Annotated in this window: 49 protein-coding genes and 3 pseudogenes (1 of these 52 cut by a window edge); 28 read left to right on the forward strand and 24 right to left on the reverse strand. The window is 65.8% G+C overall.

What is annotated here, in order from left to right; all coding sequences use genetic code 11:
- On the forward strand, positions 1-968 hold the 3' portion of the coding sequence (locus DAT35_RS37935; protein ID WP_108074153.1) for an epoxide hydrolase family protein. 415 nt of this gene lie to the left of the window's left edge; the window shows 968 of its 1,383 coding nt (coding positions 416-1,383); its start codon lies beyond the left edge, outside the window; its stop codon occupies positions 966-968.
- Between the two features lie 88 nt (positions 969-1,056).
- On the opposite strand, the gene DAT35_RS37940 is transcribed toward DAT35_RS37935, so the two are convergent.
- From DAT35_RS37940 to DAT35_RS37950, 3 genes are all read right to left on the reverse strand, one after another.
- On the reverse strand, positions 1,057-2,007 hold the full coding sequence (locus DAT35_RS37940) for an oxidoreductase (protein ID WP_108074154.1): 951 nt from the start codon (positions 2,005-2,007) through the stop codon (positions 1,057-1,059).
- A gap of 66 nt (positions 2,008-2,073) precedes the next feature.
- Positions 2,074-2,934, reverse strand: coding sequence for an alpha/beta fold hydrolase (locus DAT35_RS37945; protein WP_108074155.1), 861 nt, complete (start codon positions 2,932-2,934; stop codon positions 2,074-2,076).
- A 191-nt stretch (positions 2,935-3,125) separates the two neighbouring features.
- Positions 3,126-4,145 (reverse strand): alpha/beta fold hydrolase, encoded by a 1,020-nt coding sequence (locus tag DAT35_RS37950; RefSeq protein ID WP_108074156.1) that lies wholly within the window; start codon positions 4,143-4,145, stop codon positions 3,126-3,128.
- Positions 4,146-4,441: 296 nt separating this feature from the next.
- Between DAT35_RS37950 and DAT35_RS37955 the strand changes: the two genes are divergently transcribed.
- The 5 genes from DAT35_RS37955 (at position 4,442) to DAT35_RS37975 (ending at position 9,428) form a co-directional block, all read left to right on the forward strand.
- Positions 4,442-5,275 (forward strand): enoyl-CoA hydratase/isomerase family protein, encoded by an 834-nt coding sequence (locus DAT35_RS37955; protein ID WP_108074157.1) that lies wholly within the window; start codon positions 4,442-4,444, stop codon positions 5,273-5,275.
- A 334-nt stretch (positions 5,276-5,609) separates the two neighbouring features.
- Positions 5,610-6,749, forward strand: coding sequence for a catalase family protein (locus DAT35_RS37960; RefSeq protein ID WP_108074158.1), 1,140 nt, complete (start codon positions 5,610-5,612; stop codon positions 6,747-6,749).
- A 61-nt stretch (positions 6,750-6,810) separates the two neighbouring features.
- Complete coding sequence (locus DAT35_RS37965) at positions 6,811-7,434, forward strand: hypothetical protein (RefSeq protein ID WP_199243115.1); 624 nt, start codon at positions 6,811-6,813, stop codon at positions 7,432-7,434.
- Between the two features lie 29 nt (positions 7,435-7,463).
- Positions 7,464-8,087 carry a hypothetical protein gene (locus DAT35_RS37970; RefSeq protein ID WP_108074159.1) on the forward strand — a complete coding sequence of 208 codons (624 nt, stop codon included), beginning with the start codon at positions 7,464-7,466 and terminating at the stop codon, positions 8,085-8,087.
- 6 nt (positions 8,088-8,093) lie between these two features.
- On the forward strand, positions 8,094-9,428 hold the full coding sequence (locus DAT35_RS37975) for a Dyp-type peroxidase domain-containing protein (protein WP_108074160.1): 1,335 nt from the start codon (positions 8,094-8,096) through the stop codon (positions 9,426-9,428).
- Between the two features lie 280 nt (positions 9,429-9,708).
- On the opposite strand, the gene DAT35_RS37980 is transcribed toward DAT35_RS37975, so the two are convergent.
- The 3 genes from DAT35_RS37980 to DAT35_RS37990 form a co-directional block, all read right to left on the reverse strand.
- On the reverse strand, positions 9,709-10,188 hold the full coding sequence (locus tag DAT35_RS37980) for a hypothetical protein (RefSeq protein ID WP_146210063.1): 480 nt from the start codon (positions 10,186-10,188) through the stop codon (positions 9,709-9,711).
- A 232-nt stretch (positions 10,189-10,420) separates the two neighbouring features.
- On the reverse strand, positions 10,421-11,659 hold the full coding sequence (locus tag DAT35_RS37985) for a BamA/TamA family outer membrane protein (protein ID WP_108074162.1): 1,239 nt from the start codon (positions 11,657-11,659) through the stop codon (positions 10,421-10,423).
- A gap of 377 nt (positions 11,660-12,036) precedes the next feature.
- On the reverse strand, positions 12,037-13,461 hold the full coding sequence (locus DAT35_RS37990; protein WP_158502077.1) for a hypothetical protein: 1,425 nt from the start codon (positions 13,459-13,461) through the stop codon (positions 12,037-12,039).
- Between the two features lie 1,593 nt (positions 13,462-15,054).
- On the opposite strand from DAT35_RS37990, the gene DAT35_RS61240 reads away from it, so the two are divergent.
- Complete coding sequence (locus tag DAT35_RS61240; protein ID WP_255415237.1) at positions 15,055-15,591, forward strand: HAMP domain-containing sensor histidine kinase; 537 nt, start codon at positions 15,055-15,057, stop codon at positions 15,589-15,591.
- Between the two features lie 19 nt (positions 15,592-15,610).
- On the opposite strand, the gene DAT35_RS38010 is transcribed toward DAT35_RS61240, so the two are convergent.
- From DAT35_RS38010 to DAT35_RS38025, 4 genes are all read right to left on the reverse strand, one after another.
- Entirely contained in the window at positions 15,611-16,588 is a 978-nt protein-coding gene (locus tag DAT35_RS38010; protein WP_233261957.1) for a metallophosphatase, read from the reverse strand.
- Positions 16,479-19,355 carry a DUF4038 domain-containing protein gene (locus tag DAT35_RS38015; RefSeq protein ID WP_108074165.1) on the reverse strand — a complete coding sequence of 959 codons (2,877 nt, stop codon included), beginning with the start codon at positions 19,353-19,355 and terminating at the stop codon, positions 16,479-16,481. The genes DAT35_RS38010 and DAT35_RS38015 overlap by 110 nt, the downstream gene beginning before the upstream one ends.
- Positions 19,356-19,428: 73 nt before the next feature.
- Positions 19,429-19,770, reverse strand: coding sequence for a hypothetical protein (locus DAT35_RS38020; RefSeq protein WP_108074166.1), 342 nt, complete (start codon positions 19,768-19,770; stop codon positions 19,429-19,431).
- A complete protein-coding gene (locus tag DAT35_RS38025) occupies positions 19,767-20,159 on the reverse strand; it encodes a hypothetical protein (protein ID WP_158502078.1) in 393 nt (130 codons plus the stop codon). Before DAT35_RS38025 ends, DAT35_RS38020 begins: the two co-directional genes overlap by 4 nt.
- 32 nt (positions 20,160-20,191) lie before the next feature.
- Here DAT35_RS38025 and DAT35_RS38030 point away from each other — a divergent pair.
- Positions 20,192-20,413 (forward strand): annotated as a pseudogene (locus DAT35_RS38030) (2-phospho-L-lactate transferase CofD family protein); the annotation flags it as partial.
- A gap of 54 nt (positions 20,414-20,467) precedes the next feature.
- Here DAT35_RS38030 and DAT35_RS38035 read toward each other — a convergent pair.
- Positions 20,468-21,883, reverse strand: a complete 1,416-nt coding sequence (locus DAT35_RS38035) for an NAD(P)/FAD-dependent oxidoreductase (RefSeq protein ID WP_146210065.1) — start codon at positions 21,881-21,883, stop codon at positions 20,468-20,470.
- Positions 21,884-22,068: 185 nt separating this feature from the next.
- Here DAT35_RS38035 and DAT35_RS62500 point away from each other — a divergent pair.
- The 4 genes and pseudogenes from DAT35_RS62500 to DAT35_RS60160 form a co-directional block, all read left to right on the forward strand.
- A pseudogene (locus DAT35_RS62500) lies at positions 22,069-22,191 on the forward strand (hypothetical protein); the annotation flags it as partial.
- Positions 22,192-22,213: 22 nt separating this feature from the next.
- Positions 22,214-22,375 (forward strand): hypothetical protein, encoded by a 162-nt coding sequence (locus DAT35_RS61245; protein ID WP_233261959.1) that lies wholly within the window; start codon positions 22,214-22,216, stop codon positions 22,373-22,375.
- Positions 22,376-22,496: 121 nt separating this feature from the next.
- Positions 22,497-24,092 (forward strand): hypothetical protein, encoded by a 1,596-nt coding sequence (locus DAT35_RS58440; RefSeq protein WP_146210066.1) that lies wholly within the window; start codon positions 22,497-22,499, stop codon positions 24,090-24,092.
- A gap of 311 nt (positions 24,093-24,403) precedes the next feature.
- Complete coding sequence (locus DAT35_RS60160; protein WP_199243120.1) at positions 24,404-24,556, forward strand: hypothetical protein; 153 nt, start codon at positions 24,404-24,406, stop codon at positions 24,554-24,556.
- Here the strand turns inward: DAT35_RS60160 and DAT35_RS38050 are convergent.
- A complete protein-coding gene (locus DAT35_RS38050; protein WP_108074171.1) occupies positions 24,553-25,368 on the reverse strand; it encodes a YwiC-like family protein in 816 nt (271 codons plus the stop codon). The genes DAT35_RS60160 and DAT35_RS38050 overlap by 4 nt on opposite strands.
- A gap of 264 nt (positions 25,369-25,632) precedes the next feature.
- On the opposite strand from DAT35_RS38050, the gene DAT35_RS38055 reads away from it, so the two are divergent.
- Entirely contained in the window at positions 25,633-25,983 is a 351-nt protein-coding gene (locus DAT35_RS38055) for a TraR/DksA family transcriptional regulator (protein ID WP_233261960.1), read from the forward strand.
- 320 nt (positions 25,984-26,303) lie between these two features.
- Positions 26,304-26,627: a hypothetical protein gene (locus DAT35_RS38060; RefSeq protein WP_146210067.1), complete on the forward strand. Its 324-nt coding sequence runs from the start codon at positions 26,304-26,306 to the stop codon at positions 26,625-26,627.
- Between the two features lie 237 nt (positions 26,628-26,864).
- Here DAT35_RS38060 and DAT35_RS38065 read toward each other — a convergent pair whose 3' ends face one another.
- The 3 genes from DAT35_RS38065 to DAT35_RS38075 are packed head-to-tail and all read right to left on the reverse strand — an operon-like array spanning position 26,865 to position 30,946.
- Complete coding sequence (locus tag DAT35_RS38065) at positions 26,865-28,814, reverse strand: ELWxxDGT repeat protein (RefSeq protein ID WP_108074173.1); 1,950 nt, start codon at positions 28,812-28,814, stop codon at positions 26,865-26,867.
- 12 nt (positions 28,815-28,826) lie between these two features.
- Positions 28,827-29,678 carry a hypothetical protein gene (locus DAT35_RS38070; protein WP_108074174.1) on the reverse strand — a complete coding sequence of 284 codons (852 nt, stop codon included), beginning with the start codon at positions 29,676-29,678 and terminating at the stop codon, positions 28,827-28,829.
- Positions 29,675-30,946, reverse strand: coding sequence for a multiheme c-type cytochrome (locus DAT35_RS38075; RefSeq protein WP_158502079.1), 1,272 nt, complete (start codon positions 30,944-30,946; stop codon positions 29,675-29,677). Before DAT35_RS38075 ends, DAT35_RS38070 begins: the two co-directional genes overlap by 4 nt.
- Before the next feature lie 489 nt (positions 30,947-31,435).
- On the opposite strand from DAT35_RS38075, the gene DAT35_RS38080 reads away from it, so the two are divergent.
- A complete protein-coding gene (locus tag DAT35_RS38080) occupies positions 31,436-32,641 on the forward strand; it encodes an RICIN domain-containing protein (RefSeq protein ID WP_108074176.1) in 1,206 nt (401 codons plus the stop codon).
- 411 nt (positions 32,642-33,052) lie between these two features.
- Here the strand turns inward: DAT35_RS38080 and DAT35_RS38085 are convergent, their stop codons facing one another.
- Positions 33,053-33,388 carry a putative quinol monooxygenase gene (locus DAT35_RS38085; protein WP_108074177.1) on the reverse strand — a complete coding sequence of 112 codons (336 nt, stop codon included), beginning with the start codon at positions 33,386-33,388 and terminating at the stop codon, positions 33,053-33,055.
- Positions 33,389-33,719: 331 nt separating this feature from the next.
- Here DAT35_RS38085 and DAT35_RS61250 point away from each other — a divergent pair, with 331 nt between their 5' ends.
- On the forward strand, positions 33,720-33,959 hold the full coding sequence (locus tag DAT35_RS61250; protein ID WP_233261961.1) for a zinc-binding dehydrogenase: 240 nt from the start codon (positions 33,720-33,722) through the stop codon (positions 33,957-33,959).
- Between the two features lie 22 nt (positions 33,960-33,981).
- Here DAT35_RS61250 and DAT35_RS38095 read toward each other — a convergent pair whose 3' ends face one another.
- Positions 33,982-35,628, reverse strand: coding sequence for a methyl-accepting chemotaxis protein (locus DAT35_RS38095; protein WP_108074178.1), 1,647 nt, complete (start codon positions 35,626-35,628; stop codon positions 33,982-33,984).
- A gap of 228 nt (positions 35,629-35,856) precedes the next feature.
- Between DAT35_RS38095 and DAT35_RS38100 the strand changes: the two genes are divergently transcribed.
- Entirely contained in the window at positions 35,857-37,311 is a 1,455-nt protein-coding gene (locus tag DAT35_RS38100; RefSeq protein ID WP_108074179.1) for a hypothetical protein, read from the forward strand.
- A 243-nt stretch (positions 37,312-37,554) separates the two neighbouring features.
- The gene (locus tag DAT35_RS38105) at positions 37,555-38,355 is read left to right on the forward strand and encodes an alpha/beta fold hydrolase (protein ID WP_108074180.1); all 801 of its coding nucleotides are present in this window, start codon (positions 37,555-37,557) and stop codon (positions 38,353-38,355) included.
- Here the strand turns inward: DAT35_RS38105 and DAT35_RS38110 are convergent.
- Positions 38,240-38,758, reverse strand: coding sequence for a kelch repeat-containing protein (locus DAT35_RS38110; protein ID WP_233261962.1), 519 nt, complete (start codon positions 38,756-38,758; stop codon positions 38,240-38,242). The two genes, DAT35_RS38105 and DAT35_RS38110, sit on opposite strands and share 116 nt — an antisense overlap.
- On the opposite strand from DAT35_RS38110, the gene DAT35_RS60165 reads away from it, so the two are divergent.
- Complete coding sequence (locus tag DAT35_RS60165) at positions 38,695-39,009, forward strand: hypothetical protein (protein WP_199243121.1); 315 nt, start codon at positions 38,695-38,697, stop codon at positions 39,007-39,009. The two genes, DAT35_RS38110 and DAT35_RS60165, sit on opposite strands and share 64 nt — an antisense overlap.
- On the opposite strand, the gene DAT35_RS38115 is transcribed toward DAT35_RS60165, so the two are convergent.
- Positions 38,975-39,400 (reverse strand): molybdopterin-binding protein, encoded by a 426-nt coding sequence (locus DAT35_RS38115; RefSeq protein WP_108074181.1) that lies wholly within the window; start codon positions 39,398-39,400, stop codon positions 38,975-38,977. The two genes, DAT35_RS60165 and DAT35_RS38115, sit on opposite strands and share 35 nt — an antisense overlap.
- Before the next feature lie 92 nt (positions 39,401-39,492).
- Between DAT35_RS38115 and DAT35_RS60170 the strand changes: the two genes are divergently transcribed.
- The 3 genes from DAT35_RS60170 to DAT35_RS38130 all read left to right on the forward strand — a co-directional run bounded on the left by DAT35_RS60170 (position 39,493) and on the right by DAT35_RS38130 (position 41,680).
- Positions 39,493-39,822: a hypothetical protein gene (locus DAT35_RS60170; RefSeq protein ID WP_199243116.1), complete on the forward strand. Its 330-nt coding sequence runs from the start codon at positions 39,493-39,495 to the stop codon at positions 39,820-39,822.
- A gap of 275 nt (positions 39,823-40,097) precedes the next feature.
- Complete coding sequence (locus tag DAT35_RS38125) at positions 40,098-40,721, forward strand: carboxymuconolactone decarboxylase family protein (RefSeq protein WP_108074182.1); 624 nt, start codon at positions 40,098-40,100, stop codon at positions 40,719-40,721.
- Between the two features lie 293 nt (positions 40,722-41,014).
- Positions 41,015-41,680, forward strand: coding sequence for an ATP-binding protein (locus DAT35_RS38130; protein ID WP_233261963.1), 666 nt, complete (start codon positions 41,015-41,017; stop codon positions 41,678-41,680).
- Between the two features lie 108 nt (positions 41,681-41,788).
- Here the strand turns inward: DAT35_RS38130 and DAT35_RS38135 are convergent, their stop codons facing one another.
- The gene (locus tag DAT35_RS38135; protein WP_108074183.1) at positions 41,789-43,153 is read right to left on the reverse strand and encodes a sensor histidine kinase; all 1,365 of its coding nucleotides are present in this window, start codon (positions 43,151-43,153) and stop codon (positions 41,789-41,791) included.
- 288 nt (positions 43,154-43,441) lie between these two features.
- On the opposite strand from DAT35_RS38135, the gene DAT35_RS38140 reads away from it, so the two are divergent.
- On the forward strand, positions 43,442-46,354 hold the full coding sequence (locus tag DAT35_RS38140) for a tetratricopeptide repeat protein (protein WP_158502080.1): 2,913 nt from the start codon (positions 43,442-43,444) through the stop codon (positions 46,352-46,354).
- Positions 46,355-46,400: 46 nt separating this feature from the next.
- On the opposite strand, the gene DAT35_RS38145 is transcribed toward DAT35_RS38140, so the two are convergent.
- The 4 genes from DAT35_RS38145 to DAT35_RS38165 all read right to left on the reverse strand — a co-directional run bounded on the left by DAT35_RS38145 (position 46,401) and on the right by DAT35_RS38165 (position 51,329).
- A complete protein-coding gene (locus tag DAT35_RS38145; protein ID WP_199243117.1) occupies positions 46,401-46,988 on the reverse strand; it encodes a response regulator transcription factor in 588 nt (195 codons plus the stop codon).
- Positions 46,989-47,310: 322 nt separating this feature from the next.
- Positions 47,311-48,387 (reverse strand): hypothetical protein, encoded by a 1,077-nt coding sequence (locus tag DAT35_RS38150; RefSeq protein WP_108074186.1) that lies wholly within the window; start codon positions 48,385-48,387, stop codon positions 47,311-47,313.
- Between the two features lie 447 nt (positions 48,388-48,834).
- Complete coding sequence (locus tag DAT35_RS38160; RefSeq protein ID WP_108074187.1) at positions 48,835-49,770, reverse strand: helix-turn-helix domain-containing protein; 936 nt, start codon at positions 49,768-49,770, stop codon at positions 48,835-48,837.
- 146 nt (positions 49,771-49,916) lie between these two features.
- Positions 49,917-51,329, reverse strand: a complete 1,413-nt coding sequence (locus tag DAT35_RS38165; RefSeq protein ID WP_108074188.1) for a carotenoid oxygenase family protein — start codon at positions 51,327-51,329, stop codon at positions 49,917-49,919.
- Positions 51,330-51,811: 482 nt separating this feature from the next.
- On the opposite strand from DAT35_RS38165, the pseudogene DAT35_RS38175 reads away from it, so the two are divergent.
- The 5 genes and pseudogenes from DAT35_RS38175 to DAT35_RS59455 form a co-directional block, all read left to right on the forward strand.
- A pseudogene (locus tag DAT35_RS38175) lies at positions 51,812-52,129 on the forward strand (hypothetical protein); the annotation flags it as partial.
- Positions 52,130-52,328: 199 nt separating this feature from the next.
- The gene (locus DAT35_RS61255; protein ID WP_233261964.1) at positions 52,329-52,808 is read left to right on the forward strand and encodes a hypothetical protein; all 480 of its coding nucleotides are present in this window, start codon (positions 52,329-52,331) and stop codon (positions 52,806-52,808) included.
- A 13-nt stretch (positions 52,809-52,821) separates the two neighbouring features.
- Complete coding sequence (locus tag DAT35_RS38185) at positions 52,822-53,220, forward strand: hypothetical protein (RefSeq protein ID WP_108074191.1); 399 nt, start codon at positions 52,822-52,824, stop codon at positions 53,218-53,220.
- The gene (locus tag DAT35_RS59450; protein ID WP_158502081.1) at positions 53,217-53,576 is read left to right on the forward strand and encodes a hypothetical protein; all 360 of its coding nucleotides are present in this window, start codon (positions 53,217-53,219) and stop codon (positions 53,574-53,576) included. The genes DAT35_RS38185 and DAT35_RS59450 overlap by 4 nt, the downstream gene beginning before the upstream one ends.
- A gap of 123 nt (positions 53,577-53,699) precedes the next feature.
- A complete protein-coding gene (locus DAT35_RS59455) occupies positions 53,700-54,131 on the forward strand; it encodes a hypothetical protein (protein WP_158502082.1) in 432 nt (143 codons plus the stop codon).
- Positions 54,132-54,504 lie beyond the last annotated feature (373 nt).

Consider the following 54,504-nt stretch of genomic DNA (forward strand, 5'->3'; position numbering starts at 1 on the left):
ATGCCCTGCCGCAGTTCGTGACGAAGATAGACGGACTCGACATTCATTTCGTGCACATCCGCTCGCGTCATCCGAACGCCCTGCCGCTGATCATGACCCATGGCTGGCCCGGCTCGCTCCTCGAGCTCGTGAAGGTCATTGGTCCGCTCACCGACCCCACGGCCCATGGAGGACGCGCGGAGGACGCCTTCGATCTCGTTCTGCCCTCACTGCCCGGCTATGGCTTCTCGGGCAAGCCACAGGGAACGGGCTGGGGTCCCGACCGCACCGCGCGCGCCTGGGACGTGCTGATGAAGCGCCTGGGCTACACGCGCTACGTTTCGCAAGGCGGCGATTGGGGGTCGGTCGTCTCGGATGTCATGGCGCGTCAGGCGCCACCGGGACTGCTGGGAATCCATGTCAACATGCCCGCGACCGTGCCACCGGAGATTGCGAGGGCCCTCCAGTGTGGCGAGCCGCCGCCGCCAGGGCTGTCCGCTGAGGAGAAGACTGCGTACGAACAACTCAATGCCTTGTACACGAAGGGCTCTGGCTATTCCGGCATCATGGTGACCCGCCCGCAAACCCTGGGCTACAGCCTGGCGGATTCGCCCGTCGGCCTCGCGGCCTGGTTCTACGACAAGTTCGCCGACTGGACGTTTTCCGGCGGCGAGCCGGAGCGGGCCCTCACGCGAGACGAGATGCTCGACGACATCACGCTCTACTGGCTCACGAACACCGGGACGTCTTCCGCGCGGCTCTACTGGGAGAACAACGCCAACAACTTCAACGCTGTCAACATCTCCATCCCTGCTGCCGTGACGGTCTTTCCCGGCGAAATCTATCAGGCGCCCCGAAGCTGGACCGAGCGGGCCTATCACAAACTCATTTATTACAACCGCGTCGACAAGGGCGGCCACTTCGCAGCGTGGGAAGTGCCGGACCTGTTCGCCTCCGAGATCCGCGCGGCGTTCAGGTCCCTGCGCTAGGCCGAGCGGCCGGGCGCTCCTGGATAAGAGCACCGGCCGCGAGGAGCGGGCGCGAGGCATGGAGAAACCCTCGTGCCCGTCCCCCTGCTCACGGGGTGAGCTTCACGCCGGCCCACTCCTCGCTCTTCGTCCAGAGGCGCTCGGCCAGTTTCGGGTCCCTCGCCCATGGCCTCACGCCCCGTGGCTCGGGAAAATCGGCGGGCACCGCTTCGGCGATATCCACGTCCTCGCAATACACACCGCCCATGCCGTCGAGCTGGGGGCTCGTCGCGCACCAGACGCTCGTGGCCGCGCCCTGCTCCGGAGTCTTGTAGAAGTCCCCTGTGCTCGCGGAGCCAATGGCACGCAGCTCCTCGCCCGACAGCGACCGCACCAGCTCCGTCAGGATGGCCCCGGGGTGCACCGAGAACGCACGGATGTGATGCGGCTCGCCGCGGACGTCCAGTCCGAGCGCGAAGAGTGCGGTGGCCGTCTTGGACTGACCGTAGGCGATCCATTTGTCGTAGGGGCGCCGCTCGAAGTGCGGATCCTCGAAGTCGATCGCGGCGCGGCGGTGCCCTCGTGACGACAGGCAGACCACGCGCGCACCGTTCGCCTTTCGCAGCGCGGGCCAGAGCCGTGCCGTGAGCTGGAAGTGGCCGAGGTGGTTGGTCGCGAGCTGGGACTCGAAGCCGCGAGCATCCCTCACGAGCGGAGTGGCCATGATGCCCGCGTTGTTCACGAGCATGTGGAGGGGGCGGCCGGACGCGAGGAACCGCTCCGCGAAGGCATCAATGGATGCCGGCGCGAACAAGTCGAGGCGCTCGAGCTCCACGCGCGCCATTCCCGCCAACACCGCGCGTGCTTTGTCGGGCGTCCGCGCGGGAACGATGACCGTCGCGCCGGCGGCCGAGAGCACGCGCGTGGTTTCCAGCCCGACGCCCGCGTACCCGCCCGTCACCACGGCGATGGTGCCATCGAGCCTGCGGTTGCCGAGCACCTCGCGCGCCGTCGTCCGTTCGCCAAAGCCAGAATGGATGGGTGCTTGTTTCGTCGTCATGGTCCACTCCTCACTCCATCGCGCCTGGACGGACGGCGCTTTTCAGTGGCGCGGCCTCGCGGGTCGTCAACGGCAGCCGGTCGCTTCGAGGATCAGCTCCGTGACCGTTCCTGGGTGGCTGACCATCGCAACGTGTGAGCTGCAGATTTCGACGGTATGAGCGCCAGCGCGCCTGGCCATGAAGCGCTCGGCCTCGGGCGGGATGGCGTGGTCGTCCTTGGCGACCAGGTACCAGGACGGAATGGCCTTCCATGCCGGCGTGCCGGATGGCTCCACGAAGACGGAAGCGGCGGCCGGGCGCTGGCTGGCGGCTATCACCGCCACGTCCTTCGCGGGGAGATCGGCGGCGAAGAGCTCACGGAAGAAGGCGGGGTCGACGTATGTGTCGGCGTCCGTGGTCCCGCCCCCAGGGAACGGGCGCAAGATGAGGTGCTCGCCGAGCTCGGAATGGCCGCCGCCGAGAGCGTTGGCCTCCGTGGGAGTCTCACCCTCGTCGAGTGCGTACGCGGCGATGTACACGAGCGCTTTCACATTCGGGTTCCCGGTGGCCGCGTTCGTGATGACGGCTCCGCCGTAGGAGTGGCCGACCAGGACGATGGGACCGGTGAGGGTACTCAGGAAGTACCGCAGGTACTCCGCATCACCGGCAATACTGCGTATGGGGTTTGCAAACGCGTAGACCGTGTAGCCCTGTTTCTGCAGCCGCTTGATCACGTCGGCCCAGCTGGATGCATCGGCGAACGCTCCGTGCACGAGGACGATCGTGGGCTTGCCAGGACAGTCGGTCTTCCACTCGGTTTGGGATGCAACGGTGTTTTGGGATGCAACGGCGGTGGATGGAATGGCGCTGACAGCCAGCATGGCCCCGAGGGCACAGAGCAGGCCCAGTCGTCGTAGGTTCTGTTCAGTGAAGCGCTGAGCGTTCATCGTCCCCCTCCACGGATTCGAGTAGCCGGCGCGTCCAGGCGGCTCCCGGGCGCGCTCAGGCTACGGCTGCGCGAGTGGCGCATGACGACGCGAAAGGTGGGCGGCGTACACGACCGTGTCAACCAAGACCGAGGTGTGGGCGGCGGGCTCGCCTCGTGCGCCTTCGGCTCCGCACTCACTCGCCCTATGCTTCAAAGGTGGTCCACGTCGATGATGGCTTTGGCGAACTCTTCCGGAGCTTCCTGGGGCAGATTGTGCCCGACGCCACGCCCGATCACGCGGTGCGAATATTTGCCCGAGAATTTGTTCGAATAGGAACTCGCGTCTGGGTGCGGTGCACCATTGGCATCTCCTTCGAGCGTGATGGTTGGCACCGCGATGACCGGGGCCTCGGCAAGCCGCTTTTCTAGATCGTCATATTGCGGCTCGCCTTGAGCGAGATCGAGCCGCCACCGGTAGTTGTGGATGACGATGTCGACATGATCGGGGTTGTCGAAGGATTTCGCGGTGCGATCGAAGGTGGCCTCGTCGAACTTCCATTTCGGTGAGGCGAGCTGCCAGATGAGCTTCGCAAAATCGTGCCGGTATTTTTCATAACCGGCTCGGCCGCGTTCGGTGGCGAAATAGTATTGGTACCACCACTGATGCTCAGCTACCGGTGGCAGCGGCATCTTGCCGGACTCCTGGCTTCCAATCAGATAGCCGCTCACGGAAACGAGCCCTTTGCACCGGTCCGGCCAGAGCGCCGCGATGATATCCGCGGTTCGCGCACCCCAATCGAACCCGGCAATGATGGCCTTATCGATCTTGAGCGCATCCATCAAATGGATGATGTCGAGAGCAAGTACGGATGGCTGGCCATTTCGGACGGTATCCGTTGAGAGAAAGCGCGTTGTGCCATAGCCGCGCAGGTACGGCACGATGACATGGTAGCCGGCCTTCGCTAGCACGGGGGCGACCTCGACATAGCTGTAGATGTCGTAAGGCCACCCGTGTAGAAGGATGACCGGTGTACCGGTGGCGGGACCAGCTTCCACATAGCCGACGTTCAGCAGCCCTGCATCAATCTGCTGGATTGGGCCGAACGAGCGGTCGGGAGTGGTCAGGTTCTGCCTTCGGGGTTTTGCGTCGGCAAGCCCGGCCACGCATAAGGCTATCACAGCGATGATGGTGACGAGCCGTCGGTCGCGACCCTTCTCGTTTGAATGCATTGCGCCCCCGTCGAGTTCCAGAACTGGTCCATGAGCTAACACCTCCTCGGAACTCGACCGCGAAGAGTTCCTCGGAATGGATCCGTCGGTCAATCGCCCGATAGGGCGAAGGCCTTGTGGAAAACTCATCTCCCCCCGAACGCGGCGGAGACCCTTGAATACCAAGGTATCGGCCGATACCCAAGTGCGATGGACGCACATTCAAGCCAGTGCTCTACTCCCATCCGCAATGAACTGTTCGACTTCGTGTCGCAGACGAATTCGCGTGTCAGCTCACCTTGAGAGGAATAAATCCCGTGAATTTAGAGACGATCAAAGTGCGCAGGGAAGAGGCTGTTTTATTCGCGGAGCTCTCGGCCCCGCCCATGAATCTGCTGGGGCCCGAACTGGTCCGTGATCTGGTCTCCCTCATTCAGCAAGCCGAGAGCGACGCCGCCCTGCAGGTGCTCGTATTCAAGAGCGCCGACCCCGACTATTTCATTTCCCACGTGGACCTGACCCGGATCAAAGAGCAACGGGAGGCGGCAGCGAAGTTGGTCGGCGAAGCGTCGATCGGCCTCCTATTTCGCCATCTGAGCGCAAGCCGTCTCGTCACTATCGCGCAGATCGAGGGCCGCGTACGTGGCGCGGGCAGCGAGTTCGTGCTGGCGTGCGACATGCGCTTTGCCGCGCGACAGTCAGCGATCTTCTCTCAACTGGAACAGGCGTTCGGTGTGATTCCCGGGGCGGGCGGCGCTCAACACCTCGCGCGGCTAATGGGTCGCGCGCGGGCGCTCGAGGTCCTGTTGAGCGCGGAGGATTATGACGCGGAGTTGGCCGAGCGGTACGGCTGGATCAATCGAGCGTTGCCCGCTGACAGGCTTGATGACTTCGTCAGAACGCTGGCTCATCGAATCGCGAGGTTTCCGGCCGCGGGCCATGTCACGGTGAAGGACCGGGTCAATGCGATCGGGCTCGCGCCGGCCGAAGACTTCCGTCGCGATTCCGATCTATTCGTCGCGGGTATGGCCCACCCCGAGGCGCAAGCGCGGATCCGCACGGCAATGAATCGAGGCTTCCAGACCCGAAACGCGGAAATGGATCTGGCTCGAATGCTGGGCAACCTGACCGACAACGGCTCGAACACCTGACGCCGCTGGTAGCCGGCGGCACCTCCAAAAGACGACAGGCCGGAGGTGGAGACTCCGGCCTGCCAAGCGGTTCGACCGGTTCGATGCCGGTGGACGCGTCGAGCCACCGACTATTGAGTCTCACGGTTCGTTCCGTGTGTCCACTCCGGCGGCGGTGCCTAACGTCCTTGCAGATGCGTAGGCATGGTCGGAGTCGGAGTCGGAGTCGGAGTCGGTCGAGTCGAGTCGAGTCGAGTCGAGTCGAGTCGAGTCGGGTCTTGCAGGAGGCGCACTGCGCCGATTGTTTACGCGCCTGCGCTGAGCGCATGCAACGCCGTGGCAGAAAGGATCGTTCATGGGACTGGCATTCGTTCACTATAGGCCCGATGTGGAGGCCGCTGATCCGAACTTCGGCGAATTGCTGAAGAAGATCCTCGACCGTGCGTCGCATTACACGACCGAGTCGGTCACCTCCGAGGGGCATGCCGTGCGCAGCGCCCACGCGACGGGATACGGCCTGGCTCGCGCCGAGGTCGAAATCCTGGGCGGGCTAGCGGCTCCGTACGCACAGGGCATCTACGCCAGGCCCGGCCGCCACGAGGCGATGGTGCGCTTCTCGAACGGCAATGGGCATATGGGACCCGACGCCTGGCTGGGAGCAGTCTGCGGGATTGGCCTGAAGATCTTCGACATCGATGGTCCGACGCTCCTCGAAGACGAGGCGAATAGCCGCACGTTCGACTACGCGATGATCAACCACCCGGTGTTCTTCGTGAATACGCTCGAGCACTATGTCTTCATTCAGCAGCTGTTCCTGGAGCGGCTCGGCGTCGCCCCTGTCTCGAACGAGCCGCCCGAAAAGCAACGAGCACGCATCCACAAGTTCCTGTACGACTGGGTGACGGGCATGGGAACGCTCCCGCCCGAGCGCTGGGCCTGGGACGAGCTTGGTGGGTTCTTGAGCGTGGCGCAGGTCAAGCCGATCAATCTGCTGCTCTCCACCTACTGGACCATGGGCGCCGTTCGACACGGCGACTACATCGCGAAGGTGCGCATTGCGCCGACGCCGGCGTCCGCGGAGAGTATCGTGCGGCGGACTCTCGATCTGAAGAGTGGACGGAGCGTCTTCCGCCCGGCGCTGGTGTCCGAGCTCAAGGAGCGCGCGCACGAGTTCGAGATCCAGGTCCAGCTTTGCACCGATCTCGCGCACATGCCCGTGGAGGAATTGACGGTTCGCTGGTCCGAGCAATTGTCCCCGTTCGTCACCGTCGCGAAGCTCCGCCTACCCAAGCAGGACATCGGCGGCGACGACAACTTCGCGAAGATGGACGCGACGTCGATGAACCCCTGGCGGGTGACCGAGGCCCACCGCCCGCTGGGCAACGTCATGCGCGTGCGAAAGGAGGCCTACCGACAGTCGTCGATCCTGCGCCACAAGTTGAACAAGCAGCTTCGCAAGGAGCCCAAGAATCTGGCGGAGGTTTTCGGCAGCTAGCCTGGCCGTGGCCTTCCAGATTGCCCGATGGGGGCAAGAAGAGTCGACAAGGGGAATCGTCATGCAACCACAGCAAGGAACACAGACCCAGCCGGCGGTGCTGCCGCCACACGAGGTGGACACGATGATGCAGCAGCTGCGTGCACTCTTCAAGGATGCGCCCGACTACGCCAAGCGCGCGATCGAAGGGCTGCGCGACGAGCTGTCGACGCTTCCGGAGACGGGCGTGGAGAGCGCCGGCCGCGTCGGGCAACGGCAAGGCGAGGTCTCGGAGCTGACCCTCATCTTGCCGCTGGTGAAAGGCGGCGCAGAGCGGCTGCGTGGACTCTTCAAGATGCTGCGCAGCAATTTCCAAGGTGCCGACAAGGTCGGTAGCGTTCACGACATGCGCTTCGTCTTCCTCGACAACGACACGAAGCTCTTGTTCGCGACCGCCTACGACGGCGACTGGGACCCATACATCGACGACTTCGTGTCGAAGATTCCGAACCAGTTGGACGTGCTTATGTCGGTGGTCGAGGGTTTCCCGGGGATTCGTAGCCCCAAGTTGAAGGACTTCCTCGTCAAGCACCAGGTCTCGGCAGACGCCTGGTACGTCTCGAATCCGCACATGACGGTGTCGCAGGCCAGACGCCTGGAGAAGATCGACAAGGCACTCAACAAGTTCCTCGACACCATCAGCTAGGCATCAGGTCATCCGAGAAGGAGAGTCGCATGCAGCCACAGCAAGAAGTACAGACCCAACCAGCGGTGCTGCCACAACAGGAGGTGGACACCCTGATGCAGGAGCTGCGTGAGCTCTACAAAGATGCGCCTGACTACATCAAGCACGCTCTGGAGGAGCTGCGCGACGGGATCGCGACGATCCCGGAGACGCTCATGGAGCGCGCTGGCCGGATCGGGGCCCGGCAAGGCGTGGTGTCGGAGCTGACCGTGATCGCGCCATTCGCGAAAGGCGGCGCGGAGCGACTGCGCAAGCTCCTCGCGCTGACGCACGGCAACTTCTCCGCCACCGAGAAGGTCGGCTCCGTCCACGACATGCGCTTCGTCTTTCTCGAGAACGATACGAAGATGCTGTTCGCGACTGCCTACGACGGCGACTGGGACGACTACCTCGACGACTTCGTGGCGAAGATTCCGAACGAGCTCGACGTGATCTTCTGGAACTTCGAGGGCTGGCCAGGCATCCACAGCCCAGGCATCAAGGACTACATCGCCCGATTCCAGGTCGCGGCAGAAGCCTGGTACGTGTCGAATCCGCGGCTGTCGGTGCCTCAGGCCAAACGCCTGGAGAAGATCGACAAGGCACTCGACGAGTTCCTCGACAAGATCAGCTGAGGCATCATGGCTACCTCCAACCTCGACCTCGCGGATATCCAGGCGACGGTGCTGCGCTACCGTCCCGAGCCGTATTACGGCACGCACGTCCTGCTGCGAATCGACGATGCGCGCGGCGGTCGCGAGTTCTTGCGAAGACTCGTGCCGCACGTCGCCTCCGCGGCCGACTGGTGGCTGCGGGACGACGCCTGGATAGCCGTGACACTCAGCTACGCGGGATTGGTGGCGCTCGGCACGCCCGAGCAGTCGCTGCGCAGCTTTCCCGCTTCATTTCGCGAGGGCATGGCGGCGCGCGCCGAGCACCTGGTCGACGTCGGGCTGAACGGCCCCCAGAACTGGGAGCCGCCGTTCGGTAGCAGCCAGGTTCACGTCGCGCTCAGCATCTTCAGCGGTGATCAACTGAAGTGGCGGCAGGCCGTGGAAACGGCCTGGGCTCAGTTCCGCGACCTCAGGGGCGTCACGCTGCTGATGAGTCAAGACTTCGGTGCACAGCCGGGCGACCGTAACTCGCTCGGCTACAAGGACACGATTGGCCAACCCGCGATCGAAGGCAGCGGCGTCGAGCCCTTGCCGGGTCAGGGCCGACCGATCAAAGCAGGCGAATTCGTCCTCGGCTATCCCGGCGAGACCGGCGTGGTCCTCACCATGCCACAGCCGGACCTGCTGGGACGGAATGGAACCTACGTCGGTCTTCGCAAGTACCAGTCACGCGTCGGGGCGTTCAATCGCTTCCTGCGCGAGAACGCGAACACGGCCGAAGAGCGCGAGTTGCTCGCCGCCAAGCTCATGGGCCGCTGGCGCAGCGGCGCGCCGCTAACGCTCGCGCCCGAGCGAGACGACCCGGCAATCGGAGCAGACCCACGGCGGAACAACGACTTCGACTACGCCAACGATGCACACGGCTATCAAGTGCCGTTCGGCGCGCACATGCGGCGGATGAATCCGCGCGATACGAGGCTCGCACAGCTCACGGACGTGAACCTCCACCGCATCATCCGGCGCAGCACAACCTATGGGGCGCCCTACGATCCAGACGCACTCTCCGAGCGCGATGACGAGATCCCGCGCGGGCTCTACTTCATCGCGCTGAGCGCCAAGCTGATGGACACGTTCGAGTTCCTGCAAAGAGAGTGGATCAACAAGGGCGACTTCATGACCCTCGGTCGCGAACGCGATCCGACGGTCGGGCTCCAGGAGAATGACGCGGTCTTCACGATCCCCAAGCACCCGGTGAGGCGCCGCATTCACGGCATCGAGACGTTCAACGTGCTCCGCGGTGGCGAATACCTGTTCATGCCGAGCTTGTCCGCGTTGCGCTGGCTTGCGAACCTGGGCGGTTGACCGAGCGTCGGAGCCGTCGGTCAACCGCGCTGCAGCGGAGCTCGCGCCACGTGGTCGCTCAGGAACGGACCAGGTTCGCTGCTGCGTGCACGCGGCGTCCTGCGATGCCACAGCGGCCGCATGAGCGAGAGCGTTGCTCACGCTGACCGACGTCGCCGCCATAACGGCACTCGAACCAGTGCTGCCCTTCGGCGAATCCGCCGCCAGCGCCTGCATTCGTTCGCCCATGTCGAGCTGGATGCAGCATCCATTCCCCTTGGACGCGAGAACGCACCGACGCTCACCGCGCCTGCTGGCTCGCCTCCTGGAGTGCATCCCCAGCCGCCTTGAAGGGGGCGGTGAGCTCTCCGTTGGTGGTGCAGGGATTCCAGGTCCGGATCCTCTCTTTCTCGGCCCAGGAGAGGCGGACGTCCACGTCGAAGCCGTTCACCTGCTCGTCCGCTTCGCAGTCGGGGACTGGCTCGGCCGGCAGCGCCTGGAAGGCCTCCTCGACGCGGGTGAAGGCGGCATCGTCGATGCGGCCCTTGGGGTGATACACGAGGGCGCCGTTCTCGCAGCCACCCTCGGTCCACACCGTCTTCTGCGCGTCCACCAGGATGCCGCTTCCACACAGACCGGTTTCCCGCTGCATCCGGAAGTAGGGCGGCTCGAAGTCCTCGACGGCGCGACCGCAGCCCATGGCGAGCAGCATCAACCCCATCGCCAGGGACAGCGGCCTCTTCCGTCCAGCGCCCCGGCCCACCCGTACGTCCTCGTGCATGACTCCCCCGATGTGAAGTGAACGAGGAGCCTCAGCACACGTCATGCCACTGCGCCCACGCAGGGCCACCGAGGAGAGACGCGCGCGCTTGCCAGCTCTGGAGGCGCGAGACGCGACACCGCTGTCATGGCTCCCCGCTCCAGCTCGCTTCGGCCATGGTGCACCCTCCGCCCGTGCCAGAGGGGGCCGTGGCATGGGAGTGGCTCCAGGCGTGTCCCTGGTTTGACTCGGCTCAGAACGCCTCTCCAAAGGTGATGTACAGCGCGCGATGTCTGGCACCGAGCCACTCGGCGTAATCCACGCGGATGACGGCCTCGCGCCTGGTGAGTCGCAGCCCGCCGCCCGTGCCCACGTGGAAGTGGAAGAACGAACCATCCTCGACGCCCGGTTGCCAGACACGCCCCAGGTCGAGGAAGCCGGCGAGCCCCACATGGGTGTTCACCTTCAGCAGCCTGAACTCGATGGGGAGCCACCGCAATTCGCCATTGAGCAAGACTTGATACTCGCCGCTGTAGCGGTTGAGGGTCACACCGCGCACCGTGCTCGAGCCCCCCACGCCTCCGAAGAAGTACACCCCACCCGAGGTCGGCCAGGCGTAGAAGGGGACGTCACCCAACAACGCGTCGATCGCAAGCCGGCTCGCGAGCACCAGCTTGGGCGCCACGGTCCAATAATGCTTCGCCGACAGGGTCAACTGCTCGTAGTTGAAGGAGCTCCCCAGTGGAACCAGGAAGGTCTGCGTCGAGACGTCGATGATGCCACCTTTCGTGGGCTGGCCCTCCACGTCGCGCGTGTCCCAGTAGAGCCCCGCCAGAATGCCGCCCGCGCGCCCACCCTGGCTACCCAGGGGCTGCTGCTGCTCGAGCAGGGAGTCGGGGAAGGGCCGGACGCGATTCCAGCGGTAGCTGTACGCGACATAGGCATGCAGGGGGTGTTCCTTTCCGAACGGGGAGAACCGTGCGCGCACCCAACCGCCCATCGTCAGGCGGTCATAGGTGAAGAAACGCTCCTTGCCCCCGGGGACACTGGCGAACCCGGGCACGGTGAGGTTTCCGGGGCCGTAGTACGGCGCGAACGGTTGCTTGAAGAAATCGAACCGGAGCTCCACACGGACCCTGGGAAACAGGTCCGGCGCATCGAAGCGAATCCAGTCCACACTGACGCCTCGGGTGGTGTGGAAGATTTCCGCCGCGAACGCGAACCGGTAGGGACTATAGCCGGGCTTGTAGATGTAGGCCCCACCGACGACGCCCAAGCCGGCGCCCAGGTCGCTGTTGAAGTTCGGAAGTGGAATGACCGCGGCATCGAAGCCCTTCTTTTCCTTCTCCTTTTGCGTGTCTTCCGTGCTCTCGGCGCTCGTCTCCTGGGTTGGCGCATCCGAATGCGCACCTTGTTGGGTGAGCACGAGCAGGAGCAAGGCCTCGAGAACCATTGCGCGTGAACGGTAGTTCTCGTCGCGATGGGACGTCATGCCACCCCGTCCGCCAGGGAAGAGTGCTGAACATTCGCGAGCGTCGAGGTTGGCCTCAAGGAGTGGATACAGCCCTGGAAGGCTCCCCCAAGCAGGAGAGGAGGGGGTGAGGGCTGCACCAGAGGCAGCGGTGAGGAAAGAGCCGAAGAAGGAGCGGATGCCAAGAGAGGACTGGGCGAAGCTGGTGCGCAGGACGTTCGAGTTGGATGTCGGTGCCCCAGAAGCCCACGCCCCTGCTGCCTCCCCCTGTGGGGGCCACCTGGGCCGGCGAGTGCCCAATGTCCGCTGGCTCGACTAGGGCCGTTCGGGCCTGCGGGTGCTCCTGGCGCGGTGAGCCCGGGCCCCCGCCTTCTGGGACCCGGGCTCACCGCTGGGAGTCAGTGCACGGTGTACTTGCCCAGGAAGACGTCGGTGCCGCCCTGGCTCTGGAAGGTGGGGCCGAAGAAGCGGGCAGTGCCGGTGTACTGGCCGGCCACGAAGACATCGCTCACGGGGTCCACCGCCACGTGCGCATCGAAGGCGGTGCCGTCATTGACGAAGTCGAGCTGCCACACCAGGCGGCCCGTGCTCTCGAACTGGGCGACGTAGCGCTTGGTGTCGCCCTCGTTTTCCAGCGGGCCCGCGCCCAGGTCGATGTAACCGGTGTAGCTGCCGCTGGCGGTGATGTTGCCGTTTCCATCCACCACCACCTCGGTGCCCTGCTGCGAGCCGATGCCATAGGCATCCGTGAACGCCTGGCTCCAGACATGGTGGCCCGTGGCGTCCAGCTTGAGCAGGAACGCATCCGACGGCGTCTGCGCCGTCAGCGTGTACCCGTCGATTCCCATGAGGCCGGCGAATCCGCCGGTGAGGACCATGTTGCCCGCAGCGTCCGCGGAGACCGAGGCGCCGACCTGATCCGCCGCGTCACCGAAGCGGCGGCCCCACATCAGGCCGCCCGTGGCGTTGAACTTCGAGACGAACAGGTCCATCCCGCCGCGGCTGCGCATGGCGCTGGCGCCGAAGCTGGCGTAGCCGCTGAAGCCGCCGGTGAGCAGCACGTTGCCCGCGCCGTCCACCGCCACGCCCAGCTCGGGGGCGAAGGCGCCGCCGCCGGTGGCCTCGAAGCGCTTGCTCCACAGGTGGTTGCCCGAGCCATCCAGCCGCGCCAGGAAGAGGTCATGCTGGCTGGCGGTGAGCGGCCCGCCGCCGAAGTCCAGCGTGCCGCCGTAGAAGCCGCCCGCCAGCGCCAGCGTGCCGCCCGCCTCCACCGCGAGCCGCGGGTGCTCCACGAACGCGCCCGGGAAGGCCCGGCTCCACACGCACTGTCCCGCGCTGTCCAGCTTCACCGCGAAGACGCCCGAGCCCCGGGTGAGCGGCCCGCAGCCGAAGTCCGGCGCGCCGTAGTAGTTGCCGGCGATGACGATGTTGTTCGCCACATCGGTCACCACCTGCCGCTCGTAGCTCACGAAGCCGAAGTCGTCGTCGTTGATGCCCGGGATGGCCCGGCTCCACACGGACTGGCCCAGGCCATTGAACCGCGCCACGTACAAGTTGTTGTAGTACCCGGTCGCTGGCAGTGGACCCTGGCCCAGGTCGAAGAGGGCGCCGCCGTAATGCCCCACCACCACCGCGTGACCCGGGCCATCCGCCGCCACGTCCTCCACCCACTGCTGGCTCGCGTCCCCGAAGCTCTTGCTCCACAGGTGGACGCCGAGGTTGTACGTCAGCGCCGTGGACGCCTGGCCCTCCCGGGTCTCCGGCCGTGCCCGCGCCGCATCCGGACCGCACCCGCTCGCCGCTACGCCCACCGCTACCGCCACCACAGCTCCAAGCCCTTCATTGAACCGCATACCGTTGAGTCCCTCTCGAGTTGAGCGCACTCGTCCCGTGAGAACCGGCCTGCGCACGGGGGCGAGGCGCGCATCCCCGGTAGCACATGGCTCTGACGCGGGGGAGTGAGCTCCGCGCATACTCGGGGTGACAGACAGGGGTCCTGCTGAGGGGGGCGCGCGCAGTCGCTGCGGCGGGGAATGCGCCTGATACGGACAGCCTCCACTGCCGATTTAGAAAGTGCGAAACTCGAACCAAGGAGTCACGACGAAAATGACGCGACGTAAAAAACGAATACGGCCAGAACGGCAGCAAATACCAGTATGCATTACATTTAACGTTGTGTTTAATGGAGTGGCTTACGAGAACCGGAAGATCGACTCTTGCTCGTGGCAGTGGCAGAACCTTACCCAGTTCCCTGAGGACTCGGCGGAACGGCCGGTTCAAATTAGGCTGCCAGATTACCAGTTCGCGGAGAATCAGGTTATGTTCGACCAGATTCGAGCCAGCTGGAAAGGTCCGGACCAAGCCATGGACTGGCGTGAAGCCAAGGCGCTAGGCCCTGCAGGTACAGTTGTGATCTTGGAATCCCCTCACGTCGACGAGTACGACCCAGAGACCATGCTGCCGATCGCGCCTCTTAATAACCCATCGGTCCGGGAGAGTTTTAGAGGCATGTTGGAAAAGGTATTGCGTAAGATAATGGAATTGGGGGTACCCACCATTCCGCAGGGCGACATAGTGCTCTGCAACCCCGTGCCATACCAAGCCTCGCTTGCGAGATTGTATCGGGTGCGGCGTGCTTTGCCGTGGCCACAAGTTCGCGATAGCGTCTGGCATGAGTTGCTTGACATCCCTGCACTGGAAACGCACTTTCGTACACGGTTGGCTTGCACGTACCGCCCTGGGCTGATTATCAACGCGTGCACCTCGAAGCTAAAGCCCAGAGTGCGTCAAATCATTCAAGGTTTGATCACATCGGAGCAGTTGGATGCCCGAGTCGCTGAAGTCTATCATCCCTCTGATTGGAGCAAGGGAGAAGAATACACACTTAAGAGTGTTAAGCTTATACCCAAGCCAAAACCGGGTACATCCTAACCTTTCGGCGCACACGAATTCGTCCGGCGCGAAGGTCCCGCGCAGCAATCCAGCCCAGTCCCCTCGCGGTGTCCGCTCCTTCTTGGATTCAGGGCTGGAGGGCTCTCTGCTCTCGCCCGGCGAGGGGCTCCCCCAAGCAGGAGAGGAGGGGGAGAGCGAGGCACCAGAGGCAGCGGACAGGAAAGAGGCGAAGAAGGAGCGGATGCCGCGAGGGGACTGGGAGAAGCTGCTGAGCAGGGCGTTCGAGTTGGATGTCTTCACCAGTGACTGGTGTGGAGGCAGGCGCCGTGTGTTGGCGTACCTGAGGGCACCCAACGCATTGCGCGCCAGTGTGGATCACCTGTCACGGCCCACGAGGCCTGCTCAGCTGGCTGCAGCGCAGGGGCCAGCCCAGCAATCGTGGTGTTGAACCTCGAGCAGTCACGGTGCCCCAGAAGCCCACGCCCCTGCTGCCTCCCCCTGGGGGGGGCCACCTGGGCCGGCGTGTGCCCAATGGGGCTACACCGCGTCTGCACCGGCCCGGCGCACAGCCCTCGTGGCATCCGTCAGCAGCCCTCCTCGACCCCTCGGCTCCAGCTCTCTCCCTCAACACCGCCCCCATCCCGCCTATATGTGAGACCGAGGGCGAGGGCATCTGGGACTCCGAGCGGCTGGCGCAGGTGGTGAGCAACCTGGTGGGCAACGCGCTGGAGCACGGGGACCACAAGGGCTCGGTGTACGTGCGGTGCGTGGCCGAGCCGGAGCGGCAGGTGCTGGAGATAACGAACCCGGGCTCGCCCATTCCGAGCCACCAATTGGCCACGCTCTTCGACCCGTTCCGCCAGCGCAAGGGCCGGAGCGGGAGGGGCAGCGGACTGGGGCTGGGGCTGTTCATCGTGCGCGAGCTCGTCGAGGCGCACGGAGGCCACGTGGCGGTGCGCTCGACGGAGGAGGGGACGACGTTCTCCGTCTACCTGCCCCGGGACTCGCGCCCGGAGGCCCGGAGCGGCGGTCAGGAGCCGGAGACGGTGCACCCCTCCTGAGCCCCTCTGCGCGTCGACGTCAGAGACGTGGGCCGACGGGATTCACCCGGCCATCCTCCTCGAAGCGGAACACGTCTGCGGACACGAGGGTGTCCCCCTCCAGCTCGATTCGCGCGAAGGTCGGTATCAGCGTGCGCCACGGATCGAGCTGGTTGTCGCTCACGGCCTCGACGAGCTCCGCGAGGATGGAGTCGCCTGCGGCCGAGTCGGAGAGCACTGCGTCGGGGATGCGCATCAGCTCCGCCCACGTCCCCGTGTTCAGGTACAGGGCCGCTCCCCCCAGCAGGGGCACGCGCTTGGCCAGGTGGGTGTGCCCGAAGACCACTACTCGGAAGCCTCGCGCCGCCAGCGCCTCCGCGGGCCTCAGGTAGCGAGGGCTCTCCTCGTCCACGGCGAAGGTCTCGTGCTGCGCACGCACATTGCACTGGAGCGCCTTGCGCAGGCGCCGCAGCTGCTCCCGGCGATCCTCGGCACGGCCGGCCCGGTAGACCTCCCACCAGCTCCGCAGGTGCTCGCGGGCTCCAATCTCGTCATCGGAAGTGCCGAGCAGCTCCTGGGCTTCCCGTAGCAGGTGGCTCTCCGGGGACTCGGCCTCGCCGGAGATCAAATCTCGCTCCTCGGGTGCGCCACCGTCCTCCCGGGGGACGCGGGTGCGCGAGGCCTGCCGCGCCAACCGGGCGAGCTTCTTGCGCTGGCCCAGCACTCCCGGGTCGAGCACCGCGAGCAGGGGGATCGCCGCCTCGTTCTCGGGCTTGAGCAGGTCGATGAAGGCGTACTGCCGCTTGAGGTCGTTCATCACCCCCACCACCAGCTCGCTGCCGGCGACCGTGCGCATGGGCGGGGGGGACTCGCGGCGGGTGAGCGCCGAGCGCACGGCCCGGAGCGCGTCATGGGACACGATGTTCCAGTCGTCGTAGCGGTTGCCGTGTTCGATCAGCACCGGCCCCCGGACGAAGGCCTGGCCGTCGTAGAGGAACTCGATTGCTACCAACGTCATCCACACGTGGTGTGACGCCGCTCGCACCGATCATCGTCGCGGTCGCAGCGGCGCCGGTGGTGGTGAGTGCCGCGTTGAAAGAGTAGTGGCCTGTGCCCTGCGTAGCGCCGGTGGTGGGGAAGGTCGCAGGCATCGTGCCGTATGTCCTGCTGACCCAGCGCTCGGTACCCGAAGCGCTGCTATATGCAAGTACAGTGCTGCCGCTGTTCAACCCCACCACGAGCCAGTAGGTGCCCGCAGTGAGAGAGACCGGCGTGACGACGTTGACTGTATTCCACCCGACCACAGGTACGATCGACGCGGTCGTCGCCTTGAGGTTGCCTGGCGCACCACTGGCGAGGCTGTCATAGACGGCCATGGTCAGGTTGCCAGGCGAGGTCCCCAGCGCCTTGACGTTGATGCTCAAGGTCTGAAGCGTGGCCGTTTGAGTCAGCGCAACCTGGTTGCCGATCAGCAGGTCGGAGAGGCCTGAGTCCGTGCCCGACAGGATGTTCGTCTCACCAAGGGTGATTGACGAACCCGAGCTGGCCACGAACGAATTCACCTGACCCGAGCCGGTACCGTCGGTGCTGCTGCCAAGGGCGCAGAAATAGTACGTGGTGCCGGACGTCAGCCCGGTGATGGCCTGATTGAAGCTGACGGCAGCGCTGCCGCTGCCAAGATTGGTGCCTCCGCTGGTCGGAGCGCGAGTCCCGAAGGTGTCGTTGCAGCTTCCGGGGTTGGTCGCGCTGTAGCGGAACCAACCGGTGGAAGCGACGCCATTGGGGTTACCCGACCCGTTCAACGTGGCGCTTGTCGAGGTGACGCTGGTCGCGTCCGAGGTGAGGACGGTCGGAGCAGCTCCTGCAGCCGAAGTGGTCAACGACAGCACCGCGCTCGCGGGGGTCACACCCACCGAATTGCTGGCGATGGCGCAGAAATAATACGTGGTGCTCGCCGCAAGCCCAGGCACAGACTGAGTGTACGGGAGCGCCGAGCCGCCGCTGCCCAGGCTCACGCCACCGGTGGCCGGAGCGCGAGTCCCGAACGTGTCGTTGCAGCTTCCGGGGTTGGTGGTGCTGTACCGAAACCAACCCGTGGTCTGAGCGCCGTTGGGGTTGGCCGAGCCGTTGAGCGAGGCGCCGGATGCGCCGACATTGCTGGCCGCCGAGGTGGTCGTGGTCGGAGCCACGGCACCGCTGCACGGGGCATTTGTGTTGATCGTGAGCACCCAGTCGTTGCAGTTGGTGGACTGCGGAGCCGCGTCGTCGCAGTTCGACTGGTGGCCAGTGGTCCACGGGGGCGTGGTGAAGTCCTGCGTCCCGGTGTTGGCGTAACTGGTGCCAACGGTCGTGTACGCACCGCTGGTGGGGTTGAACCACTTGACCGTGGAGGTGCCGCACAGCTTTGTCATGTCCACGCGGACGGTGCGGGACGACGGGATGTAGATGACCACCGCCGACCCGTTGGGGGTACGCGCACTCGTCGCGTAGTAATTGGTTCGAACGGCGTTGTTGCCATAGCAGCTGGTGCTGCTGCTCCCGCTGGCGCACATGCCCTGGGTCATAATGGTGCTTCCATTGGCCGGGTCGTTGGGCCCGCGGTCGGGGACCAGATCCCACCAGTTGAACCCGCTGGGACCATCGAAGAAGGTCCGCAAGTGCTGCATGTAGATGGCGCCTGGGTTCGTCGGGTTGTTGATCAAGGCCTTGTTGGGGAACGGCGGCCCCAGCTGCCACTCATGGGACGCCCCGTAGAGAGTGCCGACGGAGCCGGACGTGATCGACCACCAGGCCACCTTCCGGGTATCTCGCCCGGTCACGCCTTCGTCCTCGTACTTGGGCTCCATCAGGAAGCTGGGCATGATCGCCGGCAGGGTTCGCCCATAGTCGACGTGCTGTTTGTAGTAGGCTGCGTTGTAATTGTAGACACCACTGAGGGTGACAAGGCTGCCCCACACCGACCAATCGCCATCCAGAGAACTGGTCCCGGTGGTGGGTGCGAGCTGGAGCACGAAGAGCTTCGGATTGACGTTGTCTGCGCTCTTGATGCCGCTCGCCACTGCGGCCATGAGCGCCTTCTCATTGACGTCGACATCGAAATAGTCGCCGCCCATCCACCAGACGATGTTGTGGTTGTTCTTGTAGCGATTGCCGAGATACTGGCCGTACTGGTTCGCCCGTGTCGTACCGTTCGCTTTGAGGGTCGAGTTGAAGTCGACTGCGCCGTCGATCGGCGTCGTGAAGAGCACGATGTTGTTCTGGTTGGCCGCTGCCACCACGGCATCGAACCGGGCAAAGTAAGCATTGTTCGGCGTGCTCAGATCCCAGCAAGGGCCGTAGCCACAATTCTGAGCGAGCGTCCCGGTGAAGGGCTTGATGCCGTCCCAGGTGGAGGAGTCCGGCGTGGAGTAGGCCTGGATCAACCAAACATCCGCGGCGTTGACGCCCTGGTTGGCCTTGGTGGCAAAGATGGTATTGAAGTCGGCTGGGTCGACTCCGGTGACGATGGATTGTGGATTGAACCCGTTCACTAGATACGGAACGTTGTTCTGGTCGACCAGGTAACGCTTGTTGGCACTGACTTTCAGCGGGAAAGTGAATGTCGGACCGATGATCGTCTGGCTCGTGGTGCCGAGATCTACGGTGTCGCCTTGGGCTTCGACCTGTGCCGAACAGGCTGCTATCACCGAGCAGACGGCACCGAGCAGGACAATCCGTGGAAGGCGGGCTCGACAGCCCAGCTCAGAAATGCCAACGCCATTGGTATTACACGTCCATGAGTTCATGCAACTACTCCGAGTAACCCAGCCAGCGGGTGAGTTTCGCGGCTGGAATGCGGCCAAAACAACTTCGCGGCAATCAGTAGCGCAAAGACGGAGGAGAAATAACAACGATCCCGCGAATTGTCATCACATCTGAGCGGTGGTCATCGATCTGTCCGTGGTGCTCATTCTGGTCCCATCCGCGCGCGTTCAGGATTGCCTGCGCGCCTCGTCCCCAGCGCATGCCGCTCAGCTTGAGGCGCTGCGACACCAGCGTCTTGCAGGCGGCCTCGACGACGCCCGAGCCGATCGGCGGCCCGCGCTTCTTGAGCGCCGCATCGTTCATGCGGTGGCGATGCTTGCGGAAGTACGCCGCGCATTTACGAATCTCGGCGCGTTGCGGAAACTTCTTTCGCAAATACTCGAGCGCACGGATCACGCGCGTGACGCCGTCTTCCTCATCGCGCAGGTAGTCGCGGAGCTTCTCGAAGCGGTGCCGCGCTTGCCGTGTCGACGGGCATAGGCATCCGCGAGCGCAAGGTTGAGGTGTTCGGTGGCATGAAAGAAGTCGAGCACCTCCTCACCGCCGGGCAGCTCCCCGGCCAAGAAAGTCCAGTTGTCGTCGATCCCCTCAGCGACCTTCGCCAAAGCATAAGAGGAATGGGGGCCCTGTTGAGGGGGAGGGAGGGTGCCCAGGGGCCGAGGAGCGGGGTCGTCTTCGCCGGCGGAGTTGTTTCCGCCGCCGCCGCCGAGCTGCTCGGCGCTGCCATAGCAGGCGACCGCGCCCGCGCAGAGAAGCAGGAGGCTCACATGGCGTGGAGAATTCATGCCCCCACTACGCGCCAGGCCGAAAAAACTTTCCTCCCTCGCCGCCTCCGGTGGACGGGCTGATCGACGCCATCTGCACCGCGGATCTCATCGCCATCGGGCCGGGCTCGCTGTACTCGAGCGTGATGCCCAACCTGCTGGTGGACGGGGTGGCCCAGTCGCTGTGCGAGACGCGAGCGCGGAAGGTGATGGTGGCCAACCTGATGACGCAGCCGGGCGAGACGGACGGCATGGACTGCCTGGACCACGCGCGCACCGGGCTATAGGCGAGGGCCCGTCCAGCGGGAGCCACAACGGGAGCCACCCGCTCAGGCCGCCTGCTCCCGGGCGGCGGCGGGGGCGAAGGGCGGCTCCGGCTTGCGCTCCAGGTCGGCGGCCGTGGGCCTGGAGGTGAGGGTCTTCAGGATCAGCCGAGGGGAGAAGAGGGCCGCGGGCGACTCGAGCATGTGCATCACCCGCACGAAGGTGCGCAGCGCCTCCTCGTCGTGGCTCGCGAGCTGCTGGAACCGGTCGCCGTACCAGCTCGTCAGGCCGAACGCGGGGGGCCGCTTGCCCTCCACCTCGGGGAAGCGCAGGTCTCCGCTCGTCGCCATGGACCAGGGCACCGCCAGCAACTGGCCCACCTGCTGCCGGTAGCGCTGGGACAGTCCGCCCAGCCCCTGGCGCACGCACCCACCCAGCGCCTGGGCCTGCAGCGCGCCCGTGGTCATTCCCTGGCCGTAGATGGGGTTGAAGGAGCAGAACGCATCCCCCACGGGTGCCAGCCCTTCTGGGAAGCGCGGCATGCGCTCGTAGTGGCGCCGCTGGTTGTGCGAGAAGCGGAAGACGTTGATGGGGCCGAGCGGCTCGGCGTGCTCGAGGACCTCGTGGATATGAGGCTGGCTCAGGCTCCGGGTGAACTCGACATAGCCGGCATCGTCCAGGGGCGGTTGCGTGCCCAGCCAGCCAGCGATGGACACGAGCAGATGGCCGTTCTCGATCTGCTGGATGACCGCCCCCTGTCGCTCCCTGGGGAACTCGGGCGCGATGTTCATCATCTTCCAGTCGGCCGAGAAGCCCGGAGGCGCCCGGAACAGCCGGCTGGCGTAGACCACGTCGACGTGGATGTGCGTCTCCTCCACGCGGGGGTAGCCCAGGGCCTCCAGCCACTGGGGCGTGCGCGAGCCGCGGCCACTGGCGTCCACCACCAGCTCCGCCTCGAGTGACTCCTCCTGGCCGCCCCCGGGAGCCTGGAGCTGGACGCCCGTGACGCGGGCCTTGTCCGCGCTCGTCAGGAAGCCCGTCACCTCGCGGCCATCCAGGACGCGCACGTTGGGGAGGGCATGGAGACGCTGGCGGAGCACCCACTCGAGCAGCAGCCGGCTCTGCGAGTAGAAGTAGATGCCGGACTGGATGCGTGGGCGCCAGAGGCCGCCCATGCACCAGGCAAAGTCCCCGGTCATGTCCATGAAGATGGAGCCGGCGGCCTTCAAATCCTCCTGGAAGCCGGGGAAGACCTCGCACAGGACGTTCATGCCGCGCGTGAGCAGGCCGTGGACGTGTGAGGCCTGGGGGGCGCCCTTGCGGGGATGGGGCGCGTTCTCGAAGCGATCGCGCTCCACCAGGGTGACGCGCTCGAAGTGGCGGGACAGCACGCCCGCGGCGCTCAATCCGGCCGTGCTGCCACCGTAGACGATGGCGTGCCTGCCGGCGGACGTGGAGGGGAGGGGAGTCGCAGTGCTCATGGGGATCTCGGTGTCGCGGATGAGGACCCGGAGCGTAGGCGACAAGCCGCCCGAACGTCGAACAGCCGACAGCTCTCCCCCAAGCGGGGGCAGAGCCGAAGCCGCAAGAGGAGAGCGTGGCGCCTGAGGCAGCCGAGTTCATCATCTCGGATGACGGCAGCCGCGACGAGGACGCACGCCGTTACGTGGAGCTGGTGGAGGCAGGTCTGGCGCGCTTCTCCGAGGCGGGCGTTCCTCACCGGCTCCGGTGCGTTCGAGCCCCCCGGAACCAGGGGAAGGGGGCAGCCATCCGCCGCGCATGGAGCAACACCTCCGCGGGGACGGACTGGCTTGCGTTCCTCGATGCGGATGGCGCCGTGCCGGGCCGCGAGTTCTGGCGCCTGGGTGCAGATGCTGTCCGAGCCCGCCCCGTTCGATGTCCTGGCGGCCTCTCGCGTGAAGATGGCCGGGCGGAGCATCGACCAGAAGCTGTTCCGCCACATAGAAAAATGAATTTCCAATTTCTCAAGTTGAGGTGGAATAAATAGTTTTTTTAATCAGTCCCCGCGAATGCTAAATTAAAAACCTGCTTCATAAGTGATGAGGCTGTTTTCTTGGTTTTTGGGAGATCGAAATGAAATTCATATTTTCGCTGACTATTTTGTTAATAGCACTTTCACCAGAAGCAAAAAGCGCAGGCCTACCGACTGCACCCATTCGCGCGGTTGCACTCAAGATGGCTTCTGATAATCAAAGCCTTGATCGCAGAGCTCTTCTTCGACAAAAGCTAAGTGCGGTCACGGCCAACCTTGGTTCCACAAACGTGGATCTGGTGGTCGTTCCTGAATATACTTTTTATTCGGGTTACGTAAAAGATCCCATTCGTATTATCGCCGACGGTTCATTTTACAAAGTCGTTTCAATCGGCACTTTGAAAAGTGACGAAATCGTCGCTGCGGTTCACGAGACAACCCAGTGGGCGTTTGAAAACAATATCAACGTTATACTGGGCACCGTGGCCGATCAAGTAACCATGGCCGATGATCCAACTTTGCCAAAAGATATTGTTTTTAACACTCAGCTGATCATCGATAATCTAGGGCGCATCATTGGATTCAAGCGTAAAGCAACAGAATGGAATACGTCGCTAGACTACATGTATTCGCCGATGTATCCATGGGTTTTGCCAATCAAACAAAAAGCTTTGCAGTCCGTGCGCGCTTTTGCATTGAGGACTCAATCAGGTGCCGATTTCGTTGTGCTTCCAGTTATCTGTGATGAACGCTCGGATGTTGATATGTTGAATAAAGCCTCCGATTTAAATGCCGATCTGATTGTTTTGTCAGAGCGTGATGGAAGCCGTGCGTATGAGGACATCATGGCTAAAATTCAATCAGGTATAACTGGACTTGATCTTGGCGAAAGCTGGCCGATTCGTATTCGCGATACGTTTATTAAAAATTTCGTGGTCGATCGAAATGCCGTTAAGCCGGGTGGATGGGTTATTTCTTCCGACAGTGCTTACACGACCCAAGGTGCAATAATCGAATTGAATGTCCCGCACAAGCAGCTTCCGTTTTTAATTGTGACGAATGACTACGTCTATTCACATATTCAATTTGCAGATCGTCCAGAAGCGACAAGCGTAAGCCCTGTCATCTCGGCTATATCACATAGCCCAAGTGCGGTGACCTATCCAACTCAGCCGACTTTGAATTTAACTTCGTCTGATCCAGATAATGCTCCGTTGGCTAAAAATGTTCGTTGGTTGAAAATTGCCGGAGCCGGCACCGCAACATTTGATACGACAGCAACAACAGGCTCAACATCAACGACGCCGGTCGGTTTTTCTGCTCCAGGTCCTTATGTTTTACGCGCTCAGGTTTCAGATGGAATGACCGAAGTTATTAAAGATTATCCGATACTGATCGATGATCCGGACTTGAGCGTGAACAAAGCTCCAGCGGTGAGCGCAGGGGTTGCGATCACTGCGACGTATCCGAACACAGTCACTCTGCAGGGTGTTGCTATCGATGACAACCGACCGCGGGCTGGATACCTCTCACTGCAGTGGTCAAGCCCTTACAATCAATCCGCTGTCAGTTTTTCAAATACGTCAACAGCGGTGACGACTGTTAAACCCAATCAAAAAGGAACTTTTACTTTGCGTTTAACGGCTTCAGATTCGGCTTTGACGGGCACCAGTTACGTGACGGTGACCTGGCAATAGCGCCGGCTTTGAGAGTGCATCCGTCCATGTGAACGCGGCCGGCTGGTCAAACCGGAGGTTTGCCTTCGGCAAAACGTGGCCACCCGGTCAAAAAGAATTGGGGACGGTCTTCTTCGCCCGCACTTTTAGGTTTCCCATCCAGCTGACGGGTGGAGCCGAGCAGTGCGCCAGGCCGGTGGACAGGCCGTGCAGCTCCCATTGGGCACACGCCTGCTCAGGCTGCGCGCCCCGCCGGGGCGAGGCAGAGGGCTTGGGCCTGTGGGCAACTGCGGCCCGGCACTCAACACCACACCCCGCGAGGCGAGGGCAAGGTGCACGTCGTCTACCACTTCACCGTGGAGCCCGGCGGCTCGATTCCAGGCTTCCTCGCGGGCCTCGGCCAGAAGGACGCGGTGATGGACACCCTCCGCGCGGTGGAGCGCCGGGCGCAGTGGCTCGCCTCGCAACGGGCCTCGGCGCGCTAGGCGGAGAGCCCCACCCCGAGCAGCACCAGCGTGAGCGTGCCGGCCAGGCCCAGCGTCCAGCCGATGGCGTGCAGTTTCCGGGGCGAGGGCAGGGCCACGCACAACCCGAGCGCCACGAGCCCCACGGGCAGCAGCGCCGCCACGCGCAGCGGGGGCAGGCCGGACTCGAGTGCCCAGACGACGGCGGTGATGAGCACGGCGGAGATGAGGACGGCGCCCGTGCACCGCAGTTGCTCGCGGTTGGCGCGGGGCCGGTGGCTGGCGATGACGGTGCGCACGGCGAGCGTGGCCAGCCCGAAGGACAGCCCGTAGGTGCCCCAGAGCGTCAGCGCGGTGGTCGCCGGCAGGCCCCCGGCCATGGCGACGGGCACCGCCCACGCCCCGAGCGCGAGCACAGCGAGCACCTCCCCGGAGAGCGAGCGCTCCTGGCGGTTCCACGCGAGCAGCAGCACCTCGCCCCCGAGGATGAGGGGCAGCGCGAGGAAGGGCCGGGCCTCGGACGGCAGCGAGGCGGCTCCCAGGGCGAAGCACAGCGCGCCCAGTGCGCCCACCCCCAGTCCCCACGCGCGGGCCCGGCCCCCATCGCGCTCCTCGCGGCGGGCGCCCCGGTGACCGAGCAGCAGGAGCAGCGGCTCGTGGGCGAGCAGGCTGGCGATCGCGGCCCCGGAGAGCCAGAGCGCGCTGGCGGGAGCGCCGGCGGCGAAGAGGGCGGTGGCCAGGGGCAGGCCGAGCTGGAAGTACGTGCCGTGCTCGCGGGGGAGGAGCCCCTGCGCGAGCGAGCTGGGCGCGGGGTGGGTGGAGAGAGAGGACATGGGCCAGGACCTCGAGCGACGGTGGGCGGGCACCGGTGGAGATGCCCGGCGTGACTCGGAGCAAGGGCCATTCCAGTACGAGTGGGGGAGGGGAGGCAGGCCCGGAGCGCAAGGGGTGCACAGGGACCCGGGGCGGCCCGCAAAGCTTGCGTGCGGAATGCAGGATTTCAGGAGCGGAGGAACGAGGCACGGTTCCTGAAATGGGGAGGCACGCCATGAGCGGCGGGTTCGTGCGGCGCGCCGTGGAGGAAGCGGGGAAGCATCATGATGGGCACGTGGGAGAACGAAGCGCGGGAGGCGTTGCTGCAGCGGCGGAGCAGCCTGCGAGGCGTGCTGCGCGCCAACGTGACCGAGGCCGAGGGGTTGAGGCGTGGGAGCGGGAGGGAGCCAGACCCCGTGGACGAGGCGTCGGAGGGGAGCGCGGAGGCGGTGCTGGAGCAACTGTCGGAGCGGGAGCGGCGGGAGCTGAGGGACATCGACGACGCGCTGGTGCGCATCGAGCAGGGGCGGTTCGGGCACTGCGCGAGGTGCGGAGGGGCGATCGGCCGGCACCGGCTGCGGGCCATTCCCGAGGCGCGTCACTGCATGGCGTGCAGCGCGCAGGTGCGGGGCTGAGACCCGAGCCGCTCGGGATTCACTGCGTCAATCATCCCTCGCCCGCCGGGAGAGGAACGGGGTGAGGGTAGGGGAGGACCCGGGTTCCGATCAGTGACTCACGGGACCGGGCGCAGTGCGCGCCAGTGTAGAGCAGCTGGCACTGATGCGTCGACATACGAACGCATCCGTCCACCGTTGAGCCAATGGCAATTCACCGTACTTGCGCCATTTTCCTCCACCATACAGGAGAGCCGTTTCGGCGGAACGCCGCGCGGAGCGGTACGCTTCGGTTGCCCGAGAGCGGATACTCCTGCAATCCGGGAATGGGAGAAATGAGGATGGCTGACGACAATCAAGGTCGTGAGGTATCGATGACCGATTTGCTCAAGACGATACTCACCGACTCTGCCCTCACCCCGGAGCAAAAGAAGAGCCTGGTTGACGAGGTCCGTAAGAATTCGCCGGCCCTTTCGGATCGTTGGCTGTACCGATGGGTGATCTGGTTTCTCGGCATCACTGTGGTCCTGGCCGTCATCTGCCTGGCCATCCTTGCTGGCATGGGCAAAGAGATTCCGCAGGGATTGGTCGCCCTGGGTTCCGCGGCAGCGGGCGGACTGGCCGGACTGCTCACGCCCTCCCCGAGAGCAAAACAGAATGAGTAGGGGGGTCATGCTCGAATCCTGGCTTGTGAGGCGAAGCCCCTCGAGTTCTGCCAGGGTCGGCTCGCCCGCTACAAGCAGCCGCGCTCCGTGCGCTTCCTCGATAGCATGGGTGCGCACCCGTGCTGGCAAGGTGGACCGGCGCTCGCTCGCGGCCAGCCACGGGACTCCGGATTGAGGCGACGGTAGAACGGACCCCCTCCCCGCGCGGGGAGGGGGCTCGCCGTGGTGCTCAGGTGCTCACGCCCGGCGCCGACGCAAGGGGCCGGCGAGGAGGAGCAGACTCCACAGCGCGAGGGTTCCCCCCGAGAGCGAGGTGCAACCGCAGCCCGTGTTCGGGGCCGGGCCCTCCACCGTCACCGTGAAGGTGCAGGTGGCGGTGTTTCCGGCCGCGTCGGTGGCGGTGGCGGTGACGGAGGTAGTGCCCACGGGGAAGGTGCTGCCCGGGGCCTGGCTGTAGGTGGGCGTCACGCTCGTTCCATCATCCGTGGCGGTCGCGGTGAAGGTGGCGGGAGCGCCCGAGTCGTCGGTGGCCATCACCGTCACCGGGTCGGGGCAGGTGAGCCTCGGTGGCGTGGTGTCCAGACTGGAGATGCGTACCACCCACAGCTCCTGGCCCGTGGTCCCATCGTTGGCCCGGAAGAGGAGCGAATCACCGAGCAGCGCGAAGCCACTCGGGGACGAGGAGGCGGCACCGGGAGCGATGTCCTGGATGCGCACCGTGCCCGCGCTGGTGCCGTCAGACTGCCACAACTCCATGCCCGAGTTGCCGTCCGTCGCGGCGAACACCACCACGTTGTCCTGGGGAAGGGGGAAGAGCGACTGCAGCAGGCTGGACGTCGCGCCCCTTCCCGGTCGGATGTCCTTCACGAGCACGGTGCCTTCGGCGGTGCCGTCGCTCTTCCACAGTTCTCGGCCCTCGGTCGCGGTGACCGCCGAGAACAAGAGCTGGTGGCCGACCACGGTCATGCGCGAAATCGTCGAGCCGGTGAGCCCCGGGGCGATGTCCTTGACGAGGGTGGTGCCGGCGCTCGTGCCATCCGACCTCCACAGCTCAGAGCCCGCGACTCCATCCGTGGCCACGAAGTACAGCACCCCGTCGAGCACGGTGTAGTTCCACGAGTTCGAACCCTTGCTTCCCGGCCAGATGTCCTTGATGAGCACGGTGCCTTCGGCGGTGCCATCGCTCTTCCACAGCTCGAAGCCGGAGATGCCATCCCGCGCGGAGAAGAAGAGCGTGTTGCCCACCGCGATGAACGAGCTTCCGAGGAAGGAGGACGAAGCCCCGGTCTGGATGTCCTTGACGAGCACGGTGCCCTCGGTGGTGCCATCCGTCTTCCAGAGCTCGCGGCCCGTGGTGCTTTGAATGGCGGAGAAGAAGAGCGTGTCGCCGACGACCGTGAGCCTCGTCGGGGACGAGTTTCCCGGCCCGATGTCCTTGACGAGCACGGTGCCCGCGGCGGTGCCATCCGTCTTCCACAGTTCGACGCCGGTGCTGCCATCGTTGGCCACGAAGAACATGGCGCCCTTGAAGAGGACCAGCTCGGTCGGAGCCGAGCCGTCGGGACCCGGACGCAGATCCTTGACGAGCACGGTGCCGGCGGAGGTGCCATCCGTCTTCCACAGCTCGACTCCGGTGCTGCCATCGTCGGCCGTGAAGAACACGGTGCTTTCGAGCAGGGTGAGTCGACTGGGAGCCGAGCCGTCGGGACCCGGACGCAGATCCTTGACGAGCACGGTGCCAGCGGTGGTGCCGTCCGTCTTCCAGAGCTCGACGCCGGTGTTGCCATCGTCGGCCGAGAAGAATGCGTTCCCGTTGAGGGTCACGATGGGCCCGGGGGTCGAGTCCGAGCTGGGAAGCCGGAGGTCCTCGATGAGGGCGGTTCCCGTGGCGGTGCCATCGCTCTTCCAGGGCTCGCGGCCCGTCGTTCCCTCGGCGACGAAGAGGAGTCTCCCGTTGAGGTCCCGCAGCGAGGTGGGGGCCGAGCTGGTCGTTTCCGGCGAGATGTCCAGGAGGAGCGAGGTGCCCGCGGCGGTGCCGTCGCTCTTCCACGGCTCGGTGCCGGTGGCGCTGGTCGTGGCCGCGAAGTAGACCGTGCCCCTCACGCCGCCTCCGAGGTCTACCGCATCGATGACGTCCAGGTGCAGTGAGGCCGGACGGGCCGGGGCACGCCATCCATCCGTGCGCACGAGCTGCGGTGCTCAGGTGCTCGCGGTGCGCCTCGTGCCCTGCCCCGCGTCGAGGACGTCGGGGACGGAGCTGCGCAGCAGACCCCAAACGCCGATGGCCGCGAGCAGGGCGATGTCCGCGAAGAGCATGGGGGCGAACACAGGCGCGCCGTAGACGAACCGGTCTCGCAGCAGCACGCCGGGGTGGTGCAGGTCCGCGCGCAGATGCAGCCCGAGGCCCAGCACCCCCACCGCCGCCTGCACCGCCATCACCACGAGGGAGAGCCGCAGGAAGCCGCGCGTCGGGCGCAGCAGTGCCACCAGGAGGAAGCTGGTGCCGAAAGCGGCCGTCACCACGGGTATCCACTCGGCCACGGAGAAGAAGCCGTTCTGCGCGTGGTCGAGCAGGGACAGTCCGAGGTTGCCCACGTTGCCGGCCAGCGCGAGCAGTAGTACCCAGGGCGCCCACGCGGGACCGGCCGGGTCCTCCATGAGATTGAGCAGCACGAGCAGCCCCAGCCCCACGTACGAGAGCGGGGCGACGAAGGGTGCGGTGTACACGAGGTCGTGCATCGTCTGGCGCTCGAAGAAGGCGCTGTGCAGGTGCAGCACCATGCCGGCCACGCCCACGGCGACGGAGCCCAGCGCCACGAGCACCTCCACGGCGCGGGTGCGCGCGTGCAGCCGCTCGGAGAAGAGCCCGGGCAGGAGCAGCAGCGGCGCCACCAGCGAGAAGACGATGGGCAGCCACTCCACGCGCCGGGCGAAGTCATTGGCCGAGTGCGCGAGCAGGATGTCCGCGCCGAGGGCGCCCAGGTTGCCCACGGCGAACATGCGCGCCGCGAGGAAGGGTGTCACGGTGGTGAGCCGCTCCCGGAGCGTCATGGCTTCGTGGCTCCCGCCTTCGAAGGCCCGGAAGCGCCCTTGCCCGCGTTGGCGCGCAGCTCCCCGGCCATGCTGTCCAGCTCGTTGCGCAGCCGCGCCAGCTCGTAGTTGCCATGCCATTGCACGAAGTCGGCGCCGCCCATGAAGGCGGCGTGCTTGGTGGTGCGGCCGAAGTAGTGCCAGAGGTCGAATTCGACGAACTTGATGGGTTGGTCGAAGGGCTTGTTATCGAGCAGCCCCTCCTTGCGCAGCGCGGCCGTCACGGCCTGCGCGGCCTGCACCTTCTCGTTGGTGGCCTGCAGCACGCGCTCGGCGTTGGCGTAGAAGTTCTCCACCTGGGTGTGCGCGTGGCACTTGAGGCACACCTCCTTCATCTGCTGCTCGCCCGCGTTGCCCTCGGGGCGGCGCGTGGAGACGGGCGCGAAGAGGAACCAGGAGAGGCGCTCGCCCGGGTTGTGCGTCACCTTCAGTCCCTCGAGGCCGCTCATGTGGCAGGTGGAGCAGGTGGGCGCGGGCATGTCCCCCGTCGTCAGGCGCTTGGGGTCCGCGCTCAGGTTGAAGCTCTGATGCTGCGCCGTGAAGATGACGCCGTGCTTGGACTCCTCGTAGATTTCGATCTGCGAGTGGTCCGGTCCCATGTGGCACTGGCCGCAGGTGCGCGGCTCGCGCGCGAGCTCCACGGACGTCGAGTGCCGCGCGTGGCACTGGGTGCAGGTGCCGAACGAGCCGTCCGCATTGGGCTTGCCGATGTTGTGGCATGCATCGCATCCGCCAATCATCGCCGCCTCGCCCTCCATCACGCCCACGGGGTGGGCTGGGCGTTTGATCCACCCGGGATGGAAGCGCTCGCCCAGCTCTATCTGCTCCGGCGAGAAGCCCTCCGTGCCGCGCACCGCCGCCCACGAGGGACCCGCGTGCCGGCTGCGCGCATACTGCTCGTACTCGGTGCTGTGGCACTGGGCGCAGTTCTTCGAGGTGAGCCCCTTGGCCAGCGTGAAGCCGCGGTGGTCCATGGACTGCTGGCCCTCGGCGGGCTTGTGACAGTCCAGACAGGTGACGCCCTTGACCGCGTGCTTGCTGCGCTCGAACTGGTGGACGATCGCCGACGTCTCCCGCGCGTGGCACTCGGCGCATTTGCCCGAGGCGCGCACGAGGTCAGCGCTGGGCTGCGCCGTCTCCACCGCCGGGCGGCGGGCGTTGACCAGCAGCGCGGCGACGACGATGGCCGTGCCCAGGAACACGGCGATGAACACGGACTTGAAACTCACGGACGGCATAGAACTCCTGCGCTCGGAACGGATGCTCGTGGCTCAAACTGCTCTTCCAGATTCATCGATGCTGCCGCAAGGCAAGGGCCCCACCGACCGCGAAGGCAGGGCGGTGCCCACCGGCCGACACGCGTGCGCGCCGGGGTGTCCACGAAGCAACAGCACCCAGCACTGGCTGCATAGGCTTTCCTTCGAGACCTCTTCCCACGAAACACGGAGGCGTGGCCTATGGCGCGGAGGGCTCGCGCGTTCCCCCAAGCGGGGGTAGAGCCGAAGCCGCAAGAGGGCTGCTTCCCTGCGTACAGCACGAACCCATCGACGGGCATGGGCGTCTGGTGAGCGGCGTCACCATGGTGGCAACAGTTGTCACCATGGCGGAGCCTCACTAGACAGCTAAAGCATTGAAATCTGGTCTCTCTGAAAGATGAACAGGTTGGCACGCGGAATGCTCTAGGGGACGCCAACTTCCCTGACCCCAAGGAGGATCTGATGTCCCGAATGAGCATGCTGCGCTGTGTGTCGTTGTTGGGTGTGATTGGACTGGGCGGATGTGCCGCCGACGAGTGGGAGGCCCAGGAGCCACTCTCCCAGTTGGAGAGCGCCGCCATCGTGTCGAGCCTCTCCGAGGGCGACTACGTCATTCGCTCCGTCATGACGGGCAAGTGCGTCGACGTCGCCTCCTCCAGCACCGCCGATGGCGCCAAGGTCCAGCAGTGGGATTGCAATGGCACCAACGCCCAGAAGTTCCACATCTCCCCCACCTCCGATGGCTTCTGGAAGATCATCAACGTCAACAGTGGCAAGGGGCTGGACATCAAAGAGGTGAGCACCGCCCAGAACGCCGAATTCCACCAGTGGTCGTACGTGGGCGGCGCCAACCAGCAGTTCCAGTTCATCGCCCGCGGTAACAACCAGTTCAGCATCCACCCGCGCCACACGGGCATGGCCATGGACCTGTACTGGGGTTCCGCCAACAACGGCACCATCTACGTGCAGTACCCGTACGAGGGCCGCGCCAACCAGCTCTTCACCCTGGATAAGGTGGGCGGCACGACGCCGCCTCCCACGGGCACGGGCCTGGCCGCCATCTTGAGCGAGGCCACCTTCAACTCCATGTTCCCCGGCCGCAACGGCTTCTATAGCTACTCGGCGCTGGTGGCCGCGGCCAATACCTTCCCCGCCTTCGCCACCACGGGCAACACCGACACGCGCAAGCGCGAGGTCGCGGCCTTCCTGGCCAACGTGTCGCACGAGACAAGCGGGCTCGTGTACATTGAGGAGATCAACAAGAACGTCATGTGCGACACGAGCTGGGGCCCCCCGGGCTGTGGCTGCGCGGCGGGCAAGTGGTACTACGGCCGTGGCCCCATCCAGCTATCGTGGAACGGCAACTACTGCGCGGCGGGCAACGCGCTGGGCGTCAACCTCAAGGATGACCCGGATCTCGTGGCGCGCAATGCGACCATCGCCTGGCGCACGGGCCTGTGGTTCTGGATGACTCAGACGGGCGCGGGCACCATGACGGCGCACAACGCCATGGTGAACAACCAGGGCTTTGGCGAGACCATCCGCACCATCAACGGTGCGCTGGAGTGCGGCGGCAGGAACCCCGGCCAGGTACAGAGCCGCGTGAACAACTACCTCAACTTCACGGGCAGGCTCGGCGTGAGCGCCGGCACCAACACCGGCTGCTAGAGTGGAAGTGAGCTCCCGGAAACGCGGGCCAACGATCCGCGTGACTGCGGTGCGTCTGACGAGGTAACGCCTCGAACTGAGAAGGACTCGAGGCGTTGCAGGGGCTCCCCCAAGCAGGAGCGGAGGGGGAAAGCGAGGCACCAGAGGCAGCGGTGAGGAAAGAGCCGAAGAACCTCGAGCAGTCACGGTGCCCCAGAAGCCCACGCCCCTGCAGCCTCCCCCTGGGGGCCACCTGAGCCGGCGTGTGCCCAATGGGGCTGCACCGCGTGCAGAGAACCCAGTGGCGTAGGTTTCCTAAACCGCAGGCCGCTGGTTCGATTCCAGCCGGGGCCACTCGCCCTGCTTCCCAAGCCCCCGGAAGCAGGGCGTTTTTCTGCGCAGTAGTGGTAGGTTGAGGCCGCTCGGGCGACGTCACAACGGCATATTGACCGCAATTCCCTCGCGGCCGGAAATCCACTCGCGCAAGTACTGGTTGAGCGCCCCGTAGAATGACACCGACACCAGATCAGCCACCGCAAAGAGTTCGCGGAGCAGTGAATCCACATGGTTGTTATGCGTTTCGGCCGCGTCAGCGTCGACGTACTCCTCAATTATCGAATAATGACCGGGCCTCTTCGTGACGAACCACTGGTAGCGCAACGTTCCCGGCTCGGTCGCAGCAGCGGATGCCAATGCCCGCGCCACCCGCAGGAACTCTGCCTCCCCGTCGGTTCGTGCTCTGAACTCACATATCACCAGAAGACTCATACGATTCTCCTACGCAGGCCGCGCTTTGAAGGTCGGTTTTCGTCGTACCACTCGGCAGGCGAGAAGTCGTTTAATAACCTGCTGCGCGCCGCGATGGCGAACAGGAAATCTCGCCCGCTTCGAGCCCCAGGGCGGCACTGGCTCCCCCAAGCAGGAGAGGAGGGGGAGAGCGAGGCACTAGAGGCAGCGGACAGGAAAGAGCCGAAGAAGGCGCGGATACCAAGAGGGGACTGGGACTGGGCGAAGCTGTTGAGCAGGACTGGGTGTCGCAGGTGAAGGACGCCACGCGGGGCAAGGGCGTGGACGTGGTGGGCGCATCCCCGAGGTGAAGGTGAACCGGCTGCTGTTCAAGAAGGTGGACGTGGTGGGCGTGGCCTGGGGCGCGTTCGTCATGCAGGAGCCCCAGCTCACGGCGGAGATCGCCAAGGCGTTGGCGACGCTCGCGGACAAGGGCTTCGTCGAGCCGGTGGTGGGCCCGGTGTTCCCGCTGGAGCAGGTGGCCCAGGCCCTGCGCGAGCTGGACTCGCGCAAGGCCACCGGCAAGGTCGTGCTGCGCGTGCGCGAGGGCTGAAGCGCGCGAGGGCCGCCGCTGCTCACGTCCCGAGGGCTGTCTTTCCTTCCCGGCGCATCCCTCCAGGCGCGAGGGGCGGGTGCCCGCTCCTCGGGAGCGGGGCTCTCGGAGATGGCGTGGGCTCCTCTCCGGCCAGGCGGAAGTAGGTGACGAGCTGCTGGAGCGCTTCGGCCTGGGCGGCCAGCTCCTCCGCGGTGGAGGCCAGCTCCTCCGCGGCCGAGGCGGTGCGCTGTGTCACCTGGTCCACGTCCACCATTGCCTTGTTCATCTGCTCCACACCGGTGGCCTGCTCGGCCGAGGCGGCCACCACCTCCTGCACCAGCTCCGCCGTCGTGCGGATGGAGGGCACCATCTCCGCCAGCAGCTGTCCCGAGCGCGTGGCCACCTTCACGCTGTGGGTGGCCAGCCCGCTGATCTCCTGCGCCGCGAGCCGGCTGCGCTCGGCCAGCTTGCGCACCTCGGTGGCAACGACAGCGAAGCCCCTCCCGTGCTCGCCGGCGCGAGCCGCCTCGATGGCCGCGTTGAGCGCCAGCAGGTTCGTCTGGTAGGCGATCTCCTCGATGATGGAGACCTTCTGCGCGATGAAGGTCATCGCCTCCACGGTCTCCGTCACCGCCCGGCCGCTCTCCTCGGCGTCCCGAACGCGCTGCGCGGCCATCCGGGCGATCTCCCGACCGTGCTCCCGGTTCTGGGTGATGGTGAGCGCCATCTTGTCCAGGCCGAGGGAGATCTCCCCCACGCGGAGCGCCTGCTCGTTGGTCCCCTGCGACAGGCTCTGCGAGGAGGCGGACACCTGGGACGAGGCCGAAGCGAGCGCGCCGGCCCCCTCGCGTAGCTCGCCGAGCACCTGGTCGAGCCGCTGCACCATGCGCTGCATCGCCCGGAGGATCTGCCCTGGCTCATCTTCATCGCGCGCCTCGATGCGCACCGTGAGGTCGCCCGTGGCGATGCGGTCGGCCACCGTCACCGCTCCCGCCAGTGGCCGCGAGATGATGCGCGCGAGGAACAGGCACACCACCACGCTCAACAGGGCGCGCACCACCTGCACGGCGATGCTCCCCTTGCGTGCCGCCTCATAGGTGCGGGTCATGTGCGCCGCCGCCGCGTTCGAGCCCTCGCGGTGGGTGGCGAGAACCTCCTCCAGCTCGTCCTTGAGCGTGTTGTAGGCCGTGCTCAGCGGGCCGGACAGCCGCGCCCGGGCCTCTTCGTTCCGCCCCTCGCGTATCCCCTGCATGAGCTGCTGGTGCTCACGCACATAGAGCTCCCACCCTTCCTTGAAGCTTCCGAAGGTCTTCCGCTCGCTCTCGGAGCCCAGGCGTGACTCGTACTGGGCGATTCCCTCCTGGACCTCCCGGAGCTCCCGCTCCAGGTCCCGCTCGGCCTTGGCCATCTGCTCGGGCGTGGAGGCCAGGACCCGCTCGAGCTGGAAGAGCCGGAACTCCGCGGTGTCGGAGTTGATGTCCGCGAGCAGCGCGACGCTCGGCAGCCAGTCCTCGGTGATTTCCAGGGCGCTCGCGTGCATCTTGTCCAACTCCTTCACGGCGAAGGAATTGATGATGAGCGTGATGACGGTGAGGCCCAGGACGACGGTCAGGAGCTTCGAGGCAATCTTCAGGTTGTAGAACCAGGTCATGGACTTGGCGCCGGGACGCAGGAGCCAGGACCGCACTCCGATTCCGGGCCCCCCCGAGTCGGATGGAGTCGCGCGAGGCGGACCCTCCGTCCCCGCCGCTTCCTTCAGCGTGGCGGCAATGGGCCCTGCCTTGGAAGTTGGGGGGGGCCGCGAAACGTAGCCTGGTGAACAGCCTCTAGCACTTCAGGCCCGGCTCCGCTCGCGAGTCCGCTCGGGCATGTTCGTGGGTGGCTCCGGACGTGGAGCGACACTCGAGGAGGGGGGATGAAGCTCTTCACGATGGGAGACAGCCTCGCGCAGGGGTTCCGCTCCCTGGCGAGCGCCCGGACGGATCAGTGCTACTCGACGTTGATTGCCCAGGTGCTCCGGGCCGACCCCTATCGCTACCCGCTCTGGCCGGCTGGCGGTCTGCCCGCCGATCTCGAGCGGGTCATGCGCCGGTTGGAGGGGCGCTATGGAAGCAACATCGCCGGCTTCGAGTGGCTGACCGTTCTCCAGACCATCAATGGTGTGCTCGACGAATCGGAGACCTTCTACGAAAGAGGCGAGGGCAGCGAGAACACGCCCTATCCCGGCGGTGACCGCTTCTGGCACAACGCGGCGTTCTGGGGGGCAACCGTCGCCGATGCCTGGCAGGTGACGCCCGCCGTCTGCAAGCAGGCCATCCGGGCCGCAAAGGGCAGCCGGGACGAGTTCCTGGGCGTACCGAATGCCTCGTACTACCGGACCGCGCTCAAGGTGCTGAATCCGCAGCTGGATCCGGCGCTCGATGGCATCAGCCAGCTCGGCTGGCTGGAACATCATGCCCGGGGCGAGGGCGTGGAGAACCTGCTGCTCTGGCTGGGCGCGAACAACGCACTGGCCACGGTGATTCAGCTCCGTATCCTGCAGACCCCGAACGATCCCCGGAATCGCCCCTACCAGCTCGGCTATTTCGAGCGTGCCGCTTTCGGCTGGAACCTCTGGCACCCCGACGACTTCGCCCCGGAGTACGAGAACCTCATGAACGAGGTCACTCGGATCATGGCCGCCAACAAGGCGCAGGACTGGCGCGTCTTCGTGGGGACGGTGCCGGAGGTGACCATCGCCCCCCTGGCCAAGGGAGTGGGCGAGACCTACGAGATCGACGGCTCCATCTATTACAAGTACTACACGTACTTCCCCTTCGAGGAGGAGTTCGCCCACACCTCGAAGTTCCAGCTGAGCCTCCAGGATGCGTTGCACATCGATCGGTGCATCCACCGGTACAACGACACCATCAAGAGCCTGGTCAAGGCCGCGAACGCGCGAGCGGGGAAGCCGAGATTCTTCATCGTGGATCTCTGCAAGACGTTTCACGACATCGCCTGGAAGAGGAACGACGCCCAGCCGCCGTATCGCTACCCGGACTACTTCGAATTCATCTACCCCAAGGTCGATTCCAAGTATTACCACGCGGACGAGACCGGCCGGCTCCGTCAGGGCGGGTTGATCGGTCTCGACGGAGTCCACCCGAGCGCGATCGGTCATGGACTCATGGCCTGGGAGTTCTTGAAGGTGATGCGAGACGCCGGTGTGAAGGTCGATGGCGCGGACATCAATCCGGATGCCCTGGATTGGTCCGCGATCTTCGCCAGCGACTCGCTCTACTCGGCGCCCATCCGGATCATGAGGGAAATCTACCAGAACACCAGGCTGGCGGAGACCCTGCTCAAGCTCTTCGGTGCCTGGACGGACTGAGCTCCACGTCCAGTCCGCGGGCCTTCCGAGCCATCCGAAAAACTGATGGCTCATCCCGTCTTCCGTCTGGTTTCCCGAGGGTAGGGGACGCACCGTGAGGAGCATGAACGCGCATGCTCTTCCCCCTCCTGAGCAGCTCGGCGAGAGTCCACTCGCGGCGTCCTCTCCTTCAGCGGCTCCTTGTCGACAATCATCGGCGCTGACCCGCCCGAGTCGTGCTAAGCAACGGCAGGCAAGGACACCATGACGACCTGGCGCAGTGGAGTCTGCGAAACGAACGGCATCAACGTCCACTACCTCCGAACCGGAGGCGCCAGGCATCCCGTCGTTTTGCTCCACGGATTGACCGGGAACGGTGCCTGCTGGACGCCCTTGGCTCGCGCGCTCGAGGGTGAGTTCGACGTCGTCATGCCCGACGCCAGAGGGCACGGCGGTTCGAGCGCGCCGCACCACGGCTACCGGTACGACGATCACGCGAGCGACGTCGAGGGCCTCATCCGCGGCTTGGAGCTCCCTCGTCCGGTTCTGCTTGGCCACTCGATGGGCGGCATGACCGCCGCGGTGGTGGCGAGTCGATGGGCGGGGGGCATCCGCGGCCTCATCCTGGTCGATCCGACGTTCTTGAGCCCCGAGCGCCAGCGCGAGGTGCGCGACAGCGACGTCGCCGAGCAACACCGCCGGACCCTCGGCATGCAGAAGTCTGACCTCGTCGCGCAGCTCCGAGCCCGACACCCGCGTCGCTCGCCTGAGCTCGTCGAGCTTCTTGCCGAGGCGAGATTGAAGACCTCTCTGGGCGCCTTCGACGTTCTCACGCCCCCCAACCCCGACTATCGCGCCGTGATGAGCGCGATGGACGTCCCGAGCCTGCTCGTCATTGGGGACAGCAGCCCTGTCGTCACGAGCGAGATGGCAACGGAGCTGCGGAGGCTCAACCCACGCGTGCGAATCGCACAGGTACAGGACGCCGGCCACGGCCTTCCGTTTGAACAACCCGAGCGCCTGGGAGAGGTGGTCGCGTCGTTCTTGCGTGAGTTGGCGCAGTAGCCTCTCTCGACTCGCGGTCGGATGAGATGTGCTTCCGAGCATGAAAAAACCCAGCACCCTCTCGGGATGCTGGGCTTCTCCGCTCCGGGGAGGTGCCAGGGGCCTGGTAGTTGTACAGCGCGGCCGAGGACAGGGCGGCACTGGTGCTGTACCCTCCCGTCACGAGCACCTTGCCACTGGAGAGCAGCGTCGCCGTCTGCTGGTCACGCGGTGCGGACATGGCGGCGGTGAGGCTCCAGGTACCCGTGGCTGGGTCGTACACCTCCGCCGACGCCAGGGGAATATTGTTGTAATCCCCCCCAAGACGAGCACCTTGCCATTGGACAGCAGCGTCGCCGTATGCAGGTAGCGCGAGCCGGCCAGGATTGGGAGGAGGTGAGCGACACCACCGAGGGGACGGCATTGAAGCCCACCTTCACGTCCGCCACGCCGCTGCCCGCCGAGACCGTCACCTCGAGATTCACCGTGAGGCTCACGCCGCGCGAGTCGCTCACGGTGAGCGACAGGGTCACCGGGCCCAGGGTGGTGGGGGCCGTCCAGGTGGTGTTCGCCTGGGAGGAGGCGGAGAAACCGCCCGAGGGCGCCGTCCACGCGAAGCTCACCGGTCCTCTTCTGCTCTTCAATCCACCCCGACGATCACGCTCGACGCCTTGAAGAGCGCTGTGGCGGGCTTGCCAGCGGCGAGCCCGAGGCGGTCGACGCTGTCGTTGGTAATGATCGCCGCGATCTGCGCGCCGCCTCGCGCGGCGATGATCACTTCCGCGTTGACCGCGCCCTTGGTCACCGACGCGACGCTGCCGGCGATGCAGTTACGCGCCGACACCTTGCTTGTACCGACGTCGACCATCACGAGCACCGACGGCGCCTTCACCAGCGCAAACGCCGCCTTGCCAGCGGAGAGCCCGAGCGCCGTCGCGCTGCCGTGCGTGATGACCGACACGATGTCGAGACCGTCCTGGGTGCGCAGCGTGATTTCGTCGTTCACGGCACCTCCTTTGACGTCGATGACCTGACCGACAAAATGATTACGGGCACTGGTTTTCATGGTTGTCTCCAGAAGAGGGGATCCACCGTCGTGATCGTGGGCACATCCCGGTTGACGGGCGCGGCCAGTGTACAGGCAACGTGGCGGGCGGGGTGACCGCCAGTGTCTGCGCTGCCGATGAAGGCACGGTCAACGTGCTGTACGCGGGCTCGCTCGTCAACCTGATGGAGCGCAGCGTCGGTCCGGCTTTCGAAAAGGAAACGGGTCTGCATGTCTTCATCAGCGCGAGTCCGAAGGTAAACACGAGCCTGGTTGGTGCGGCGGCCAGATTGTTCGCCGTCAGCTGGCGACCGGCGCTGCCGCGGCAGCTACAGGAGGACGGCGTCCAACCCGTCGGCTTCTCCGCTGGGGATCGCAGACCCAGGGGGGGCTTGGATCGCGGCTGGGCCTGCGCGTGCGCCTCCTCTAGAGTGCTGCCATGAGTTCCCCTGATCGCCTCGCGTGGAGAGGACGTGGACCCGTGTTCGCCCTGCTCGCCGTGGGACTCGTGTCCGCGTTGCTCGTCACGGTTGGCGCCCTTCGAGCGAAAACCTCACGAGAGACGACGCCCCGGACGCTGGAGTGGTTCACTCCTCTGACAGGGAGGTGACGCGGGCACGGTCAAATGGACCTTTCTTCTACCGCCTCATCCTGCACACTCCCACAGCACGCTGAAAGACGTGAGTCCCTCAACCCAGGTACCGTTGGAATACTGACCATGCCACATATCAACCTTCCCGAAGAGCTGCCCGGAATCACCGGGGGCTTTGCCTTCCGCCCCGAGACCGCGAAACCATTGCGCGAACTCGCTCACGTGCTACTGCACACCTCGGGCAACGACTCTTTCAGCTCACGGGATCGTGAGCTGATTGCGACATTCGTGTCGTCACGCAACACCTGTTATTTTTGCCAGACCAGTCATGGTGCGGCAGCAGCACACCTGAGCGGCGACACCGGATTGGTCGATGCCGTGTGCCGCGACTACAAGTCAGCGCCAATCCCTGAAAAACTGAAGGCCCTGCTCGCCATCGCGGGAGAGGTTCAGATCGACGGCAAACGCGTCACGAAGGAGCTCGTCGATGAAGCGCGCCGACATGGAGCGAATGACATCGAGATCCACGACACCATCCTGATCGCGGCGGCTTTCTGCATGTACAACCGGTATGTGGATGGACTGGGGACCTGGCAGCCCAGAGACTCCGAGATATATCGCGCCATGGGAAAGCAAATGGCCGAAGCGGGTTACTGCAGGCCGTCAACCACCGACGCACACCGGGACCCGCGTCAGGTTCCTCAGACCGGAATCGGCCCCGAGGACCTCCCCGTCCGACCCTCGACGTAGAGAAAGGGAGGGGGACGGACCATGTACGCGGGGTGTTGAGCCCCAAGCCGTAGCAGTACCTCAGAAGCCCACGCCCCTGCCTCCCCCCTCCTGGGGGGCCGCCTGGGCCGGCGTGTGCCCCATGAGGGCTGGCACGGCTTCTCCACCGGCCCGGCGCACAGCACGGGCGGCACCCGTCTGCGCCCTTCCTCTCCCCTCTGCACCAGCCCACCCCCTCTACAGCGCCCCAATTTCTCCTATTCTCAACTGCGGCCATTTCTGGTCCCCCAAGCAGGTGAGGAGGAGGCGGGCGAATGCACCGTCTCTCCGGCCGGCATGGGAGCCAGGGCGTTGACGTCCTCCTCCCGGTGGCACAGGGTTCGTGGATGCCCCACCTCCACCTCGTCATCGGCCCCGTAGGCGCGGGGAAGTCGACCTTCGCCCGTCAGCTCAGTCGGGAGCATCGCGCGGTGCGCCTGACGCTCGACGCGTGGATGGCACGGCTGTTCGGCCGGGACGAGCGTCCGGCGGTTGGCCGACTCGAGTGGTACGTGGAGCGTCGCGACCGGTGCCTCGAGCAGATCTGGGAGCTGACGAAGGAACTGGTCGACGTCGGCACGAACGTCGTGCTCGAGATTGGCCTCATCCAGCGGAGCGAGCGCGAGAGGTTCTATGCCCAGGTGGACGAGATGGGCTACGGGCTCACCGTGTACGTGCTGGACGCGCCTCGCGAGCTGCGCTGGGAGCGGGTGCAGCGGCGCAACGAGGAGAAGGGGAATACCTTCTCGATGGAGGTCCCCCCGTACTTCTTCGAGCTCGCGAGCAACATGTGGGAGCCGCCGGACGAGGACGAGTGTTTCGAGCGTGACGTCCGCTTCACGCGGGGGCGCGAGGGCGTGTCTCCGGACTCGCTCCAGGTGTCGAGCTCTTCCATCTCTCCCAGTCCTCGAAGATGCCCTCGCTCGCGAAGCCGGGGATGAAGCCCTCGCGCATCACCTGCTGCACGCCCTGCACCGGCCCCACCACCACGTCACCGAAGCCGAAGTGTACCGGCTGTTGAGACCGGTCTGACGTGGAGGCGCGAACACCTAGGCGGACGGAAGGGAGCACCGGAACAGGGTGCCACGGCCCGGCCGGGGCTCCGCCTGAAGCCGGCCCTGGTGCACTTCGAGGATGGAGCGGCTGATGGACAGGCCCATGCCCAGTCCCGTCGGCTTGGTGGTGAAGAACGGCTCGAAGAGGCGCTTGCGCACCTCGGGGCTCAAACCCACGCCCGTGTCCTCCACCTCCAGCTCCACGCGCCCCTCCATCCCCAGGGTGCGCACCCAGACCTGCCGCTCCCCGGGCTGACACGGGCTCACCGCATCCAGCGCGTTGATGATCAGGTTGAGCACCACCTGCTGGAGCTGAACCCCGTCTCCCCTCACAGGCAGCGGGGTGTCCGCCAGCTGCAGCGTGAGGGTGGCGCCCCGAAGCTGCGCGTCATTGCCGGCCAGCTGCGCCACCTGGCGGACCAGCGCATTGAAGTCATGGGAGGCGAAGGGCCCCTGGTCCTTCTTCAGCAGCGCCCGGGTGCGGCGGATGATCTCTCCGGCCCGCTTGTCGTCGGCGATGATGTCGTCGAGCAGCTCTCGCAGCAGGGAGAGATCGGCCTGCGTGTGCCGAAGCAGCCGCTGCGCCGTCTCGGCGTTGGTGAGAATGGCCGATAAGGGCTGGTTCAGCTCATGGGCGATGGAGGCCCCCAGCTCGCCCACCGCGGCGACCCGCTCCATGTGGGCCCGCTCGTCCCGGGCCCGGCGTGCCTCCAGCTCGGCACGCCTGCGCGGAGTCGCGTCCACCACCGTGACCACGGCGCCGCCGCCCGGTAGCTCCAGCCGGCGGGCGCGCAGCTCGAACCAGGTGTCCGCCCGGTGGCCCCGGAACTCCACCATCCCCTCATCCACCCGGCCCGAGTACACGTCCTCCAGCAGCGTGGCCACTCCCGCCGTCTCGAGCTCTCCCGCGTGCGCCAGCTTCTGGAGGGACTGCAGATAGGAGCTGCCCGGGATGATGAGCCGCTGGGTGGACAACGCGCCCAGCCCCTCGCGCTGGGCCGAGGGGTCGCTGGCCCGAAGCACCGCGCCCTGCTTGTCCAGAATGGCCACCGCGCCCGGGAGCGAATCCAGCACGGCCAGGTTCAGCCGCTGGGCACCCCTGCGCCTCCGCCGCTCCAGCAACAGCACGACGATGAGCACCGCCTGGAGCAGTCCCCCCCCCACCACCGCGCTCACCGCCCAGCGGTAGCGCCCCCAGAGCTCGAGCTCGCGAAGGTCTTCCCCACCGTCCGAGCAGCGCGCGCTGGCGGCCATGTCCCCGCGTTTCCCCTCCTCGGAGGACGGCACGGTGTTCTCCGGCTCGGCGGCCGCGAGCGGGGTGGCCATCAGCCACAGCATCAAGACGCCCAGGGCGCGCATCCGCGTTCTCCGTGCAGGCCGCACACCTGCCTCGTGCCATCGCCCCCATCATTCCATCTCATGGGCTCCAGGTCGATTTGACAGGCGCGCGGAGGTGAAGGATGGGCTGTATCCCATTCGCGAATCACACGAGGAGCAGCGGGGATGAGTGAGCCCAAGCAGGAAGAGCGCACGGCGGATCTCTGGGAATCCCGCACGGCCGGCAACCCACGGTCAGCCCCCGCCCCCGCCGAAGGCGAGCGCCCTACCGAGCCCACACCCCCTGCTTCAGGAAGCGGTGGCTTCCACATGGCTCCCGGACACGCCCTGGCGGGCCGCTACACCGTGCTGGACGTCCTGGGCCAGGGCGGCATGGGCGTGGTGTTGGCCGCCTATGACGCGAGGCTGGATCGGCGCGTGGCCCTGAAGCTGGTGCGCTCGCGCGAGGCCGACGGCGGCGGCGATGGGTTGGCCCAGGTCCGCATGGTGCGTGAGGCGCAGAGCATGGCCCGTCTCAATCACCCCCACGTGGTGTCCGTCTATGACGCGGGGACGCTCGAGGATGGCTCCGTCTTCATCGCCATGGAGTACGTCCAGGGACAGACCTTGCGCAGTTGGTGCCAGCACACCCCGCCCCGGCACTGGCGGGAGGTGATTGGAGCCTATCTGGACGCGGGGCGCGGGCTGGCGGCCGCGCACGCGGCGGGCCTCGTTCACCGCGATTTCAAGCCAGACAATGTCCTGGTCGGCGAGGACGGCCGGGTGCGCGTCACGGACTTTGGTCTGGCACGTGCCGGGTCCGCCCCGGGTGACACCGCGCGGCCCGTCACCGCCATTCCCTCCTCGGCGCTGCAGGCGCCGCTCACCCTGCCGGGCTCCGTGCTGGGGACGCCCGCGTACATGGCCCCCGAGCTGCTCCAAGGCCAGACAGCGAACGTGTGCAGCGACGTGTATGCCTTTTGTGCCTCGCTCCATGAGGCACTCCATGGGCGGGTCCCCTTCCCCATGGACTCGATGGCCTCGATCCTCCGCCTCAAGGAGGGCCAGCCGCCGGTTCCTCCCGAGGACTCGCAGGTACCGGCCTGGGTCTCCCGCGCGATCTCGCAGGGTCTGCACCCCGATCCGATGCAGCGGCCCAGCTCCCTGGAGCAGGTGTTGCGGCGGTTGGAGGACGATCCCGAGGCGCGGCGCCGCACCTGGCTGCGGATGGGCGGACTGGCCGTGTCGGTGGCGCTGCTCGCGGGGCTGGCGGTGTGGACGTGGGGGCGCCAGCAGGGCCCCGGCTGCGAGAGCCTGGAGCGCCGCCTGGAGGGCGTGTGGGACGCGCCGGTGAAGGCCCGCGTCACCCGGGCGATGGAGGCCACGGGGCTGCCGTATGCGAAGGACACCGCGCGGCGCGTGGAGCGGCTGCTGGATGGGTACACCCAGGCCTGGGTGAAGCAGCGGGTGGAGGTGTGCCAGGAGACAGCAGCGAACCCGGCGGCACTGCGGTCCCAGAGCCTCGCGCTGCTGCGGGAGGCCTGCCTGGAGCGGCGGCGCAGCCAGCTCCAGGCCTTCACCGGACTGCTGGGGCGAGGGCCGGATCCGGAGCTCGTCGACAAGGCGGTGCCGGTGGCGCAGGCACTGCCGCCGCTGGAGTACTGCGCGGATGCGCAGGCGCTGTTGGCGGCGGCGCCGCCTCCCGAGGATCCCCAGGTGCGCGCGCGGGTGGAAGCACTGCAGGCGCGGGTGGAGCCGCTGGCGGTGCTGCTCTCCGCTGGAAAGTACGAAGAGGGGCTGGCGCTGAGCGAGCAGCTGCTGCCCCAGGTGGAGCCGGTGGGCCATGCGCCCCTGAATGCGCGGACCCTGCTGCTCCGAGCCCGGCTGCAGGAGGGCGCGGGCGACTACAAGGGCAGCGAGAACACGGTGCTGCGGGCCATCTCCGAGGCGGCCAGGGGCAGGGACGCGGTGCTGGCGGCGCAAGCGTGGAACCTTCGGCTGCTGCTGGTGGGCATCCGCCAGGCCCGTCCCAAGGACGCCGAGGTGCTGGCGCCGATGGTGGAGACGGTGGTGGAGCTGGCGGGCGACGAGGCGACTCGCGCGGACTCGCTCCAGGTGCGCGGCCGGCTGCTGGAGAACGTGGGCCAGTTCGAGCAGGCCAGGGAGCACTACGAGCGCGTCTTGTCCCTTCGGGAGAGGCTCCACGGAAAGAGCCACCTCCAGGTGGCCCTGGCGCTCACGGACCTGGGCAACGTGCTCCGGCGCATGGGCCGGTACGCGGAGGCGAAGGAGCGGCTCGAACGCGCCCTGGCCATTCAGCAGGACACGGTGGGTCCCACGCACGTGACGGTGGCCCACTCGCTCGCCACCCTGGGCATCGTGTTCAAGGAACTGGGCCAGCTCGAGGAGGCCCGAGCCCGGCACGAGCGCGCCCTGGACATTCTGGAGAAGGCCCTGGGCCCCGATCATCTCCAGACGGCGACCCAGCTCGCCCACCTGGGGAACGTGCTCCAGGACCTGGGAAGGTACGAGGAGGCCCGGGCCCGGGACGAGCGCAGCCTGGCCATCCTGGAGAAGGCGCTGGGCCCTGATCACCCCAGCGTCTCCAAGGTGCTCACCAGTCTGGGCATCGCCCTGGCGGGCCTGGGCCGGTACGAAGACGCGCGGCTGCGGTTCGAGCGCGCGCTGGCCATTCAGGAGAAGATCTTCGGGCCCGACCACCCGGATGTGGCGGGCGTGCTCATCAACGTGGGGGGAGCGCTCGCGGACCTGGGCCGGTATGAAGAGGCCAGGGCCCGGCAGGAGCGTGCGCTGGCGGTACTGGAGAAGGTGCTGGGTCCCCAGCACCCGGTACTCTCCATCCCGCTCACCCTGCTGGGCCGGGCCCTCACGCGCCTGGGCCGGTATGAGGAGGCGCAGCGCCAGTTGGATCGCGCTCTCACCCTGCAACAACAGTTGGAAGAGCACGCCGGGCTGATGGAGCCGCTCACCGGGCTGGGGATGCTCCAGCTGGCGCGCGGCAGGCCCGCGGCCGCCGTGCCGTTGCTCGAGCGGGCCTTGCGGTTCGCGCCGGACGAGGCGGCCACGGAAACGCGGTTCGTGCTGGCCCAGGCCCTCTGGGAGTCGAAGCAGGATCGCCCTCGCGCCCTCGAACTGGCCACCCGGGCCCAGAAGGACTTGCAACGCCGCGGCAATGCCCCCCGGCTGGCCGAAGTGTCCCAGTGGTTGGCTTCACGAAGATGAGCCGCGCCGGGGGAAGGAAGAGCGCATCCAGCCTCTCTCCTCCGGTTCACGGCGGTGAGCCCAGCCGCTCCATCAGCCGCACGAGCTCCGCCACCGAGTCCACCGCCAGCTTCTCCATGGCACGGCCGCGTTGCAGGCGCACGGTCTGCTCGGCGGTGCCCAGCTCGGCGGCGATCTGCTTGTTGAGCAGCCCCCGCGCCACCCCCTGGCAGACCTCCCGTTCGCGGGGCGTCAGCGAGGCGAAGCGGACCCGGAGCGCCTCGAGCTCCTGCTCGGAGGCGATCGCCGCCCGGTCCTGCGCCAACGCCCGCTCCACGGCGGCCAGCAACTCCGCCGTGCCGACCGGCTTGGGGAGGAAGTCCACGGCACCGGCCTTCATGGCCTTCACCGCCGCCGGCACATCCCCGTGTCCGCTGATGAAGAGGATGGGTTGCATCCACCCCGCTCGCCGCAGTTCCGCCTGAAGCTCCAGTCCGTTCAGCTCCGGCATGCGCAGATCCATCACCACGCACCCCGGACGCGGCCCGGGTTTTCGCTCCAGCATCTGTCGCGGGTGGTCGAAGCGCTCGACCTCGTACCCTTCCAGCTGGAACATGCGCGAGAGGCTGCGCAGCACTGAGGGATCGTCATCCATGATGAACACCGTGGAACGCTCTTGGCTCGAAGGACCGTGCAACGTGTGGCTCCCTGCTCGTACCGCAGGGCACACGCTACCATGGCACGCTCGGACGGCGGGCAGGGCAGGGGAAAGGGGCTCAGTCCCGGCTGGTGCGCAGGTAGCGCGCCACGTATGTCTTCGCCCGGCGCGCAGCCGCCGCCGGGGCCCGTCCTTCACCAGCACCGCGCCGAACCCGAGCCCCACCAGCGCCCGCCCGCCTCGCGCGCCTCCTCTAGAGTGGAGCTGCCCGAGTCATCCGTCTGGCTTCCGGTGAGACGGGCCCCGCCGAGCCTCCGCCCTACTTGGAGGAGGGCTTGGTGGTGCAGGAGAGCGCCTTCCAGGAGTTCTGGACATCGGTGTCCGCGGTGCCGAAGGTGCCGCCCGCGACGATGCCGTAGCGATCGCTCATCTCCTGGCAGAGCGGAGTGACCTTCGCGGTTTGCGGCCGGGTGGCACACGACTTCTTCGCCCAGACAGTGGTCTTGACGTAGTCCGGGGCGAAGCCGAGGCCCTGGTTCGCCACAATCGCATACTGGTCGCTGAGCTCCTGGCAGGAGCGCGGCTTGGCATTACAGGAGAGCGCCTTCCACGAGCCCTGGGTGTCGGCATTCGCGCTGCCGAAGCTGGAGCCGGCGACGATGTCGAAGCGATCGCTCATCTCCTGGCAGAGCGCGCTGACCAGGCTGGCCTGCGGCCGGGTGTTGCACCCCTTCTGCTTCCACTGGGCCTGCACATCCGCAGGGGCGAAGCCAAAGCCCTTCCCCGCCACAATCGCATACTGATCACTGAGCTCCTGGCAGCTGGCGGAGGGCTTGGTGGTGCAGGAGAGCGCCTTCCAGGAGTTCTGGACATCGGTGTCCGCGGTGCCGAAGGTGCCGCCCGCGACGATGCCGTAGCGATCGCTCATCTCCTGGCAGAGCGGAGTGACCTTCGCGGTTTGCGGCCGGGTGGCACACGACTTCTTCGCCCAGACGGTGGTCTTGACGTAGTCCGGGGCGAAGCCGAGGCCCTGGTTCGCCACAATCGCATACTGGTCGCTGAGCTCCTGGCAGGAGCGCGGCTTGGCATTACAGGAGAGCGCCTTCCACGAGCCCTGGGTGTCGGCACTCGCGCTGCCGAAGCTGGAGCCGGCGACGATGTCGAAGCGATCGCTCATCTCCTGGCAGAGCGCGCTGACCAGGCTGGCCTGCGGCCGGGTGTTGCACCCCTTCTGCTTCCACTGGGCCTGTACGTCCGCAGGGGCGAAGCCAAAGCCCTGTCCCGCCACAATCGCATACTGATCACTGAGCTCCTGGCAGCTGGGCTCCGCGGCGGTGGCTCGGCCAGCCGTGAAGAGCACCGGCAAGGCGAGCAATGGGATGAGAGACTTGTTCATACTTGAACTTCCTTTCGATGATTTGGGGCCGTGAATGGCGGTTCCCCTATAGGGCACCTCCTCTGGAGCCGGCTGCCTGGATCTTTGTTGAATTGACAGCCGGGAGATAACGTGTTTGCCCGAACCGGGCTGGAACCGTTCAGGTCCAGCCCGTTGAGCTCCGGCATGCGCAGATCCATCACCCGTACCCCGGACGCGGCCCGGGTCCCCGCTCCAGCAACCGCCGCGGATGGGAGAACCCCTCCACCGCATAGCCCTCCACTCCCTCAAGCAGGGGCGAGGCCGGAGCCGGAGGAGGAGAGCCCGTCCTTTGCCGCGAAGGTGGAGGAGCCGAAGAAGGAGCGCTCACGACGATTGGACCAGGCCGGGCTGCCACGCAGGACGTTCGCGCTGGACGTGTTCGCTTGCCCAACGAGCTGCACAGCCAGCCGCTGGCTGCAGCGGCCCCTACCCTCGCAGCTGTTTCACCCACCCCGGGAATTCCAGGCACTCCGTGTCCGCCCCAGCGCCGGAGCTGGGAGCGAGCCCCTGCATGCGCCTTCCGAGCCCCGCGCCGCGCACCTCCTTGGGTGCGTAGCCAAATCTTCGTCGGAAGGCGCGACTGAAGTGAGCTTCGTTTGTGAAGCCGTAGTCGTAAGCGATGTCCGCGATGCGGCGGTGTTCCGCTGGATCGCCAAGGGCCGCGTGGATGCGCTCGAGGCGGCGACCCTGGATGTATCTTGCCACTCCGTTAAAAGACTCGAACAGCTGGTACAGCGATGACCGCGACAGGCCAAGGGCGACACGGATCTGCTCCGAGGAGAGGTCCGGCTCCATCAGGTTCCGCTCGATGTACCGCCGCGCCTGCATTGCGAGTGTGGCCTGGAGCTGCGGCCTGGCTTCTGCCAGCGAGTCTTGTGAGGGAGCAAGGCAGGCCGTGACCATCTGCTGTGTCGCACGGGCGAAGTGCGGCGCATCCTTGACCGTCAGCGCCGGCGCGGCACGAATGAGAGAGCGCACGTGCTCAGCGAGCAACTGCGCCATCCCCCCGGCGATCCGGACGCCGTGCAAGGAATCGGCACCGGGCAGCATCCGCGTCATGACGTCCCTTGGCAGGATGATGCACGTGCCCACGAGCGGGATGCTCGGCAGCGCCAGCGGCTGACCCAGATCCTGCACCAGGATCCGAGGGACAGCATTCAAGTCGGGGCTCGAGTCCTCGAGCCCCACAATGAAGTGGTCGAGCGAATCCGCGCGGATCTTGGCGGGTGAGCGGTCATAGGCCAACGCATCCACGCGCATGGTGCCCAGGAGCAGAGGGCCGAGATGAATGCTCGTGGCGGCGCCGGAGAACTGGTCCCGCTCCTCCCCTGGAACCGGTGCGACCACGTACAGGGGCGTCATGGCGTCGTGCCATGCGCCAAAACGCTCGCGCCTGGGAAGCGCATCGGTAGAGAAGCGGGCAACAGGCAGGAGCGGTGGGGTCAAGCGGAACCTGAAGGTATCGGGTCGTCAACCCACTTTCGAGCTTGGCCCGATACCCGGTCAAGTCACCTGGAGGCATGAACGCCGCACGGAACCCAGTTCCCGTGGAACCCGAACGGCACACGCCGCGGCATGGCCGCCGTCGCGATGGGGCCCTTCGCCACGTCCAAGGCGTCGAACACCAGCAGGTCGCTGCGGTTCTCACCGGCCCGCCAGATCACCGCCGTAAGCCAACCATCGCCCTCGGCGGCGTCAGCCGAGCGGGGTGTGAAGACCGGCTCGGAAGTGAGATCACCACCCGGCAGTTCAAAGACAGAGCGTTGGCCCGTCCTGTTATCAAGATGGGCGATGGTGTTCAGCCGAAGCGGCTCGCCGACGGTCGCGGCGGTGTCGGCGCCGTACCAACCATGGCGATAGGACAGGCCTGTTCGCCTCTCATCGAAGCGCGGGAACTCCCCGTCGAGATCGTCGATCGCTGCCTCCTTGATGGCATCCGAAGTGCCCTCCACATCGAAGGTCCAACGCCACAGACGGGCCATCGAGTGCTGTCCGGGCGAGCCATCGGCCCTGGGGAACAGAGGTGCCGAGTCATACCGGAACACGTCGGCGACAATCTTGCCGCCCTCTTCCCAGGCGTTCATGGGATGGTAGACGTGACAGGCTCCGGTGTTGAACCAGCGGAGGGTCGAGACGTCGGCGTCGCGACGCATGACGCCGACATAGGTCGCTCTTTCCGGCTCCCAGGCGATGGGCGGCAAGCCTCGCATGGCCCGCTCATGGCTGCCGGTCAGTGGCAGGATGGGAAACAGAACGTAGTTCTCGGTCACCAGGAAGTCATGCATCATTGAACAGTATGGCGCCTGAAAATCATCGCGACGCATCACCTTGCCCGTCGCGCTTGTCACGCCATAGCTGACCCTGGCGCTCATCGGCTGGTCGCCTACGCCATACGCGAACCAGACCATCTCCCCAGTCCTCGGATCGATCTTCGGGTGCGCAGTGACACGGCCGCGGTAATCGGGCACGTAGCCGCGAGAGTCCAGGCTGCCATGCGCCATCTCGAAGGGAGGGTAGCTCTCATTCAGAGCCAGCAGCCGGCCTGCGTGGCTGACGATATGGGTGTTCGCGACGCCCGCGTCCTTACCCTGCGCCAGAGGGTCATTGAGCGTCGAGTTGAAGCCGGAGAACAGCGAGCGCCCCTCGGCATGCTCCAGCTCCCACTTCGGCGTGCGCACATAGCGGTTTCGATAGGTCACCTTGCCATTTTCGAAACGGAAGGCGTGAACCATCCCATCGCCAGTGAACCAGTGATAGTTGGGATCGATGGGGTCGAATTGCGGATTGGGTCCGATACGGTAGAGCGTACCGCGGAGTCCCTCCGGGATCTCGCCAGTCACCTGCAGCTCGAAATCATCCTCGGAGCGCACCGGCGCGAAATTGCGGGTGAGATAGGGATTGACGGGAACATTGCCTTCCATGACGGCTCTCCAGATATGGCCGATGCAGACCGCCTTGACGGTGTCGGCTTCAGGGGCCGCGCGCCGGCCCCTTCACGTACATATCCGAGCGTTGGCCCCGGTGTTATCCCGTGCGTCCAGGAAGCTTGACTGAGCGTCCAGCCCGGCGCGGAGGTGCCGGTCAGCACCGCACTGCCGCGGCGGGAGATGGCATTTCCCGCCGCGGCGCCCGGGTGGATCAACATCCGCTGGTCGAGCGTGTCACTCACACAGCCACGGTTTCTTGTCGCAGAGGTCCCCGCCTTCCTCCACGTCTCCGAGCATGAACGTGAGTGGCGGCCCGCCAGCTTCGGGTTGTACCTGCCGTTCAGGTCGATGCCGTAGACGTACACGGTGTGCTGCGTGCCATCCAGGTAGTCCGCGGGGATGGTGACCCGGAAGCCATGCAGCCCGGTGGCGCCGTAGGTGGCATTGATGTCCGCGCGGTAGATTCGGATTCCCGCTCGCTGGCGGAGACGCGGCTGGCGGACGGGAGCTGGGTGGCGAGGGACCACCGGCGCAGCGTGCGCTTCGTGCCGCTGGAGGACGTGGAGGGCGTCGCCCCGGGACCGAAGGAGGAGATGCCGTACGAGCTCCAGCACCAGGGCGAGCGGGTGAGTGGACGGGCGACGCTGCACGTGGAGCCGGGGGATTGTCGGCTCACGGCGTTGTGCGAGTCCGGCACGCACCGGGCGCTGTGTGTCGTGAGCTTCGACGACCCGAACGAGCAGGACTGGGCGCTGGGGACGTGGCGCTCGCTGGACCACGACGCCGCGGCGTGACGGCGCTCACCTGCGACTCGACGCTACGCGAAACAGGCGCATGTGAATGCGCCTGAGCGCGGTCAGCGCATTTCCGGGGCCGATGTCTTCTTTTCGCCGTTCCTGAGTGCCGGACTCACTGGAGTTCCCCCCTAACTGGTAAGCTGGGGCCGGTATGTGCTACTGGCTTGGGTACTCTGGAGAGCGAGGAGGTGGCGAGGTGAGATGGATTGCCGTGACGATGGCCATGGCAATGGCTAGTGTCGGGTGTGCCCACGTGCAACGGCCAGAGCCCAGAATCTATGTCATTTCCGAGAGTACGGAGGGCGTCGGTACCTTGCTCGCAAGTGGCGGCGCTGGTGGTCATGATTGCCAAAAAGAGCACGAGGAGTGTGTGGGAAGGTGCTGGAACAAAAAGAACTGGCCATACCCTCACAATAAAAAGCAAAGCGGATGGTACCTCGAACGCTGCGAGCACGACTGCCGCGTGGAGTTCGAGAAATGTGAAGAGGAACAGGAAGAATCGGCGCGCCAAAGAGGAGAGAAGCTCGAGTTCTCGAGCATAACCGAGGCGGTTGAATGGATCCGGAGCCACAAGGCCGAGGTGGCGATGGGAACCATAGTCATTGTCGCCGGTGTTTCCTTCGTCCTCGCGACGGGTGGTGCTGGTGCGCTGGTTCTGGCTCCTCTTGCCCTTTAGGCTGGATACGGCAATGAAATACAATCCCAACTTCGACGTCGACTCCGTGCTCGAAATCCTGCGCACCGTGAACGAGAAATACCCAGAAGGCTCACCGGAGGACGAAGCGCTCCGGGTTGCCGCGGTGGCTCTGTTCTACGTTCGTGAAAAACAGCGGCTGGATGATTACCGCGAGTTCTTCCGCTCGTTTTATACGCCCGCCATTGATTACGTCGTCGTCTCTCAGACGTTTGCGACGAGAGAAGAGGCGGAACAGTGGCTTGTCAGTGGCAAGGCCCGTGACGGCGAGCGTGTCAGGATCGCTGGCGAGGGCTTTCGAATCATTCCTGTGCGCAAGGGGCCGGGATTGAGGTTTCTTCGGAGCCCCCTGCCGGAAGAATTGGTGAAGAAATATCCCCCAGAATCAGAGTGAGACCTCCACATGCCACCTTCACCCCCCCGGTGGCGGGCAGTTTCTCCGGGTGGAGTATCGGCGAGGCGGGCGGTGTCCAGCGACCGGTCGAGGTGGTCGTCTCGGCGCCCTCTCCGAGGAAGGTGTCCGGGAAGCTCGTGGTCGCCACGGCCATGGCATCCCAGGTGGCCGTGGTGCGCTTGTTCGCCGAGCTCTTCTCGGCGAGGGCTGGGAGGCTCCGGACGGCGATGCCCGTGCTCGTGAAGTGCACGCGGCGCATCCCATCCACCTTGACGAGCCAGCGATTGGCGCGGTCGAGCGAGCGGATCAACTCGTGGTCGGGGACCATGAACCGGTCTCCCACTTCATACAGGTAGAGGAGGGGAAGCGTAGCCTTCGTGGGATCGAAGTTCCTCGTGCGCTCGAGGAAAAAACCCTTGCCGGCCTTGCCTCCGATTCCGCCATCGAGACTGACGAGCGCGGCGGCATCGGGGTCCCTCATGGCCAGCAGCAGGGCCGAGCGCGCGCCGAAGCTGTGCGCGACGAGCCCGTACTTCCCCGAGGTGCGGACCTGGGGCTCGGAGCGGAGCGCGCGCACGACGAAGGCGAGGATCTCCCTCGCCCGCACGGATGGCGCCCGCAAGGACATCCTCGAGCTCTGCACGCACACCCCGCGCAAGAGCGGCAACACCATCGACCTCTACACCACGTTCCGGTGGGAGGCCCTCTGCGCCGAGGTGGCGAAGCTCAAGGTCCGGCGCCACGAGCGCGGCCAGCCCGCCCGGCTGGCGCTGGCGGCTTCAGGGGAAAAAGAAAACCCCGGCTCGCCTGATGGCGCCCGGGGCGTTGCTACATCCCTTGCTACAGTCTCCCGGAGAGCGGAGTCCTTTCCGGGAGATACAGAGTGGATGCGGCGGGAATCGAACCCGTGAACAAGGCGATAGACAACCCTAAGCAGGACGCGCTGTTACCCGCTATCGCCTTGATTCTCCTCGGGTTCGTCATCCCGTCCCGTCCCACCCCGTGCCCTCGTGTTCCGCCCCTTTCCCCGCTGGAGGAGCACACTGGGGGCACATGCTCAGCGCTTCGGCTTCGGCCCTCCCCAAGCCGGCCGGCGCGCGACTGGCGGGGGCCTCCTCACTGTCCGCGAGAGCGCGCCCGCTGGCACCGCACCGCCCTAGCACTACTGCGTTAGTAGCGTGAGGAGCCCTACCGGAGCAGCCAGGATGCGGCTGTCCGGTCGCTTGGTGTCAAAGGTCAACTCGTGCGTACTACTTGGGAGGTGGAACACGATTGCGCGAGTCA

Source organism: Vitiosangium sp. GDMCC 1.1324 (assembly GCF_003044305.1).
Lineage (GTDB): Bacteria > Myxococcota > Myxococcia > Myxococcales > Myxococcaceae > Archangium.

Bases quoted from the DNA above. Each gene is read 5' to 3' on its own strand.
- DAT35_RS37940 (WP_108074154.1), bottom strand. From the start codon at position 2,007: ATGACGACGAAACAAGCACCCATCCATTCTGGCTTTGGCGAACGGACG.
- DAT35_RS37945 (WP_108074155.1), bottom strand. From the start codon at position 2,934: ATGAACGCTCAGCGCTTCACTGAACAGAACCTACGACGACTGGGCCTG.
- DAT35_RS37950 (WP_108074156.1), bottom strand. From the start codon at position 4,145: ATGCATTCAAACGAGAAGGGTCGCGACCGACGGCTCGTCACCATCATC.
- DAT35_RS37960 (WP_108074158.1), top strand. From the start codon at position 5,610: ATGGGACTGGCATTCGTTCACTATAGGCCCGATGTGGAGGCCGCTGAT.
- DAT35_RS37965 (WP_199243115.1), top strand. From the start codon at position 6,811: ATGCAACCACAGCAAGGAACACAGACCCAGCCGGCGGTGCTGCCGCCA.
- DAT35_RS37970 (WP_108074159.1), top strand. From the start codon at position 7,464: ATGCAGCCACAGCAAGAAGTACAGACCCAACCAGCGGTGCTGCCACAA.
- DAT35_RS37975 (WP_108074160.1), top strand. From the start codon at position 8,094: ATGGCTACCTCCAACCTCGACCTCGCGGATATCCAGGCGACGGTGCTG.
- DAT35_RS37980 (WP_146210063.1), bottom strand. From the start codon at position 10,188: ATGCACGAGGACGTACGGGTGGGCCGGGGCGCTGGACGGAAGAGGCCG.
- DAT35_RS37985 (WP_108074162.1), bottom strand. From the start codon at position 11,659: ATGACGTCCCATCGCGACGAGAACTACCGTTCACGCGCAATGGTTCTC.
- DAT35_RS38010 (WP_233261957.1), bottom strand. From the start codon at position 16,588: ATGACGTTGGTAGCAATCGAGTTCCTCTACGACGGCCAGGCCTTCGTC.
- DAT35_RS38015 (WP_108074165.1), bottom strand. From the start codon at position 19,355: ATGAACTCATGGACGTGTAATACCAATGGCGTTGGCATTTCTGAGCTG.
- DAT35_RS38025 (WP_158502078.1), bottom strand. From the start codon at position 20,159: ATGAATTCTCCACGCCATGTGAGCCTCCTGCTTCTCTGCGCGGGCGCG.
- DAT35_RS38035 (WP_146210065.1), bottom strand. From the start codon at position 21,883: ATGAGCACTGCGACTCCCCTCCCCTCCACGTCCGCCGGCAGGCACGCC.
- DAT35_RS58440 (WP_146210066.1), top strand. From the start codon at position 22,497: ATGAAATTCATATTTTCGCTGACTATTTTGTTAATAGCACTTTCACCA.
- DAT35_RS38050 (WP_108074171.1), bottom strand. From the start codon at position 25,368: ATGTCCTCTCTCTCCACCCACCCCGCGCCCAGCTCGCTCGCGCAGGGG.
- DAT35_RS38055 (WP_233261960.1), top strand. From the start codon at position 25,633: ATGATGGGCACGTGGGAGAACGAAGCGCGGGAGGCGTTGCTGCAGCGG.
- DAT35_RS38060 (WP_146210067.1), top strand. From the start codon at position 26,304: ATGGCTGACGACAATCAAGGTCGTGAGGTATCGATGACCGATTTGCTC.
- DAT35_RS38070 (WP_108074174.1), bottom strand. From the start codon at position 29,678: ATGACGCTCCGGGAGCGGCTCACCACCGTGACACCCTTCCTCGCGGCG.
- DAT35_RS38080 (WP_108074176.1), top strand. From the start codon at position 31,436: ATGTCCCGAATGAGCATGCTGCGCTGTGTGTCGTTGTTGGGTGTGATT.
- DAT35_RS38085 (WP_108074177.1), bottom strand. From the start codon at position 33,388: ATGAGTCTTCTGGTGATATGTGAGTTCAGAGCACGAACCGACGGGGAG.
- DAT35_RS38100 (WP_108074179.1), top strand. From the start codon at position 35,857: ATGAAGCTCTTCACGATGGGAGACAGCCTCGCGCAGGGGTTCCGCTCC.
- DAT35_RS38105 (WP_108074180.1), top strand. From the start codon at position 37,555: ATGACGACCTGGCGCAGTGGAGTCTGCGAAACGAACGGCATCAACGTC.
- DAT35_RS60165 (WP_199243121.1), top strand. From the start codon at position 38,695: ATGCAGGTAGCGCGAGCCGGCCAGGATTGGGAGGAGGTGAGCGACACC.
- DAT35_RS38110 (WP_233261962.1), bottom strand. From the start codon at position 38,758: ATGCCGTCCCCTCGGTGGTGTCGCTCACCTCCTCCCAATCCTGGCCGG.
- DAT35_RS38115 (WP_108074181.1), bottom strand. From the start codon at position 39,400: ATGAAAACCAGTGCCCGTAATCATTTTGTCGGTCAGGTCATCGACGTC.
- DAT35_RS38125 (WP_108074182.1), top strand. From the start codon at position 40,098: ATGCCACATATCAACCTTCCCGAAGAGCTGCCCGGAATCACCGGGGGC.
- DAT35_RS38130 (WP_233261963.1), top strand. From the start codon at position 41,015: ATGCACCGTCTCTCCGGCCGGCATGGGAGCCAGGGCGTTGACGTCCTC.
- DAT35_RS38135 (WP_108074183.1), bottom strand. From the start codon at position 43,153: ATGCGCGCCCTGGGCGTCTTGATGCTGTGGCTGATGGCCACCCCGCTC.
- DAT35_RS38140 (WP_158502080.1), top strand. From the start codon at position 43,442: ATGGCTCCCGGACACGCCCTGGCGGGCCGCTACACCGTGCTGGACGTC.
- DAT35_RS38145 (WP_199243117.1), bottom strand. From the start codon at position 46,988: ATGGATGACGATCCCTCAGTGCTGCGCAGCCTCTCGCGCATGTTCCAG.
- DAT35_RS38150 (WP_108074186.1), bottom strand. From the start codon at position 48,387: ATGAACAAGTCTCTCATCCCATTGCTCGCCTTGCCGGTGCTCTTCACG.
- DAT35_RS38160 (WP_108074187.1), bottom strand. From the start codon at position 49,770: ATGACGCCCCTGTACGTGGTCGCACCGGTTCCAGGGGAGGAGCGGGAC.
- DAT35_RS38165 (WP_108074188.1), bottom strand. From the start codon at position 51,329: ATGGAAGGCAATGTTCCCGTCAATCCCTATCTCACCCGCAATTTCGCG.
- DAT35_RS38185 (WP_108074191.1), top strand. From the start codon at position 52,822: ATGAAATACAATCCCAACTTCGACGTCGACTCCGTGCTCGAAATCCTG.
- DAT35_RS59455 (WP_158502082.1), top strand. From the start codon at position 53,700: ATGGCCAGCAGCAGGGCCGAGCGCGCGCCGAAGCTGTGCGCGACGAGC.